Source organism: Streptococcus sp. S1 (assembly GCF_034137685.1).
Classification (GTDB): domain Bacteria; phylum Bacillota; class Bacilli; order Lactobacillales; family Streptococcaceae; genus Streptococcus; species Streptococcus dentalis.
The window spans coordinates 1,887,222-1,944,892 of sequence record NZ_CP139418.1 but is presented as its reverse complement, the minus strand read 5'-3'; the positions used below and the strand labels follow the sequence as shown (position 1 = coordinate 1,944,892).

Genomic DNA, 57,671 nt, shown 5'->3' with positions numbered 1-57,671 from the left:
TCCGCATTTTGGAAGAAGACAAAGGGATCAAAAAAGAAGATATCATCGAAGCAGTCACAGAATCATTGCGTTCAGCTTATCGCCGTCGTTATGGACAATCAGAAAGTGCAGCGATTGAATTCAATGAAAAAACTGGAGATTTCCGTGTTTATACGGTTCGTGAAGTAGTCGATGAGGTCTTTGATAGCCGTTTAGAAATCAGCTTGAAGGATGCCTTGGCCATTAGCTCTGCTTATGAGTTGGGTGACAAGATCAAGTTTGAAGAAGCACCAGCTGAATTTGGTCGCGTAGCAGCTCAATCTGCCAAACAAACCATCATGGAAAAAATGCGGAAGCAAACGCGCACCATCACCTATAACACTTATAAAGAGCATGAAAATGAAATCATGAGTGGAACGGTGGAGCGCTTTGATAATCGTTTTATCTATGTTAATCTTGGTTCGATCGAAGCACAATTGTCTAAGCAAGACCAAATCCCGGGTGAGGTATTCCAATCTCATGACCGGATCGAAGTTTTTGTCTACAAGGTAGAAGATAACCCACGTGGCGTCAATGTCTTTGTTAGTCGGAGCCACCCTGAAATGATCAAACGTTTGATGGAACAAGAAATTCCTGAAGTTTATGATGGTACTGTTGAGATTATGAGTGTCGCGCGCGAAGCTGGAGATCGTACAAAAGTTGCGGTTCGTAGCCATAATCCAAACGTAGACGCGATTGGGACGATCGTTGGTCGTGGTGGATCGAACATTAAAAAGATTACCAGCAAATTCCACCCAGCTCGATACGATCAAAAATTAGACCGAATGGTTCCGACAGAAGAAAATATCGATGTGATCGAGTGGGTTCCAGATCCAGCTGAATTTATCTACAATGCGATCGCTCCTGCAGAAGTGGACCAAGTTATTTTTGATGACGAAGATAGCAAACATGCTCTCGTTGTGGTACCAGATAATAAATTATCTCTTGCCATCGGTCGTCGTGGTCAAAACGTTCGTTTGGCTGCTCATTTGACCGGTTACCGCATCGACATCAAATCTGATAGTGAGTTCGAAGAAATGGAAGTAGCTCAAGAAACTTTTGAAGACCAAGTAGAAAGTAGTCAAGAGCAAGTCGATTAAGAGAGGAAGGGAAAATGGTAAAAACAAGAAAAATCCCTTTAAGAAAATCTGTCGTTTCAAATGAAATTATTGATAAGCGCGATTTGCTCCGCATTGTCAAAAATAAAGAAGGACAAGTCTTTATCGATCCAACTGGCAAAGCCAATGGTCGAGGTGCTTACATCAAGCTAGACAATGAAGAAGCGACACTTGCTAAGAAAAAGAAAGTTTTTAATCGTAGCTTTAATATGGAAGTGGAAGAAGCTTTCTATGATGAATTGATCGCTTATGTAGATCATAAGGTGAAGAGAAGAGAGTTAGGCCTTGAATAAGCAAAAGATAAGTAATTTGTTGGGCTTGGCGCAAAGAGCAGGAAAACTCATTTCTGGAGAAGAACTCGTGATCAAAGCAATCCAGGAAGAAAAAGCAAAATTAGTTTTTCTGGCAAATGATGCAGCTAGTAACCTGACAAAAAAGGTGACAGATAAGGGTCGCTATTATGAGGTTCAAGTATCTACCGTGTTTTCAACACTAGAATTAAGCACTGCAATCGGACGTGCCCGTAAGGTCGTCGCCGTTGTAGATGCTGGATTTTCAAAGAAAATGAGGTCTCTTATGGAATAGAAGAGGAGGACAGCAATTGTCTAAGAAAAGATTATACGAAATTGCCAAAGAATTGGGCAAGGAAAGTAAGGAAGTCGTCACTCGTGCGAAAGAATTAGGTTTTGACGTCAAGAGTCATGCATCTAGTGTCGATACTGATGTTGCTGAAAAGTTGATCAAGAGCTTTGCAGCGAAAAAGGAAACAGTCGAAAAGAAAGTAGCAGAAGTGGCTGCCAAGACAACGGCTGTCGCAGAGAAAAAAGAAGCAGCACCCGTCAAAAAAGAAGAGGCAACTGAGACAAAATCAGTAACACCAGCTGTTAAACCAAAGAGTCGTAACTTTAAAGCGGAACGAGAAGCACGTGCAAAAGAGCAAGCTGAACGCAGAAAACAACAAGATAACCGTCCAAAACGCGATCGCAAGGACAATCAGCGAAATGGTGACAATCGAAATCAACGACCACAAGAGCGAAATGAACAACGAAATCAAGGATCTGATCGTCGCAATAACCGACCAGATCAAAGACGTGGTGAACAACCCCAAGTGGCACCAAAAGTTGATTTCAAAGCGCGTGCAGCAGCACTGAAAGCTGAACAACATGCTGAGTACGCACGTGGAAGTGAAGATCGCTACAAACAACAAGCTGCAAAAGCAGAACAAGAACGTCAACAGCGCCGGAAACGGGTAGAAGCACCAGAAGTGAACGCACTTGTACAGGAGCCAGCTGTTGAGAACCATACAAAACCAGTTGTTGCCGCTACTCCAGCTCAAGTCGATACACGTCGGAAGAAACAAGCGCGACCAGATAAGAAACGCGATGATTTTGATCGTGAAGAAGATGGTCCAAGAAAACAACAAAGGAATCGAAATAGTCAAAATCAAGTGAGAAATCAGAAAAATAGTAACTGGAATAACAGTAAGAAGAATAAAAAAGGAAAGAACAACCGTAATGATGCTCCAAAACCAGTAACAGAGCGTAAATTCCATGAATTACCAAGTGAATTTGAGTATACGGATGGAATGACGGTTGCAGAAATCGCAAAACGGATCAAGCGTGAACCTGCTGAAATCGTCAAGAAACTCTTTATGATGGGAGTCATGGCGACTCAAAACCAATCGCTGGATGGAGATACGATTGAACTCTTGATGGTGGATTATGGAATTGAAGCCAAGAAAAAGGTTGAAGTGGACAATGCCGATATCGAACGCTTCTTCGTTGAAGATGGTTACTTGAATCCGGATGAGTTGGTAGAACGCCCACCAGTTGTCACCATCATGGGACACGTTGACCATGGTAAGACAACCCTTTTGGATACCCTTCGTAACTCCCGTGTGGCGACAGGTGAAGCTGGTGGGATCACTCAGCATATCGGTGCCTACCAAATCGTTGAAAATGGCAAGAAGATTACCTTCTTGGATACACCTGGACACGCGGCCTTTACTTCTATGCGGGCGCGTGGTGCCTCTGTTACTGATATTACCATTTTGGTCGTAGCGGCAGATGACGGGGTTATGCCTCAAACTATCGAAGCTATCAACCACTCAAAAGCTGCCAATGTTCCAATCATTGTGGCCATCAACAAGATTGATAAACCAGGTGCCAATCCAGAGCGTGTAATCGGTGAATTGGCTGAACACGGTGTGATGTCAACTGCCTGGGGTGGAGATTCTGAGTTTGTAGAAATCTCAGCCAAGTTCAACCAAAACATCGATGAGTTGTTGGAAACTGTCCTTCTTGTGGCCGAAATCCAAGAACTCAAGGCAGATCCAACTGTTCGTGCCATCGGTACCGTTATCGAAGCGCGTTTGGATAAAGGAAAAGGTGCGGTGGCAACCCTCCTTGTTCAACAAGGTACCTTGAATGTCCAAGACCCAATCGTTGTCGGAAATACCTTTGGACGTGTCCGTGCCATGACCAATGACCTTGGCCGTCGTGTGAAGGTAGCAGGACCATCTACTCCGGTTTCTATCACTGGTTTGAACGAAGCGCCAATGGCGGGTGACCACTTCGCAGTATATGAAGATGAGAAATCTGCGCGTGCGGCCGGTGAAGAACGTGCCAAACGTGCTCTGATGAAACAACGTCAAGCAACCAACCGCGTCAGCCTTGAAAACCTCTTTGATACCTTGAAGGCTGGGGAAGTGAAATCTGTTAATGTCATCATTAAAGCCGATGTCCAAGGTTCGGTTGAAGCCCTTGCTGCTTCCCTTCAAAAGATTGAAGTAGAAGGTGTGAAAGTGACCATCGTTCACTCAGCGGTTGGTGCCATCAACGAATCAGACGTGACCCTTGCAGAAGCTTCAAATGCCTTCATCATCGGATTTAACGTCCGTCCTACTCCACAAGCACGTCAACAAGCTGAAGCTGACGAGGTGGAAATCCGTCTTCACTCAATTATCTACAAAGTGATTGAAGAAATGGAAGATGCCATGAAGGGTATGTTGGATCCTGAGTTCGAAGAGAAAGTCATCGGGGAAGCAGTTATTCGCGAAACCTTTAAGGTCTCTAAGGTGGGTACCATCGGTGGATTTATGGTCCTCAGTGGTAAGGTTACACGTGATTCCAAAGTCCGTGTCATTCGTGACGGTGTCGTGATCTATGACGGAGCTCTTGCAAGCTTGAAACACTTCAAAGATGATGTCAAAGAGATCACAAATGGTCGTGAAGGTGGATTGATGATTGAAGGTTACAATGATATCAAGACAGATGATACCATCGAAGCCTACATCATGGAAGAAATTAAAAAATAAGCAAGCTGACTAGGAAAAAAGAGGGTTCTCCTCTGATTTCCTAGTTTTTAAACACAGAGCAGAAAGGAGTTCCTATGGCAAGTCATTTTCGGACAGACCGAGTAGGGATGGAAATCAAGCGTGAAGTAAATGAGATTTTACAAAAGAAAGTCCGTGACCCGCGTGTTCAAGGCGTCACCATTACGGATGTTCAAATGCTAGGTGATTTGTCTATGGCCAAAGTGTATTATTCAATTATGAGTGATTTGGCTTCAGACAATCAAAAGGCTCAGACAGGCCTTGAAAAAGCAACAGGAACCATCAAGCGTGAATTAGGTCGGAATTTGAAACTGTACAAGATTCCGGATCTTACTTTTGTCAAAGACGAGTCTATCGAATACGGTAACAAGATCGATGAGATGTTACGCAATTTGAACAAAGACTAGAGAGGTTGGAAATTTTCCACGCCCAGATTGAAAGACAAAGTCTTCTTAGAAACTTTCCTTAGGTGAGTACGGACGTCAGCGAACTTCTTCGAAGTTCCATGACTAATTATTGAGCCTAAGGTCTCAATAATTCCGAGTACCTGAAACTATTAAGTTTCAGGTACTTTTCTCACGACGAAAAGTTTCAGTAGATGATTGAATCACTCTAACGAGTAACATTTCTTTTTATAGAATTTATTAGATTTATAAAAAAGAATAGTTTGTCTACAGTCTCGGGTTGGAAATTTTCCACCCTCTTTTTTTGGCTCTTAAAACGAGGAAAATAAAACAGAAGGAAAAAACGGTTTCAAAAAATAATAGAAATTTACAGAAATCTCTTGTGTGATTGGAAATTATCCTTTACAATAGGAGAGGAGTTTTATTTCTGATCTCAAATTTGGAGGAATGAACATGTCGATTAACTGGCAGGAAATTGTATTTAACTTTTTGGGAGGGCTGGGGCTCTTTCTCTATAGTATTAAAACCATGGGAGAAGGCTTGCAACAGGCTGCAGGAGATCGACTTCGATACTATATTGATAAATATACGAGTAATCCCTTTCTAGGGGTTCTAGTAGGGATTGGGATGACTGCCTTGATTCAGTCGAGTTCAGGGGTTACAGTGATTACGGTCGGTCTGGTGAGTGCAGGACTTCTAACCCTCCGTCAAGCTATTGGTATTGTTATGGGGGCCAATATTGGAACGACTATTACCTCCTTTATCATTGGTTTTAAATTAGGAGACTACGCTCTTCCCATGCTCTTTATCGGAGCGGTTTGTCTCTTCTTTACCAAAAATCGTTTGGTTAATAATGTTGGACGAATCGTTTTTGGTGTCGGTGGTATCTTCTTTGCCCTCAACTTGATGAGTGGGGATATGGAACCTCTTAAAGATTTGCAAGTCTTTCGTGACTATATGGTGCAGTTAAGTAAAAGTCCTATCTTGGGTGTCTTTGTTGGATCAGGCTTAACACTTTTGATTCAGGCCTCTTCTGCAACCATTGGTATCTTGCAAAATCTCTATGCTAGTCATTTGATTGACCTGAAAGGAGCCCTCCCAGTTCTCTTTGGTGATAATATCGGAACGACCATTACAGCTATCATTGCTTCCTTGGGAGCTAATATTGCGGCCAAACGTGTGGCAGGTGCCCATGTAGCCTTTAATGTTATCGGAACCATTATCTGTCTTGTCTTCCTTGTTCCGTTTACCTCTTTGATTCAATGGTTTGAAACGACTCTTCATTTATCCCCAGAAATGACCATAGCCTTTGCTCACGGAACCTTTAATATAACCAATACCATCATCCAGTTCCCATTCATTGGAGCTTTGGCATACTTTGTAACCAAACTGATTCCTGGTGAGGATGAGGTTGTCAAATATGAGCCGCTCTACTTGGATGAAAACTTGATCACTCAAGCGCCTTCGATTGCTCTAGGAAATGCGAAAAAAGAGTTGCTTCATTTAGGTGGATATGCAGACAAAGCTTTTAATCTCTCTTATGATTATATTGTTCATCAAAATGAAAAAACAGCTGAAAAGGGACATAAGACAGAAGAAGCCATTAATACCATTGATGAGGATTTAACTCGCTACTTGATTCGTTTGTCGAGTGAAGCCTTGAGTCCGAGAGAAAGTGAAGTTCTCACCAATATCTTAGATTCCTCACGGGATTTGGAGCGGATTGGAGATCACGCGGAAGCCTTGATCAATCTGACTGATTATTTAATTCGTAAGAAAGTCGTCTTTTCAGAAGCGGCCTTGGCTGAATTGGAAGATATTTACAACCAAACTCATGAGTTTGTAGAGGATGCCTTAAAAGCTGTTGAGAACAATGATGTGAGTCTTGCAAACCAACTAGTAGCACGTCACGAGGCAATTGAAAAGTTGGAGAAAAGACTACGGAAAACTCATATACGTCGTTTGAACCAAGGCGAATGTACGCCGCAAGCAGGAGTGAACTTTATTGATATCATTTCTCACTATACACGTGTCGCGGACCATGCCCTGAATCTAGCTGAAAAAGTACAAATAGAGCAAATTTAATGAACGTCAAACAGAGTAAGTAGGAAGCTTGCTCTGTTTTTATTGGATTCTATCCAAAAATAGGTCTATACCATTTACAAATGAAACTGAAAGCGTTATAATATGTATGAATAAAAAAGGAACGTTTGTTTCTACAATGGAAAGGACGATTTTATGTCTACATATATTAAAGCAGATCAATTTTATTACCCACATGGGGTTCGCCGCGGAGGCTATTTGGAGCTTGTTGATGGCAAGTTTGGAAAACATGTGGAAAGCTTACCAGAAGGTGCGAATGTACTGGATTATTCTGGTTACAGCATTGCGCCAGGTCTCGTAGATACCCATATTCACGGTTTTGGTGGGGTAGATGTGATGGATAACAATATCGAAGGCACTCTCCATACCATGAGTGAAGGTCTCTTGAGTACAGGGGTTACGAGCTTTTTGCCTACGACCTTGACTTCCTCTTACGAACAACTTTTGGCAGTAACTGAAAATATCGGTGCACGATACAAAGAAGCAACAGGAGCCAAGATTCGCGGGATTTATTTTGAAGGCCCTTATTTTACAGAAAAATACAAGGGAGCTCAAAACCCAGCTTATATGAAGGATCCAAGTATGGAAGAATTCCGGGCTTGGCAAAAAGCTGCCAATGGTCTGTTGAATAAGATTGCCCTTGCTCCTGAGCGTGAAGGGGTGGAAGACTTTGTTCGGACCATTACAGGAGAAGGAGTGACAGTCGCCCTTGGACACTCCAATGCAACTTTTGAAGAAGCTAAAAAAGCGGTAGATGCAGGTGCGAGTGTCTGGGTGCATGCCTACAATGGTATGCGTGGTTTGACGCACCGTGAACTCGGTATGGTTGGTGCCATGTATGAGTTGCCTCATACTACAGCAGAGTTGATCTGTGATGGCCATCACGTTGATCCTCTAGCGTGTGATATCCTGATGAAACAAAAAGGGAAAGAAAATGTTGCCTTGATAACTGACTGTATGACAGCCGGGGGCTTAGAAGATGGGGACTACATGCTTGGGGAATTCCCAGTTGTGGTTGCTGAAGGGACGGCTCGCTTGAAATCAACTGGTAATCTAGCTGGCTCAATCTTGAAATTGAAAGATGGATTAAAAAATGTTGTAGAGTGGGGAATTGCTAACCCTCACGAAGCAGTGATGATGGCCAGCCTCAATCCGGCAAAATCAGTCCATATTGATGATGTTTGTGGTCAAATCCGTGAAGGATATGATGCGGACTTCATCGTACTTGACCAAAATTTGGATCTGGTTGCGACCTATCTTGATGGAGTCAAACGTTACCAAGCTGCCAACTAGATTCAAAAATTAAAGAACGAACAATTCCTCTCTAGGTCATACCTAGAGAGGTTTTTGTGAGGTATTCATGGGAGTTAAACATTCTGGATGGTCTTTTTGTTTACCAATGGTAGTACAATTTTGTGAATGCTGCCTTTTCATGCTATAATGGGAATTGAAATGTGAGGTAGCTTATGAAGGCGATTGATATACGTTTTTTATTGATGGGAATTTTTTTCTTGCTCTATGGGATTGTTAGAAAAAATATCTTTATTGTGATTGTTGGTGGGGCATTTTTACTCTATAGTTTTTATAGCAAGAAGATGGAGCCAACCAAGAAGAATATTTTTAAGCCAGAGCTCAAGCTTCGAGGGCCTAAGAAACCGAAATCGAAGAAAGGAAAGAAAAAATGAATCATTATCGTTTAAATAATGGGGTGGAGATTCCTGTATTGGGATTTGGAACTTGGAAAGCAGCGGATGGAGAAGAAGCCTATCAAGCTGTTTTAGCTGCTTTAAAAGCAGGTTATCGCCATATCGATACAGCTGCGATTTATCAAAATGAAGAGAGTGTTGGTCGGGCCATCAAGGATAGTGGTCTTGCGCGCGAAGACCTGTTTATTACCAGCAAACTTTGGAATACTCATCACACCTATGAAGATGCTCAAGTTGCTTTGGACGAGTCTCTTGAGAAACTGGGCTTGGACTATGTCGATCTTTATTTGATTCATTGGCCAAATCCAAAGCCCCTTCGAGAAAATGATGCTTGGAAAGAACGGAATGCTGAGGTTTGGCGAGCAATGGAAGATATGCTAGCTGCTGGCAAGGTTCGAGCTATTGGTATTAGCAATTTTCTGCCTCATCATTTGGAAGCCCTCCTTGAAACAGCTCGGGTCATTCCGTCTGTGAACCAAATTCGTCTAGCACCTGGGGTTTACCAAAGCGAAGCCATTGCAGCGAGTCGCAAGCATGGCATTTTATTAGAGGCTTGGGGACCTTTTGGCCAAGGAGAATTGTTCCAAAATGAACAAGTAAAAGAAATGGCTACTAAATATGGAAAGACCGTTGCTCAACTAGCCCTGGCTTGGAGTTTGCAAGAAGGTTTCCTTCCATTGCCCAAATCGGTTACGCCTGAGCGGATTGCGAGTAATTTAAATTGCTTTGATTTTGAATTGACGGCAGATGATGTGGAACTCCTTCGTCATCTTCCGGTTGAAGCAGGTGCACCAGATCCAGACACCAAAGATTTTTAAAAGAGAATTTCTATTCATTAATGAAAACCGAGGACAGTTTCGTTCTCGGTTTTTTAAAATCCTTTGATAAAACAAAAGATATCAACTTCTTGAACTTTGGTCTTTATATTTCAGAAATCTTTACCCAGTAAAAAACCAAAAGCTGTAAGTCGTCCATAAGCAAAACAAAATAGTTTGTTAGCCTAAAATCCGTATGAAACGATTGTCTCATGCGGATTTTAATTTACAAGTCATTAAAAATTTGCTATAATACTAGTCAAGAAAGAAGGGCTTACGGCGTTTTTCTAGCGAGCTTGGGATAGTGAGAGCCAAGTAGAGCAAAGTAAGCAAGTGGCGCTTTCTCTCAGCAAAAAGCTGAGTAAAGTAAGATAAAATGAAGTAATAAATTAGGGTGGAACCGCGTTTTTGACGCCCCTAGGTCAAAGTACTTAGGAGCGAAGACACGGTTCTTTTTGTATCCTGAGTCACAAGAAACTTTATGAAAAAGGAGTAAAACATGTCTAAAAAACTAACCTTCCAAGAAATTATTTTGACTTTACAACAATACTGGAATGACCAGGGTTGTATGCTCATGCAGGCTTATGATAATGAAAAAGGTGCGGGAACCATGAGTCCATATACCTTCCTTCGTGCCATTGGTCCTGAGCCATGGAATGCGGCTTATGTAGAACCATCACGTCGTCCAGCGGATGGACGTTACGGGGAAAACCCAAACCGTCTTTACCAACACCACCAATTCCAAGTGGTGATGAAACCATCACCATCAAACATCCAAGAGCTCTACCTTGAATCATTGGAAAAATTGGGGATCAATCCTTTGGAACACGATATTCGTTTCGTTGAAGATAACTGGGAAAACCCATCAACTGGTTCAGCTGGTCTTGGTTGGGAAGTTTGGCTTGATGGTATGGAAATCACTCAGTTCACCTACTTCCAACAAGTTGGTGGATTGGCAACTGGCCCAGTAACTTCTGAGGTCACTTACGGATTGGAACGTTTGGCTTCTTACATCCAAGAAGTTGATTCTGTTTACGACATCGAGTGGGCTCCAGGCGTTAAATACGGAGAAATCTTCCTTCAACCAGAATATGAACACTCAAAATACAGCTTTGAAGTTTCTGACCAAGATATGCTTCTTGAAAACTTCGAAAAATTTGAAAAAGAAGCAGGACGTGCTTTGGAATTGGGCCTTGTTCACCCAGCCTATGACTACGTTTTGAAATGTTCGCATACCTTCAACTTGCTTGATGCTCGTGGTGCTGTATCCGTTACAGAACGTGCCGGTTACATTGCCCGTATCCGTAACTTGGCCCGTGTCGTAGCCAAAACCTTCGTCGCAGAACGTAAAAAACTTGGTTACCCACTTCTCGACGAAGCCACACGCGCCAAACTCCTAGCAGAAGAGGAAGAATAACGAGAGTGTATTAGATGGGATTGGCTGATCGAGCAATCCTACAGAACCAGTTGCCGCAGTGATAAAGGTATCGTTAGAGAAACTAACGATACCAGGCAAAATTGGAGACCTTAGGCTCCAATTTTAGCAATGAAACGACGAAGTCGGTTGCTTGCGTGCCAATCACATAAGGCAAACTGGAAAAAAAGATATTTTTCGGAGAAAAAACATGACAAAAAACTTATTAGTAGAACTTGGACTTGAAGAGTTGCCAGCCTACGTTGTCACACCAAGTGAAAAACAACTCGGTGAGAAAATGGCAGCCTTCTTGGATGACAACCGACTTTCATACGAAAGCATTCAAACCTTCTCAACACCACGCCGTTTGGCTATCCGTGTGATTGGTTTAGCAGATCAACAATCTGATTTGACCGAAGATTTTAAAGGACCTTCTAAGAAAATCGCCTTGGATGCAGATGGAAACTTCTCAAAAGCGGCTCAAGGATTCGTCCGTGGGAAAGGCTTGACGGTTGATGATATCGAATTCCGTGAAGTCAAGGGTGAAGAGTACGTTTATGTTACGAAGCACGAAGCTGGAAAACCAGCTAAAGAAGTCTTGGCTGGCCTTCCAGAGGTGCTTGCTTCATTGACCTTCCCTGTTAGCATGCACTGGGCTAACAACACCTTTGAATACATTCGCCCAGTTCACACCTTGATCGTTCTTTTGGGCGACGAAGCACTCGACCTTGATTTCTTGGATATTAAGTCGGGTCGTGTGAGTCGTGGGCACCGTTTCCTTGGACATGAAGTAGAAATTACCAATGCGGATTCGTATGAAGAAGACCTTCGCACGGTTTACGTGATTGCGGATAGCAAAGAACGTGAAAACATGATTCGTGAGCAAATTAAGGCTATCGAAGCAGAACAAGGTGTTCAAGTTCAAATCGAAGAAGGACTTTTGAACGAAGTCTTGAACTTGGTCGAATATCCAACTGCCTTTATGGGAAGTTTTGACACTAAATATTTGGATGTTCCAGAAGAAGTTTTGGTGACCTCAATGGAAACGCACCAACGTTACTTTGTTGTACGTGACCTTGATGGTAAGCTGAAACCAAACTTCATCTCCGTCCGTAATGGGAACGCTGAGCACTTGGAAAATGTTATCCGAGGAAATGAAAAAGTCTTGGTGGCACGTCTTGAAGATGGTGAATTTTTCTGGCGTGAAGACCAAAAACTTAAGATTGAAGACCTCGTTGCTAAATTGGCGAACGTGACCTTCCATGAAAAAATTGGTTCTCTTTCAGAACACATGGCGCGTGCGGGTGTTATTGCAGCGTCACTAGCTGAGCAAGCTGGTTTGACTGCAGAAGAAACGGCAGCCGTCGCTCGTGCAGCTGAAATCTACAAATTTGACCTCTTGACGGGTATGGTCGGTGAGTTTGATGAATTGCAAGGAATCATGGGTGAAAAATACGCCCTTCTCGCTGGTGAAGATGCTGCGGTTGCGAGAGCTATCCGTGAGCACTACCTTCCTGATTCAGCAGACGGAGCCCTTCCAGAGACTAAGGTTGGTGCCATTCTTGCCCTTGCAGATAAATTGGATACCCTTCTTTCCTTCTTCTCAGTTGGCTTGATTCCATCAGGTTCCAATGACCCTTATGCACTTCGTCGTGCAACACAAGGGATTGTTCGTATCTTGGATGCCTTTGGTTGGCACATCCCTATGGATGAGTTGATTGACAGCCTTTACGGACTTTCATTTGATAGCCTTTCCTATGACAATCAAGCAGAAGTGCTCAACTTCATCAAGGCGCGTGTGGACAAGATGATGGGACGCACACCAAAAGATATCAAAGACGCTGTTCTTGCTGGTTCAAACTTTGTCGTGGCTGATATGCTGGAAGCAGCTGAAGCTCTTTCAGAAGCTGCGAAGACCGATGGTTACAAGGCAGCTGTTGAATCCCTCTCACGTGCTTTCAACTTGGCAGAAAAAGCAGATGCTTCAGTAGCAGTCGACGCTAGTCTCTTTGAAAATGATCAAGAAAAAGCCCTTGCTAAAGCGATTGAAGAGCTTGAATTGACCGGTTCAGCTAGCGACAAATTGGCTCAACTCTTTGCTCTGAGCCCAGTCATTGATGCTTTCTTTGACAATACCATGGTGATGGCAGAAAATGAGGCTGTTAAAAACAACCGTTTGGCCCTTCTTGCAGGCCTTGTAGCGAAAGCTAATGCTGTTGCAGCCTTTAATCAATTGAACACAAAATAAGCACCTGATGACAGGTAGAAAGTAGGTTTTATTATGACACCTGAAAAAATTGCTCGGATCAATGAGCTTGCTAAAAAGAAAAAAACAGAAGGTTTGACGCCAGAAGAAGCAGTGGAGCAAGCAAAACTTCGTGAAGAATACATTGAAGGTTATCGTCGTTCAGTTCGTCACCACATTGAAGGGATCAAAATTGTGGATGAAGAAGGTAACGATGTAACACCTGAGAAACTACGCCAAGTGCAACGAGAAAAAGGTTTGCATGGCCGTAGTCTCGATGATCCTAATTCATAATCAAAAAAGTGCTGGAAGAGACTCCAGCACTCTTTTTAATCTATAAAATTCAGAATATTCTGGACTAGATTGACCAATTTTTAAAAACATGGTATAGTAGATTGTGTGAAAATTTGAAGTATACTTTTCTGAAAATGTACAGAAAAAGAATTGGAGTAATCATATGTCAAAAAAACATCATCCTGGTGAAGAAACCGAAAATGGGATGGTTCGTGGTCTGCAAAATCGGCATGTTCAGCTGATCGCTATTGCAGGAACCATCGGGACAGGACTCTTTCTTGGAGCCGGTCGTTCCCTTTCTTTGACAGGACCCTCTATTATTTTAGTCTATATGCTGACTGGCGCCTTCATGTACTTGATGATGCGGGCAATCGGAGAAATGCTCTATATGGATCCAGATCAACACACCTTTATCAACTTTATCACCAAGTATCTAGGAAAAGGTTGGGGTTATTTTTCAGGATGGTCCTATTGGGTCTCCTTGGTATTTTTGGGAATGGCAGAGATCACTGCTGTTTCCAACTATGTCCAGCTTTGGTTTCCAAATTGGCCAGCCTGGCAGATTCAAATTATCTTTTTAGCGCTTTTAAGTTGTGTAAACTTGATCGCTGTGAAGGTTTTTGGAGAGGTTGAATTCTGGTTTGGAATGATCAAGATTGTCACGATTTTAGCCCTGATCGTAACAGGGATCTTTATGGTGACGACGAACTTTGAAACACCAGCTGGACACGCTAGTTTAACCAATATTACTAGTGGTTTTCAAATGTTTCCAAATGGTTGGGTCAAGTTCGTCATGGCCTTCCAAATGGTCTTCTTTGCTTACCAAGCGATCGAGTTTGTTGGAATTACTACTTCTGAAACCGCTAATCCCCGCCAAGTATTGCCAAAAGCCATTAAAGAAATTCCAATCCGAATTGTAATCTTTTATGTAGGAGCATTGTTGGCGATTATGGCTATTTTCCCTTGGCAACAGCTTCCCGTCAATAAGTCACCGTTTGTAACGGTCTTTCAGATGGTAGGAATCAAGTGGGCAGCAGGATTGATTAATTTTGTCGTACTGACAGCTGCTGCATCTTCCTTGAATTCCACCCTCTATTCAACAGGGCGTCACTTGTACCAGATTGCAAAAGAAACACCAAACAGCAAAGTGATGAATCGTTTGAAACTGAATAGCTTATCTCGTATGGGGATTCCAAGTCGCGCGATTATTTTTTCTGCGATTGTAGTTGCTGTTTCTGCCTTTATCAATGTGTTGCCAGGTGTCTCAGATGCCTTTGCCTTGATTACGGCATCTTCTTCTGGTGTCTACATTGCTATTTACATTTTGACTATGCTTGCCCATCTTAAGTACCGTAAATCGAAAGAATTTATGCCAGATGGTTTTGTCATGCCAGCCTATAAAGTGTTGAATCCATTGACCATTGTTTTCTTCCTCTTTGTATTCGTTTGTCTCTTCTTGCAAGAATCAACATACATTGGAGCGATTGGAGCAACCATCTGGATCATTCTTTTTGGGATTTACAGCAATTGGAAACATAATAAATAAACAACAAAACTCACCAAACGGTGAGTTTTTATTATTTCAGAGCTAGTTTGCTTTTTTTAAGGAGTTTCTTGGAGTGAATAAAAGAAAAACAGAGGTAGAAGAAATTATTTTTCTTCCATCTCTGTTTTTTGTCCTTGAATGGCTTTTTTGAACCACCAAAGTGAGCCAACTAGGATCAGAGCAGCAAGCCAAAAAATCCAAGCCTCAATAGTGGTTAGAAAAAAATAGAGAGTGATAGCATCGACCAATAAAAGTGGGATGAGAATCTGTTTTCTTATTTTCATAAGAATATTGTATCATAAATCCTAGAGGAAACAAGTGAAATCAAGCCTTTCTAGGTATTTTGTAGGATCCGAAAAGGTCAGATAGGATTAGTTAGTGAATTTTCTTTCAGGAGTGCATCTTGGTCCCATTTGTGGTAAAATAGTAAAGATATGAGTAAAGAATTTCATCATGTAACGGTTTTGCTTCATGAAACGATCGATATGCTGGATGTTAAGCCAGATGGGATCTATGTAGACGCCACATTGGGTGGGGCAGGCCACAGCGAATATTTGTTAACAAAATTAAATGAATCGGGCCATCTTTATGCCTTTGACCAAGATCAGCATGCGATTGAGAATGCTAAGATCCGATTGGCACCTTTCATTGAGAAAGGCATGGTGACCTTCATTAAGGATAACTTTCGTCATTTGAAGGAACGTCTAAATGACTTAGGTGTGACTGAAATTGATGGGATCTGTTATGACCTAGGTGTGTCTAGTCCTCAGTTAGATGAACGGGAACGCGGATTTTCTTACAAGAAAGATGCGCCACTGGACATGCGGATGAATCAAGAAGCTTCCTTGACAGCCTATGAGGTCGTTAATAGCTACGATTACCATGATCTAGTCCGTATTTTTTTCAAATATGGAGAGGATAATTTTTCCAAGCAAATTGCGCGGAAAATTGAGCAAGCACGAGCAATTAAACCGATTGAAACAACGACTGAATTAGCAGAGATTATTAAATCTGCTAAACCAGCTAAGGAACTCAAGAAAAAGGGCCATCCTGCTAAACAGATTTTCCAAGCCATTCGTATCGAAGTCAATGATGAACTGGGAGCTGCAGATGAATCAATTCAGCAAGCCATGGATTTGTTGGCCATTGATGGTCGTATTTCTGTGATTACCTTTCATTCGTTAGAGGATCGATTGACCAAACAATTATTTAAAGAGGCTTCGACGGTTGAGGTTCCAAAGGGACTTCCCTTTATTCCGGATGATTTGAAACCAAAGATGGAGTTGGTCAACCGGAAACCTATTTTGCCAAGTGAAGAAGAGCTTGAGGAAAATAATCGATCCCATTCAGCAAAATTACGGGTTGCTCGAAAAATACACAAGTAAGAGGAATTGATATGGCAGCAAAAGATGAAAGAACAAGAACACAGGTACTGCAAGACCGCTTTCGCCGTTTCTCTAGAGTAGAAAAGGCATTTTATGGGTCGATTGTCCTAACAGCTGTTATTTTAGCCATTAGTATCGTCTTTATGCAGACACGGATTTTACAAGTTCAGAGTGAATTGACTGATTTGAATACGGAACTAGAAGCAAAAAAGACGGAATTGGCAGATGTTCGTCAAGAGGTCAATGAATTAACACGTTATGACCGCTTATCACAGTTGGCTAGCTCCCAAGGAATGAAGCTGCAAAAAGAAAATCGAAAAACAGTGAGTGCAAGTAGTGATGAATAAATTTAAAAAATTTTTAATCAGGTATTCGATAAAGAAACGTCGCTTGCCGGATCAGAATCGAAAACAAGTTGGGAAAAATCTCAGTGTACTGGCGATTTTCCTCTTTTTTCTCTTTCTGATTAATTTTGCAATGATTATTGGGACTGACAAAAAATTCGGTGTGACCTTATCGGATCAAGCAAAAAAAGTCCATGAGGAGACGGTTATTGTTCCTGCAAAACGTGGAACGATCTACGACCGAAATGGAGCAGTAATTGCTGAAGATGCTACGACCTATAACGTTTATGCTGTTATTGATAAAAAGTACAAATCAGCAACCGGAAAAATCCTCTATGTAGAAGAGAGCCAATTTAAAAAAGTAGCAGAAATCTTGAAGCAGTACTTAGGGATGGATGAGGATTACGTTATTCAACAGTTGTCGCAAAAGAAATTGAAACAGGTTTCTTTTGGGGCGAACGGAAACGGCATCACTTATAGTACTATGACAGCTATCCGTGATGCTATGGAAGCAGCGAAGATTGAAGGGGTTGCCTTTACAACTAGTCCAAATCGAAGCTATAAAAATGGAGTTTTTGCCTCTCAATTTATAGGGCAGGCCTCTCTTCAAGAAGATAAAGAGGGGAATAAAACCTTGAAGGGGCAATCAGGAATGGAGAAATCCCTCGATCGTATTCTCGCTGGTCAAAATGGAGTCATCACCTATGACAAAGACCGAAACGGCAATATCGTTCCTGGTTCAGATAAGGTTTCTGTCAAAACAGAAGATGGAAAAGATGTTTATACGACCATTTCGGCAGAATTGCAGACCTACCTTGAGACACGTATGGATGTTTTCCAAGAAAAAGTAAAAGGAAAGTATGTTAGTGCGACTCTTGTGAGTGCAAAAACAGGAGAAATCCTTGCGACAACGCAACGTCCTTCCTATAATGCGGATACCAAACAAGGGCTGGATCTGAAAAACTTGAAAACCTGGAATACCATCCTTTATCAAGATCAATATGAACCGGGTTCAACGATGAAGGTCATGTTATTAGCTTCGGCGATTGATCATGGAACCTTCCCAGCTTATAATGAGGTATACTACAGTAACGAACTACAAGTAAAAGATGCGACCATCCGTGACTGGGATGTCAATATGGGACTGGCTGAAGGTCGCTATATGAATATCGCGCAGGGCTTTGCTTACTCAAGTAACGTGGGGATGACCCGCTTAGAGCAAAAGATGGGAAATGCTGTCTGGATGGACTACCTAACCCGTTTTAAATTTGGTCTCCCTACCCGTTTTGGCATGGGCGATGAGAGTTTTGGAAGCCTTCCGGGTGATAACTATGTTACTCAAGCTATGTCTGCCTTTGGACAAGGGATTTCCGTCAGTCAAACCCAAATGTTACGGGCCTTTAGTGCTATCGCCAATGATGGGCAAATGTTGGAGCCGAAGTTTATTAGTGCCATTTACGATAAAAAATCAGACACAGCCCGCAAATCAAAAAAAGAAGTTGTTGGAAAACCAGTTTCAGGATCAGCTGCGCAACAGACTCGAAATTATATGATCACCGTCGGAACAGATCCAGAGTATGGAACCTTGTACAGTGATGGACCTATCATTCAGGTACCCGGTCAAAACGTTGCAGTGAAATCAGGGACTGCCCAAATGGCAACAGATCAAGGATACTTGCAAGGAGAAAATGATTATATCAACTCGGTTGTAGCGATGACACCTGCAGAAGACCCTGAATTCATCATGTATGTAACAGTCCAACAACCAGAAGTGAAATTCTCAGCCACTAGCTGGGAAGAACTGGTCAATCCTATTTTGGAAGATGCAGTTGCTTTAAAAGATGAATTGCACTTAACATCAGAGGCACCAACTTTGGATGATGTGACTAAAGAAACGACCTACAAAATCCCTTCAGTGGAAACTCTCTCTAAAGAGTTGAATCTGAAGCAAAATCTAAGCCCAGGTGCTTATTCAGAGGAATTGCGTCGCAATTTGGTGCAACCAATTGTCCTAGGAACCGGGAAAAATATCCGCAAAATGTCTGTGGATGTAGGCTCTAAAGTCAAAGCCAATCAACAAGTATTGTTATTGACAGAAGACTTTGATGCGGTTCCAGATATGTATGGTTGGACTAAGAAAAATGCAGACATCTTTGGAGAATGGACTGGAATTGAAATTACCTATAAAGGTAGTGGAAAGAAAGTAACCAAACAAAGTGTCAAAATGAACACCTCACTCAATAAAACCAAAAAGATTACGTTAACATTAGGAGACTAAGATGTATATTGCTACGATCCTTGTATCGTTTCTATTAACAGTGGCTGCTATTCCAGCCTTTATTCGATTTTACCATCGTGCTCATATTTCTGGGCAACAAATGCATGAAGATGTGAAACAACACAAAGCGAAAGCAGGCACTCCGACAATGGGTGGAGTGGTGTTTCTCATTACAGCAGTTCTAGTCAGTTTTGTCGTTACCGTATTGACTGGAAATTTCACGCGCCCTGTTCAACTTACTCTATTTATCTTGATTCTATATGGAATTGTTGGATTTTTGGATGACTTTTTAAAAGTTTTTCGTAAGATTAATGAAGGGCTCAATCCAAAGCAAAAACTAGCTCTTCAACTCGTTGGTGGAATCATCTTCTATATTTTTTCTGAACGCCACGGTGCAGGAAGCCTTTTGAATGTCTTTGGTTACGATCTTTACTTGGGCCATTTCTACATTCTCTTTGCTTTGTTTTGGTTGGTTGGTTTTTCAAATGCCGTCAATTTGACAGATGGGATTGATGGATTAGCCAGCATTTCCGTTGCCATTAGCTTGAGTGCCTATTCCTTTATTGCCTATATGCAAGGAAAATGGGATATTCTCTTTGTCACCTTAAGTATGATTGGGGCCTTGCTTGGATTCTTTGTCTTCAACCACAAGCCAGCTAAAATCTTTATGGGAGATGTCGGTAGCCTTGCTCTTGGAGGGATGCTTGCAGCCTTGTCAATGGCTCTGCATGTAGAGTGGACCCTGCTCCTGATTGGTCTTGTCTATGTCATTGAAACAGGTTCAGTGATGCTACAAGTGACCTATTTCAAATGGACCAAGAAACGCTACGGGGAAGGGCGACGGATTTTCAGAATGACTCCTTTCCACCATCATTTAGAACTGGGTGGACTTTCTGGAAATGGCCAAAACTGGTCAGAATGGAAAGTGGATGCCTTTATGTGGTCCATTGCCTTGCTAACAAGTGTCATCACTCTTGTTCTTCTCTACTTATAAAAAAGACGGTGGGATTGCCCATCGTTTTTTGCTGACTCAAAGAGACTTTGTTGGTTAGGAAAAATGACTCATAAGAGAGGCACGAAGTCAGCTTTTCTGATATAATAATAGAGATCATGAAAGGAACTGAGAAAATGAAATTTACAGAGTTTAATTTTAAGCCTTATATTCAAGAGGCACTGAAAGAAATCAATTTTAGAGAAGCAACCGAAGTACAGGAAAAACTAATTCCGATTGTCCTAGCTGGAAATGATTTGGTAGGAGAGTCAAAGACAGGTTCTGGGAAAACCCATACGTTCCTCTTGCCGATTTTTCAAACCTTAAATGAAGACAACGATCAGGTTGAAGCGGTGATTACGGCTCCTAGTCGGGAGTTAGCAACGCAAATTTACCAAGCTGCTCGTCAAATCGCTAGTCATTCTGACAAAGAGATTCGGATTGTAAATTATGTTGGAGGAACGGATAAAAACCGTCAGATTGAAAAACTGCAGGTCAAACAACCTCATATCGTGATTGGAACTCCAGGCCGGATCTATGATCTGGTTGCATCTGGTGATCTGGCTATTCATAAGGCTCATACTTTTGTGGTAGATGAGGCAGATATGACACTGGACATGGGATTCTTGTCTACCGTGGATAAGATTGCTTCAAGGCTTCCGCAACAACTGCAATTTTTAGTTTTTTCAGCCACCATTCCGCAAAAATTACAGCCTTTTTTGAAAAAATATCTCTCAAATCCAGTCATGGAACAAATTAAGACCAAGACGGTGATTTCAGATACCATCGATAACTGGCTGGTTTCCACCAAGGGTCGAGATAAAAATGAGCAAATTTACCAATTGACTAAAACCTTGCAACCTTATTTAGCCATGATTTTCGTCAATACAAAAACGAGAGCAGATGATCTTCATGCCTATTTAGTGGCTCAAGGATTGAAAGTGGCGAAGATTCACGGAGATATCCCACCACGTGAACGGAAACGGATCATGAATCAGGTTAAAAATCTTGATTTTGAGTATATTGTGGCCACAGATTTGGCAGCTCGTGGAATTGATATCGAAGGGGTGAGTCATGTTATCAACGATGCTATTCCACAAGATCTTTCCTTCTTTGTTCATCGTGTTGGCCGGACAGGACGCAATGGTCTACCAGGTGTCGCTATTACTCTTTATCAACCGAGTGATGATTCAGATATCCGTGAACTAGAAAAAATGGGAATTCGTTTCGTACCGAAAGTGTTGAAAAATGGGGTTATTGAAGATACTTATGATCGGGATAGACGGGCCAATCGTGAGAAAAAGCAAGAGAAACTTGACATCGAGATGATTGGTCTGGTGAAGAAGAAAAAGAAAAAAATAAAACCAGGCTACAAGAAAAAAATCAAATGGGCAATTGATGAAAAGCGGAGAAAAGCTAAGCGAGCTGAAAATCGTGCGCGTGGCCGGGCGGAACGAAAGGCCAAACGCCAAACTTTCTAACTCCTTCTTTCAAATATTCAGAAGAAAACATAGATTTTCTTTATGAACTCCATAAAGAAAATCTATTAGGAACTTATCTAAAATTATGATAGACTAAATTTGAGTAGTCTATCATTTTTCTATTTCTGTAGCAATTTTTGGAATTCCTATAGTGAATGTGATAGAATGTTTATGTTCGAGAAAGGAAGTAACAAAAATGTTTACAACTGATGTTTTAACGGCCAACTGGTATGCTGACTTTTTAAAACACGTTCCAGATAGCAAGCTGTTTAGTTTGAGAGCCGTATTGGATGCATTCCCGGCAGTCATTGGGAAATTGCCTGTGACGATTTTATTAGCCCTAGGAGGTGCATTTTTTGGGATTATTTTTGCCATGATTTTTGCTTTGGTCAAAATTAATCGTGTACGAATTCTTTACCCGATTCAAGCTGTTTTTGTCAGTTTTTTACGGGGGACTCCTTTGTTGGTTCAGTTGATGTTGACTTATTATGGGATTCCTCTTATTTTAAAAGCGATCAATCAGTCTTATGGAACAGCTTTTAATATTAATGCCATTCCAGCTGAGTTATTTGCAATTGTGGCTCTTGCCTTTAATGAGGCGGCTTATGCGAGTGAGACCATCCGGGCAGCCATTTTATCAGTGGATCCTGGTGAAATTGAGGCAGCACGTAGTCTTGGGATGACCAATCGTCAAGTTTATCGCCGGATTATTATTCCCAATGCAGCAGTCGTTGCAACTCCAACCTTAATCAATTCTCTCATTGGATTAACCAAGGGGACCTCGCTAGCCTTTAGTGCCAGTGTGGTTGAAATTTTTGCCCAAGCACGAATTATTGGGGGGAGCGATTTGAAGTACTTTGAACGCTTTATCACGGTATCGATTGTTTACTGGATTGTGAACATTCTCATTGAAATACTAGGCCGTCACATTGAACGTCGACTGGATATTGAGACTCCCGTAGCAATTGATTTACCAGATCAGGAGGTCCGGATCTAATGATTTATATTTCAGAATTATCAAAGACATTTTCAGGTCAAAAGGTTTTAAATAATCTAAGTTTGGAAATTCAAAAAGGGGAAGTCGTGGCCCTAATCGGGTCTTCGGGAGCTGGTAAATCAACCTTCTTACGCAGTTTAAACTATTTGGAAGCACCAGATAGCGGTAGAATTAAGATTGATGATTTCGAGGTTGATTTTGAGCACATTACCCAAGATCAAATCTTAACCTTAAGAAGAAAATTGGCCATGGTGTTCCAGCAGTTTAATTTGTTTGGTAGAAAAACAGCTCTTGAAAATGTGAAAGAAGGGCTCATTGTTGTGAAGGGCCTATCCGATCAAGAAGCAACGAAAATTGCTCGAGAAGAACTGGCAAAAGTCGGTTTATCGGATCGTGAAAATCACTATCCTCGTCACCTCTCAGGTGGACAAAAACAACGGGTGGCTTTGGCCCGTGCCTTGGCCATGAAACCAGAGGTTCTTTTGCTGGATGAACCGACTTCAGCCTTGGATCCAGAATTGGTTGGAGAAGTTGAAAAATCCATTGCCAATGCAGCAAAATCAGGACAAACCATGGTACTGGTCAGCCATGATATGTCTTTTGTAGCGCAAGTAGCAGATAAGGTCTTATTTTTGGATAAAGGACGGATTATTGAATCTGGAACACCAGAGGAAATCATGCAACATCCAAAAGAAGAACGGACAAAAGAATTCTTTGCTAGTTACAAACGGACCTATGTTTGATATAATAGAGGAGAGGTAAGACTCAGCTGGCGATGCTAGCTGGGTTTGTTTTCTTAAAATGTAAAAATATTTGGAGTCGTGATGTTAAATAAATTATTGTCCTTATATTTACAAAGTTTAGTGACGACAACGATTTTAGTTGGGATCGCTTCTTGTATTTGGATTGGCTACCGTGCCCTTAAGAAGAAAGATAGAACAGCCAAGCAACGACAAGCCCATTTGTATGATATCCTCTTAATTGATATCATGACGATTCCCATTTTAACCTTTGCGGTCATAGGGATTTTGTTTATCTTTCAAGCACGATAATTGCAAAAAGACCGTGTTAGAATTATAATGGTTACAACGAAACAGAGAGAGGTTGAGTATGTTTGATACAGTGATTATTGGAGCAGGTCCTGCAGGGATGACTGCTGCCCTTTATGCAGCACGAAGCAATTTAAAAGTCGCATTAATTGAGAGAGGAATTCCAGGCGGTCAAATGAACAATACGTCTGACATTGAAAACTATCCTGGCTATGCGAATATTAGTGGTCCAGACTTGGCTGAAAAAATGTTTGAGCCTTTAGAAAATCTTGGTGTGGAACATTTGTTTGGTCAGGTAGAGCGCATCGAAGACCTCGGAGCAACCAAAAAGATTGTTACAGATGATGGGGAATTTGAAGCTAAAACCGTGGTGATTGCAACAGGGTCTAACCACCGTTCATTGAATGTCCCTGGTGAAGAAGAGCTGAATAGTAGAGGGGTTTCCTACTGTGCTGTTTGTGATGGAGCTTTCTTTAGAGACGAGGATCTCTTAGTTGTTGGTGGTGGCGATTCTGCGGTAGAAGAAGCTGTCTTTTTGACTCAGTTTGCAAAAACAGTAACCATTGCCCATCGTCGTGATCAATTGCGTGCCCAAAAAGTTCTTCAAGATCGTGCCTTTGCCAATGATAAAATTCACTTTGCTTGGAATACGGTTGTTGAAGAAATTAAGGGTGAACAAAAAGTAACGTCTGTCCTTTTAAAAGATGTGAAGACAGGAGAGGTTAGAGAGCAAGCCTTCGGTGGTGTCTTTATCTATGTCGGTTTAGATCCTGTCAGTGATTTTGCGACAGAACTTGGTATTTTAGATGAAAATGGCTGGGTGATCACGGATGATCATATGAGAACCACAGTCCCAGGTATTTTTGCAGTTGGCGATGTTCGTCAAAAAGATTTGCGTCAAGTGACGACAGCCGTCGGAGACGGTGCGATTGCTGGTCAAGAAGTTTATAAATATATCACAGAAAACTTTTAATCCAAAAAAATCTGAGCTTCCTGTCTCAGATTTTTTTCATGCTTTCCTTTCAGTATTCAATAGGGCTGAAATGTGCTATAATGGTACTAATTTTATGGTAGGAATTCATAGAACAAATCAATAAAAAAGAGGTATACATATGTATCCAGATGACAGTTTAACCTTGCATACTGATTTATACCAAATCAACATGATGCAAGTCTATTTTGATCAAGGTATCCACAATAAACATGCCGTATTTGAAGTCTATTTTCGTCAACAGCCTTTTAAAAACGGCTACGCAGTATTTGCTGGCTTAGAGAGAATTGTGAAATACTTGGAAAACTTGAGTTTTTCTGAGAGCGATATTGCCTATTTAGAGTCACTCGGTTATCATGGGGACTTCTTGGAATATCTCCGTGATCTCAAGCTGGAACTGACAGTACGCTCGGCTCAAGAAGGAGACTTAGTCTTTGCGAACGAACCGATTGTGCAAGTAGAAGGCCCTCTAGCCCAGTGTCAATTGGTGGAAACAGCCCTTTTGAATATCGTCAACTTTCAAACCTTGATAGCCACAAAAGCTGCTCGTATTCGTTCAGTCATTGAAGATGAGCCTTTGATGGAATTTGGAACACGTCGTGCGCAAGAAATGGATGCTGCCATTTGGGGAACTCGTGCAGCAGTCATTGGAGGTGCCAATGGGACTAGTAATGTTCGTGCAGGAAAACTCTTTGGAATCCCGGTTTTAGGAACCCATGCCCATTCTCTTGTACAGGTATATGGAAATGATTACCAGGCCTTTAAGGCTTATGCGGAAACCCATAAAGATTGTGTCTTCCTCGTCGATACCTATGATACTCTTCGTATTGGGGTACCAGCAGCTATTCAGGTAGCGCGTGAAATGGGAGATAAGATCAATTTCCTAGGCGTCCGGATTGACTCAGGAGATATTGCCTATATTTCTAAAAAGGTTCGCCAGCAATTAGATGAGGCTGGGTTTACAAATGCTAAAATCTACGCTTCTAATGACTTGGATGAAAATACCATCCTCAACTTAAAAATGCAAAAAGCAAAAATTGATGTTTGGGGTGTAGGAACCAAGTTAATTACAGCTTACGATCAACCAGCGCTTGGAGCGGTATACAAAATTGTCTCTGTTGAAAACGAAGCAGGAGAGATGATCAATACCATCAAGCTTTCCAATAATGCAGAGAAAGTTTCTACTCCAGGTAAAAAGCAAGTCTGGCGGATTACCAGCCGTGAAAAAGGTAAATCAGAAGGGGACTACATCACTTATGATGGAGTAGATGTTTCACAACTGACTGAACTTAAAATGTTCCATCCGACTTATACCTACATCAATAAAACGGTCCGAAACTTTGAGGCTATTCCTCTTTTAGTGGATATTTTTAAAGAGGGTCAATTGGTTTATCAACTACCAACATTATCAGAAATTCAAGAATATGCTCGTAAAAATTACGATCAATTATGGGATGAATACAAGCGCGTCCTCAATCCACAGCATTACCCAGTTGACTTGGCCAAAGATATTTGGCAGGATAAGATGGATCTGATCGAGGAAATGCGTAACAAGGCCAATGGAGAAGGAGAAGCAAAATGAGTTTGCAAGAAGAGATTATCCAACAATTGGGTGTCAAGCCAAGCATTGATCCTCAGGAAGAGATTCACCGCTCGGTTGATTTCTTAAAAAGATATCTAAAAAAACATCCCTTCTTGAAAACATTTGTATTAGGGATCTCAGGAGGACAAGATTCAACTCTTGCTGGACGATTAGCTCAATTAGCCATGGAAGAAATGCGAGCTGAAACAGGAGATGCCTCCTATCAATTTATTGCTGTTCGTCTTCCTTATGGGGTACAGGCAGATGAAGCAGATGCACAAAAAGCATTGGCCTTTATCCAGCCGGATGTTAGTCTAGTTGTGAATATCAAGAAGTCTGCTGACGAAATGGTACGAGCAGTAGAAGCGACTGGAACAGAGGTTTCTGATTTTAACAAAGGCAATATTAAGGCTCGCAGTCGCATGATTGCTCAGTATGCTCTGGCTGGAGCACGTAGCGGAGCGGTGATTGGGACGGATCATGCTGCAGAAAATATTACTGGTTTCTTCACAAAATTTGGAGATGGTGGTGCAGATATTTTACCCCTATTCCGTTTGAATAAACGCCAAGGAAAACAATTGCTTAAGGCCTTAGGAGCCGATCCTGCTCTTTATGAGAAAATCCCAACAGCAGATTTGGAAGAAGAAAAACCAGGAATAGCAGATGAAGTAGCGCTGGGTGTCACCTATAATGAAATCGATGATTACCTAGAAGGCAAACAAGTGAGCCCAGAAGCTCAAGCCACTATTGAAAAGTGGTGGTACAAAGGCCAACACAAACGCCACTTGCCAATCACAGTATTTGATCATTTTTGGGAGTAAAAAGGTCCAGTGGACCTTTTTAGCCCGAGTCTTAAAATAGGAGAACGAGGTAGAAATCGGTAACTCGTAGAGTTCGATTTCGTAGTCTCCCCATACAATATTGTGAAAAGCATCAAAAAGAAGGGCGGTTTCATCCGTCCTTTTCTTCTAGATTAAAGTAACCAACTTGCAACGTTCAAGTTGCATGAAAAATGAAGAGAGACAATCTATGAATCATCTTGGAAGTCTTGTCATAGAGACAGAGCATTTATACTTGAGGCCTTTCGTTTTGGAGGATGCACCAGCGATGTTTGAAAATTGGGCTTCTGATCCTGAAACCCTGAACTATGTCACCTGGGATGCCCATGCATCTACTGAGAGAACCAGAGAATCGATCAAAAGATGGATCGAACAGTATCTTAAACCAGATACTTATAAATGGGCGCTCTGTTTGAAAACATCACCGGAACAGGTAATTGGAGATATTAGTGTGGTTTCTCAAGACCAGGAAAGTCAATCATGCGAGCTAGGTTATATCCTTGGCAAGAAATTCTGGGGGCAGGGATTCATGACAGAAGCCGTCATAGCTGTTTTGGATTTCTTATTGAACAAAGTTGGATTTAAAGAAATCAAAGCCACTTATGTCAGTTTAAATCCTGGCTCAGGGAAAGTCATGGAAAAGGCAGGAATGCAGTATGTAGAAACCATCCCTCATGCCATTCAACGCAAAGGATATTGCGGAGATAAAATCATCTATTCTAAACAGAATCCCTCTCTATAGGGTGATTTTTACTTGAAGATTCTGCTCAAAGGATTATAATAGTAAATAACGAAAAAAGGAGATTGCTATGTCAGAATTAACGAAAGAATTTACAGACCAGCTCTATGCTAATTATGAAGCAAATGTGAAATATGCGGCTCTTGAAAATGCTGTTACCCACAATGGGATCCATGCATCGCTTGAAACGCGCAAGAGTGCAGTAGAAAATACACCAGTTTTTTCACTTGATTTGACCAAGGATAAGGTGACAAACCAAAAAGCATCTGGGCGTTGTTGGATGTTTGCGGCTTTAAATACCTTCCGTCACAAGATGATTTCAAGCTTCCAATTGGAGGATTTTGAATTGTCTCAAGCACATACTTTCTTTTGGGATAAGTATGAAAAATCAAACTGGTTTTTGGAGCAAGTGATTGCTACAGCAGACCAAGAATTGACCAGCCGTAAGGTGGCTTTTCTCCTACAAACCCCACAACAAGATGGCGGTCAATGGGATATGGTGGTATCCCTCTTTGAGAAATACGGAGTGGTTCCAAAATCAGTTTATCCAGAATCGATTTCTTCAAGCAATAGCCGGGAATTGAACACCTACCTCAATAAACTCTTGCGTCAAGATGCGCAAATCTTGCGTGATTTGATTCACTCAGGCGCAGATAGTGAGGCAGTTGCGAGCAAGAAACAAGCGTTGTTGCAAGAAATCTTTAACTTCTTGGCTATGTCTTTAGGATTGCCTCCGCGTGAATTTGACTTTTCATACCGTGATAAGGACAACCAATTCCATAGCGAAAGTGACTTAACTCCACAAAGCTTCTACAAAAAATATGTAGACCTTCAATTAGACGATTATGTCTCTATTATCAATGCCCCAACTACAGATAAGCCATATGGAAAATCATACACCGTTGAGATGTTGGGCAATGTTGTAGGTAGCCGTTCAGTTCGCTACCTAAATGTTCCAATGGATCGTTTGAAAGAATTAGCCATTGCTCAAATGAAAGCAGGAGAAACTGTCTGGTTTGGTTCAGATGTAGGTCAAGTCAGCAACCGCAAAGCAGGAATCCTGGCAACCGATGTCTACGACTTTGAAGCGGGTATGGATATTCATTTAACACAAGACAAAGCCGGTCGCTTGGACTATGCTGAAAGTCTAATGACACACGCTATGGTCTTGACAGGGGTTGATTTAGACGAAGCTGGTCAGTCTCGTAAATGGAAGGTTGAAAATTCATGGGGGGACAAGGTCGGTACAGATGGTTACTTTGTGGCTTCTGATGCATGGATGGATGAATATACCTACCAAATTGTAGTTCGTAAAGAATTCTTAACCTCAGACGAATTAGCAGCCTATGAAGCAGAACCAATTGTCCTAGCACCGTGGGATCCAATGGGAGCTTTAGCAAAATAATGATATAGAAAAGAGCCGAAAGGCTCTTTTCTTATATACTCAAAAATAAAAAAGCTGGAATGTCTAACTAAATAAATCAGATTTATTAGTGTTGTTTTTAAAACAAGAACAGAAGGTTCTGATGTTTCAATCATTGTTTTAAAAAAGCCGGGTGAAAAGCCCGACTTCTCCATTATATTATTCGTTATGATTGTTAGAGTCTTGTGAAGAAGACTCTGATGGTTTAGATGAATTTTCTTCGTTCGAAGAGTTAGATGAAGGTTCCTCATATGAATACTGATCTGTGGGATAACTCGGTTCATAGTAGTAGTTATTGTTGTTGTTGTTGTTCTTACCATTGTTTAAGTAGAGATAAGAACCACTTCGATAAAGCCCACTTGGTTGTGTCCAATCTGTATGCCCAGAATTATTGTTATTAGCCAGATAGAGCATCATTTGACGATAAACATCTGTTGCTACCTGAATTCCGTTGTCTAATACCGGAGTCAAGCGATTTGAATAACCCGTCCAGACGGCCATAGCATATTCAGGTGTGTATCCTACGAATAACTCATCCGGAGCTACGATACTTGAATAACTTGAATTTTTAGTTAGTTTACTTAACTCATTATCGGAGTAGTTTGACGTACCAGTCTTACCAGCTTGATAGACTCCTGAAATAGCTGCATTTGTACCAGTACCAGCCATGAGGACTGTCTTCATCATATCTGTCATCATGTAGGCAGTTGTTGCTTTCATCGCGCGGGTTCCTTCCGAATCAAAATCTTTAGTAGTTCCATCGCTAAAGATAACCCGACTGACATATTTCGGTTTGTAATAGGTACCACCATTCGCAAAAGCAGCATAGGCAGCAGCCATTTTTTCACTGCTAGCTCCGTATTTATTGCTTGAATCGCTAGTATTACTTGAGATAGCGTTAGCGTATACCATTTTTGGATAATCGATTCCCAGTCCATTTAGGAATTTCTTAGCCTTTTTAAGACCGACTTTTTCGAGAGCCTTCACTGCTGGAACGTTCCTAGATTGTTGGATTGCATAAGTCATGGTAATGCTACCGTAGTAGAAACGGTCCCAGTTGTAAACTGGTGTTGAGGAATGAGGGAAATTGTAAGGTGCATCTGTAATGGTTGCTGCAGTAGAAGTATATTCCTCATGTTCAAGAGCTGGTGCGTAATCTGTGATTGGCTTCATTGTAGAGCCCCAGTCACGGTTGGTCTCAACCGCTTGGTTAGTACCAAAGGAAACATTGCTAGATTGGTGACGAGATCCTAATTGTGCAATGACTTTCCCAGTATTGACATCGATAACTGTAGAAGCTACTTGCAATTCATCATCAGGATAGTTGACATATTCATCTGTATTGTAGATGTCCCACAATTTCTTTTGCGCTTCGGTGTCAACGTTTGTATAAACATCCATCCCAGTTGTCAACAAATTGTAGCCGGTCTCTTCTTCAATCTGCTTAATCACTTCTTTCAGGTAATTATCCATATATGGTGGATAACTACTTGAAGAACTAAGACTTTGAAGACCATCTGTAACAGGCGTATTGACCGCTGCTTCGTATTGTTTGTTAGAAATGGTCTTCATATCGAGCATTTCTTTTAATACTAAGTTTCGGCGTTGTTGCGCTGCTTCAGGATGGGAGTATGGATCGTATTGGTTTGGTGCTTGGGGCATCCCCGCAAGGAGTGCCAATTGAGGGAGCGAAAGATCTTTTAGATCTTTTCCGTAATAACTTTTCGCGGCTGTCTGCATTCCGTAATTCCCATTCGCCATAAATACTTTATTGACGTAATAGGTCAAGATTTCTTGTTTGGTTGCTTTCTTTTCTAGTTGAGTTGCTAACCAAGCTTCTTGGATCTTACGAGAGAGGGTACGGTCGGAGGCCGAAGTGGAGAAATAGGTTAACTTGATCAATTGTTGCGTCAAGGTTGACCCACCTTGACTTCCTCCACGCAAGTTGTGAAGGAAGGAACCGCCGATCCGAATGATGTCGACCCCACGGTGATTGAAGAAACGGTGGTCTTCAATCGCCACGATAGCATTGACCAAATCAGTAGGGATTTCATTTGCTGAGGCGTTGATTCGTTTCTCAGACCCCAAATCTGCGATCAAGTTATTTTGGTTGTCATAGATCTTACTAGATGTTGTTGCAACCAAATCCCTTTCAGATAAGGTTGGCGCTTTCATGGCATAGTAGCCAAATATCAGTCCACAAAGGACAAATAAAAGTAAGAAAAATGAAATGGCTGCGATGGCAACATATTTCAACCACTGAATGACTGTTTGTTTGTTCATTTAAATACCGCCTAGAAGTTTCTGTTCGATAATTTCAAGATAAGGAACACTCGGAAGTCGATTCTTATCTACTAGAAAACCGTGCTCCTGAATATAGGAGAGAGGCATAGATTTACTACCATGATCGATGTTGTAATAGTGAATTAATGCAGGAGCAGGAAGTAAGTAGGTTTCGCTTAACTTTGCAAAATGCAAGAGAACGAAACAGATACCGCCTTGATGGACAACCGCCTCCATATGATCGATCTGATGTTGATGAAAATTTTTCATCGGCATAGACTGCTTTTGCTGTGTTTCCTTAGCTTCAAAATCGATATAGCGTCCCTTGTATACTCCAGAATAGTCCGTCGTTGAGGCTTGCCTGAAATAGGCTTCAACAATCTTTGCCCGACTGCGACGTGGATAATCCACTTTCACGATTTGAATCGGTGTTGGTTTTTTATGGATGACTGCCAGACCTCGAGAAAGATAGTATTGATTGCTTTCATTGATCATTTTTTCAAATGTCATCCCACGATTCGCAAAGTCGACTGGATGTTTCCTTTGTGTAGAGACCAAGGTTTTTTGGGCTACTTTATGTGGATAGTTGACCATAGTTCTCCTTATTGGTACAATTACATCACTCTATTATATCATAAATTAGAATAATGAGGAAAAAATGAATACCATACTTGTTGCAGGTTATAAGAGTTTTGATGTGGGAGTCTTTTCCAATAAAGACCCTCGACTGACCATTATCAAAAAAGCCATTGAAAGAGATCTTCGTCGTTTATTTGAAGAAGGAGTGAAATGGCTAGTCTTTTCTGGTAATTTGGGATTTGAGGCTTGGGTATTAGAGGTCGCCTTTGCATTAAAAAAAGATTACGATTTTCAAATGGCGACGATCTTCCTATTTGAGAATGTTGGCGAAAATTGGAATGAAAGCAATCAGGAATTATTAGCACGCTTCAAACAGGTGGATTTCGTGAAATATGCCTATCCTCACTATAGCAATCCGGGTCAACTAAAAGAATACAATCAGTTTTTGATAGATAACGCGGATGGAGCTTATGTTTTTTATGATCCAGAAAATGAAACCAATTTAAAATATCTTTACAAAATGATGTTAGAAAAAGAACCATTTTATGTCAAACAATTAAGTTTTGATGATTTAAATGAACTTGCCGAAAATTTTTACGAAAACTAAGTGTTATACCTTGATTTTTCTTACCATTTTTTTATATAATTGTGATGATGAACTAGATTGGAGAGACTAATGGCAAGTATTATTTTTACTGCGAAAGATATTTTTGATCAAGATTTCAAACGAGAAGTTCGTGGTTATAACAAAGATGAAGTAAATGAATTTTTGGATGATGTTATAAAAGACTATGAAACCTATGCTGCTTTGGTGAAGGAATTGCGTGAAGAAAACGCTCGCCTTCGTGAAGAACTTGCCCAAAAAGCAGAAGAAACACCACAAACATCTCCGATTGCTAGTACAGCTACGCAAGAATTCCCACAAGTGACAACAGCTACGAACTTTGATATTCTCAAACGACTCAATCGTTTGGAAAAAGAAGTTTTTGGGAAACAGATCGTAGATCGCGATTATTAATCCTTTAGATCGTGCAATTTTTGGATAATCGCGTGAGAGGATGCTCTCATGAGGAAAGTCCATGCTAGCACAGGCTGTGATGCCTGTAGTGTTTGTGCTAGGTGAATCCATAAGCCTAGGGACTTGGTATTCAAGTTACGGCGAGTGAAGGAGCTAAGTCTGAAGATAGGCTCTAGTAGCTCTGAAAGTGCCACAGTGACGTAGTTTTTAGGGAAACCTAAAAAGTGGAACGCGGTAAACCCCTCAAGCTAGCAACCCAAACTTTGGTCGGGGCATGGAATGCGTGGAAACGAACATAGCATTCTGACTGGAAACAGTAGACAGATGATTATCGAAGGAAATGGTACCTAGTCATTTCTGGAACAAAACATGGCTTATAGAAAATTGCATATAGGTTGATGAGGTGGAGAGAGATCTCAACCTCCTTTTTTAAAGTGATAGGAATAAGATGAAAATACAATTTGAATTGATTGCAACGGCCGCTGCTGGTATAGAGGCTGTTGTTGGTCGAGAACTACGCGATCTTGGCTACGATTGCCAGGTTGAAAATGGACGGGTTCGATTTCAAGGAGACCGTCGAGCAATCATAGAGACCAATCTCTGGTTGCGCGCGGCTGATCGAGTGAAAATTGTGGTTGGGAGTTTTCCGGCCAAAACTTTTGAAGAACTCTTTCAAGGTGTCTTTGCTTTGGATTGGGAAAACTATTTGCCTTTGGGAGCACGTTTTCCTATTTCTAAGGCTAAATGTGTCAAATCAAAACTTCATAATGAACCTAGCGTTCAGGCCATTTCGAAAAAAGCAGTTGTTAAAAAGTTACAAAAACACTATGCCCGACCAGAAGGTGTTCCTCTAATGGAAAATGGGGCAGAGTTCAAGATCGAAGTATCGATCCTTAAAGACCAAGCAACCGTCCTGATTGACACTACTGGCAGTAGCCTTTTCAAACGTGGCTATCGGACCGAAAAAGGGGGAGCCCCTATTAAGGAAAATATGGCGGCAGCAATCCTTTTGCTGTCAAACTGGTATCCAGATAAGCCCTTGATTGACCCCACATGTGGTTCTGGTACGTTTTGTATTGAGGCAGCGATGATTGCTAGAAAGATGGCACCTGGTTTGCGTCGGACCTTTTCTTTTGAAGAATGGAACTGGATGGATGATCGCTTGATTCATGAAGTCCGTCAAGAAGCAAGCAGAAAAATCAATCGTGAGATCGAATTGGATATTATGGGAACCGATATCGATGCACGGATGGTTGAGATTGCCAAAGAAAATGCTCAGAAAGCGGGCGTTAGCAGTGACATTACTTTCAAACAAATGCGAGTTCAAGATCTTCATTCAGATAAAATCAATGGGGTAATTATCTCCAACCCTCCATATGGAGAACGCTTATCAGATGATGAAGGTGTGTCAAAATTGTATACTGAAATGGGGCAAGTATTTGCACCTCTCAAAACATGGAGTAAATTTATCCTAACCAGTGATGAAGGTTTTGAATCTAAATTCGGTAGTAAAGCAGATAAAAAACGAAAACTTTATAACGGAACCCTTAAAGTTGATCTCTACCAATATTTTGGGGAACGTGTAAAACGGCAGATAAAGGCATAGAAAGGATTTTTATGACAGAGAAGGATAGAAAGCCATTAGAGCAAGAAACAGAATCAATTTTAGATTTTAAAGATGCTAAAGAGATGACGATTGGGCAGGCCAATCGAAAGGCAGAAGAAATTGAAGCAGGTGTAACGGAAGGTGATAATGTCTTAGACAAATATATCAAACAACACCAAGCAGAAATAGAAGCAGAAAAATATGATACAAAGATTTTGGCCAAAGAAGAATTGGCTAAAGCTGAGGAGTTGGCTGCTTCAGAAACAGTTGCTGAAGCAGTGGAGGCGCCGGAAGTAACGGAAACGGTCTTGAAACAAAGACCTGAAATGGATGCTATCTCAACAGAATTACCAGCTAAGATTAAATTTGGACCCACACCAACCGAACCAATTGTAGAAGCAGAGGACCTTCCTGAGGAAACACCAAGCAATGCGGGTAAACGAATCAAAGCGGTTTTATACTCTACATTAGGTCTTGCGATTGTCGGTTCGGCCATTTTTGTAACCTATAACTGGATGCATAGTCGTGGAACATCTGGTGGTACAACAGTTGTATCATCTTCATCTAGCAAGTCATCTTCTACTTCTAAATCAAGCAGCAGTGAAACACAGGCTCAAAAACTTGAAGAGTTTACCAAAGCTTACGATGCCTTTTTTGTAGACGAATCGAAAAGTAGTCTTAAAAATGATAAATTCGGAGACTTGGAAAATCTGAAGAAACTGCTGGACAAATTGGAAGGAAGCAGTGATTATAATGCAGCTAGAACAAAATATGAAGACCTTGTGAAGCAAGTTTCTGCCATTCAAAAAGTGAATTCTCAATTTAGTTCTCCAGTCATCAAAGATGGAGTTCTTGATGCAAATGCCAAAGTAAAAAGTGATGCGACGTTTGCAGAAACAAAGACAGGTAATGACAAATTAGATAGCTTATTGAATGAGGCGGTTGCGCAAGGACGTTCACAACAAGTTGCGACACCGGCACCAGTGACAGGAACAGGTGGTACAGATACTTCTAATGCAACTCCAGCTCAAGCAGCAACGCCTACGGCCCCAGCTGTCAATGCTGTTACAGGTAGTGCAGGAACTGCAAGTCCAGGCTATTCAGGGTACGGTCTTCCGAGCGATGGTGTTCCACTTCAGAGAAACCTAAGCCGTGTTCCGTATAACCAAGTAGCTATCAATGATGTCAATAACCCAGCTTGGGTGTTTGGTGATGGTATTCTTGAAAAAGTATTGAACATTGCTCGTAAACGTGGACATATCACTGGCAATCAATACATTTTAGAGCGTGTCAATATCATTAATGGTAATGGCTATTACAACCTCTTCAAACCAGATGGAACCTATCTCTTTAGTATCAATGCCAAGACTGGTTATTTCGTAGGAAACGGAAAAGGTCATTCAGATGCTCTGGATTATTAATGCTTGATCAGACATCTCCTTTCCGGGAAAAATGACAATAAAAAAGAGAGTGGGACAGAAATCGGTAATTCGTTAGAATTCGATTTCGTCGTCCCACCTCCGCACAGTTGAGTAGGGCTGTAAAAGCTGATGAAATCAGCGTAGTAGAGCCCACTCAACCACTGCGTCTTGCTCGACAATCCAAAAATAATTGAGAGGCTAGGACTTTTGTCCCAGCCTCTTTTTCGTCTTAAACAAGATGACGTTCAAACGGATCGTCCGAAATTCCTTGATCTAGAATCAGGCGACACCATTCTTTGGCTGAGAAGAGGCTGTGATCCTTGTAATTTCCACAAGACTCAATGGTTGTGCCTGGAACATCCTCCCAAGTGCTGACAGATGCAATTTCTTCTAAAGAATCTTTGATTACTTTAGCAATTTCCGTACTCGAATGTTGTCCCCACATGATCATATGAAAACCGGTGCGACATCCAAATGGGGAACAATCAATCATACCATCGATGCGTTTGCGAATGAGCATCGCAAGAAGATGCTCGATCGTGTGAAGTCCTGCCGTTGGAATCGCATTTTCATTGGGCTGCACCAGACGAATATCAAAATTGGAGATGATGTCTCCTTTGGATCCAGTTTCCTCACCAATCAAGCGTACATAGGGAGCCTTCACAGCTGTGTGGTCCAATTCAAAACTTTCAACAATTACTTCTTTTGTCATACTCAAATCCTTCTTTGTTTTTCTTGATTATAGCATAAAAAGCAGATTCAACAAAGTGGAAATAGATGAATTTCTCACAGGTGTTCCATGAAAGAAACGTGGATAAAAGAATAAGGGTCAAGCAAAAATATAAAAGGTTTTTCCTGTTTTTTTAGATTGTTAATTTTAGTAATTTATGGTAAAATGTAAAAGAATTTTTAATTCAACTAATTAAATAGATTTGGGGTAAAAGCATGAATTTGTTTATTACAGGTGTTTTTGCCGCGGTCATTGGTTTAGTCATTGGATATGTGGGAACTGCTCTTAAAATGAAAGCTTCAAAAGAAGCAGCGGAACTCACCCTTTTGAATGCTGAACAAGAAGCAACGAATTTACGTGGACAGGCTGAACGTGAAGCCGATTTAATTTTAAAAGAGGCGAAGCATGAGTCAAGTTCACTTAAAAAAGAAGCACTTTTGGAGGCAAAGGAAGAAGCCAGAAAATATCGTGAAGAGGTCGATGCTGAGTTTAAGTCAGAACGACAAGAATTGAAGCAATTGGAAAACCGTTTGGCAGAACGTGCTAGCAATCTTGATCGCAAAGACGATATTTTAACAAGCAAAGAACAGTCTCTTGAACACAAAGAGCAAAGTCTTACAGATAGAACTAAACACATTGATACGCGTGAACAACAGCTGGAAGAGCTTGAACACAAGAAAGTAGAAGAACTGGAACGTGTCGCTGCTCTAAGTCAAGGAGAAGCGCGTGACATTATTTTGAATCAGACGGAAGAGCAACTTTCAAAAGAAATTGCATCGCGGATTCGTGAAGCAGAACTGGAAGTGAAAGAACGTTCTGATAAAATTGCAAAAGACATTCTCGTGCAAGCCATGCAGCGAATGGCTGGTGATTTTGTTGCTGAGCAAACAAACTCAACGGTTCATTTGCCAGATGATAGTATGAAAGGGCGCATCATCGGTCGTGAAGGGCGCAATATTCGTACCTTTGAGAGCTTGACAGGTGTCGATGTGATTATCGATGATACGCCAGAGGTGGTTACCTTGTCAGGGTTTGATCCGATTCGTCGTGAAATTGCCCGTATGACAATGGAGAGCCTTCTCAAAGATGGTCGCATCCATCCAGCCCGCATCGAAGAGCTGGTTGAGAAGAACCGTCAGGAAATTGACAATCGTATTCGTGAATACGGTGAGGCTGCTGCCTATGAAATCGGTGCACCAAACCTCCATCCAGATTTGATGAAAATCATGGGACGGTTGCAATTCCGTACTTCTTATGGTCAAAACGTTTTGCGTCACTCCATTGAAGTTGCCAAACTTTCTGGTATTATTGCTAGCGAGTTGGGTGAAAATGCTACTTTGGCACGACGTGCAGGATTCTTACATGATATCGGTAAAGCGATTGACCGTGAAGTGGAAGGAAGCCACGTCGAGATTGGGACAGAATTGGCACGGAAGTACAAGGAGCATCCAGTGGTTGTCAATACCATTGCTAGTCACCATGGTGACGTGGAACCAGAAAGTGTCATCGCAGTTATTGTCGCTGCAGCAGATGCCTTGAGTGCTGCTCGACCTGGAGCACGAAGTGAGTCACTTGAAAGCTACATCAAACGCTTGCAAGATCTTGAAGAAATTGCAAATAGTTTTGAAGGAGTTAAGACAAGTTTCGCCCTTCAAGCGGGTCGTGAAATCCGTATTATGGTTAGCCCTGAGGCAATCAAGGATGATAAAGTGACGATCTTGGCTCATGATATTCGTGAGAAGATCGAGTCCAATCTTGAATATCCTGGAAACATTAAGGTTACCGTTATTCGAGAATTGCGTGCAGTAGATTACGCAAAATAAACGAAAAGCTTGAGATCTAGCATCTCAAGCTTTTTGAATGAAAAAATCAGTTGAAAATTAGGCCGATTTTTGTTACACTAGATAGAAAGACATTGAAGGAGAAATCATGGCGGATCGTGGCTTATTAATCGTATTTTCTGGCCCTTCGGGGGTTGGAAAAGGAACGGTCAGACGAGAAATTTTTGAAAACTCGGAGAATCAGTTTCAGTATTCTGTATCGATGACGACGCGTTCACAACGTCCAGGTGAAGAGGATGGTGTCGACTATTTTTTCCGTACACGTGAAGAATTTGAAGATTTGATCCGTCAAGGGCAAATGTTGGAGTACGCTGAGTACGTTGGAAATTACTACGGGACTCCTTTAACCTATGTGAATGAAACCTTGGACAAAGGAATCGATGTATTCCTTGAAATTGAAGTTCAGGGTGCACTTCAAGTAAAGAAGAAAGTTCCAGATGCAGTTTTTATTTTCTTAACTCCGCCTGATTTGGATGAATTGCAGGATCGATTAGTGGGTCGCGGGACAGATAGTGCAGAAGTTATTGCGCAACGGATTGAAAAAGCAAAAGAAGAAATCGCCATGATGCGTGAATATGACTACGCCATTGTGAACGACGAGGTTCCTCTTGCTGCTGAGCGTGTCAAACGTGTGATCGAAGCAGAGCATTTCCGTGTAGACCGTGTCATTGGCCATTATCTGGATATGTTACCAAAAACACAAACTATTGTGAAGAGATAAATAATTAGAAATTAGGTATAGGAATATGATGTTAAAACCTTCTATTGATACATTGCTTGACAAAGTACCATCAAAATATTCATTGGTCATTCTTGAGGCAAAACGGGCCCACGAATTGGAAAGTGGTGCAGTACCAACTCAAGAATTCCAATCAGTTAAATCAACATTACAAGCGCTTGAAGAAATCGAGTCTGGAAACGTAGTTGTTCACCCGGATCCAGAAGCAAAACGTGAAGTGCTTCGTCGTCGGATTGAAGCAGAGCGGATTCGCAAAGAAGAAGAAGAGCGCAAAATTAAGGAACAAATTGCCAAAGAAAAAGAAGATGGTGAAAAAATTTAAGGTTGGGGCTTCTCAATCTTATTTTTTGCTATTTAAAGGGTTCCGTGATAAAGTAAAGCTCATATGATAGAGGCTGGAGGTGAAAAAGTGATAGCAAAAGTCATCGTAGATGTCCCATTGATGCAGACAGATAAACCCTATTCTTATCAGATTCCATTAGAATTTGAGGATATGGTGGAGGCAGGTATGCGAGTTCATGTCCCCTTTGGTAAAGGGAATCGCCTCATTCAAGGGATTGTGGTAGATGTTTTAGAAGAGGCAGACACAAGCGAGGAATTAAAAGCGATTGTGGAGGTCTTGGATTACACTCCGGTCTTAAATCAAGAGCAGTTCTGGTTGGCAGATCAATTACGAAAAAGTGTTTTTTCTTATAAGATCACGATTTTAAAAACCATGCTTCCTTCTCTCCTCAATTCGAGTTATGATAAGATTTTGTATCCTCAACCTTCTTTAGATCCAACTCTCAAAGTGAAACTTTTTGGTGAAAAAAATGAAGTTTCTTTTTCTTCTCTAGATGCGGCCGATCAAGCCCAAGTGATGCGGTTGGTCAGAAAAGGAGATTTGGTACTTGAATACAAGGCCAAGGATAGGAAACAAATTAAAACAGAAAAATGGTATCGCGTTAACCAGGAAGGATTAAAAGAACTTCAACCATCAGGAAGAGCTAAAAAAAGGCTAGCATTGAAAGAGCGCCTGTTACTAGAGCAAGGGGAGCAACCCTTAGCAGGATTGTATCAGGATTTTTCACGAGAAGTGGTAGCTTATTTTATCGAACAGGGTGTTTTAGAAATTACAGAACGAGAAGTGAATCGGGCGGCTGCATATTATGAAGGCAAAGAACAGACCCAGGCTCTGCTTTTAAATTCAGAGCAAGCAAAAGCTGTCGAAACAGTAGTTTCTCAAATTGGGAAAACATCAAAACCTTTTTTACTAGAAGGTGTGACTGGAAGTGGGAAAACAGAAGTTTATCTGCAGATTATTCAAGAAGTTCTAAATAAGGGGAAAACGGCTATTATGTTGGTTCCTGAGATTTCCCTGACGCCACAGATGACGGATCGTTTTATCTCGCGTTTTGGCCAGGAAGTAGCTATTCTGCACTCGGGCTTATCAAATGGTGAGAAGTATGATCAATGGCGAAAAGTTGAACGTGGGGAGGCCAAGGTAGTCGTTGGAGCGCGCTCAGCCATCTTTGCCCCTTTAAAAAACATCGGAGCCATCATCATTGATGAGGAGCATGAGGCTTCCTACAAACAAGATAGTAATCCACGCTACCACGCAAGGGAAGTCGCAGTCCTAAGGGCTCAGTACAATCAAGCAGTCTTGCTTCTTGGATCTGCTACACCAAGTTTAGAATCGCGGGCTCGTGCAACAAAAGGGGTTTATGAATTAATTCGTCTAACCCAGCGGGCCAATCCGGCAGCCAAAATTCCAGAAGTTAAAGTCGTTGATTTCCGTGATTATGTTGGCCAAAATGAAGCTGGTAACTTCACTCCGGTTCTAGTGGAAGCTATTGCTGATCGCTTGCAGAAAAAAGAGCAGGTTGTCTTGATGTTGAACCGCCGTGGTTATTCCAGTTTTGTCATGTGTCGCGAGTGTGGAACTGTAGATACTTGTCCCAATTGTGATATCTCACTGACCCTCCACATGGATACTAAAACTATGAACTGTCATTATTGTGGCTATAGCAAAGCAATTCCTCGACACTGTCCAAATTGCCAAAGTCCTTCCATTCGTTATTACGGGACAGGAACACAAAAAGCCTATTATGAATTACAAGAGATCTTTCCTGAAGCTAAAATTCTGCGCATGGATGTGGATACCACCCGAAAAAAAGGGAGCCACGCAGCGATATTAGATGCTTTCGGGAATGGAGAAGCGGATATTTTGTTAGGGACGCAAATGATTGCGAAGGGCTTGGATTTTCCAAATGTGACATTAGTGGGTGTCTTGAATGCGGATACTTCTTTAAATTTACCGGATTATCGATCCTCAGAGAGAACCTTTCAACTCTTGACTCAGGTGGCAGGAAGGGCCGGACGAGCAGAGAAAGAAGGAGAGGTTATCATTCAGAGTTACAACCCCAATCATTATGCGATTCGATTTGCCAAAGACCAAGATTATGAAGGCTTTTTTGCCTATGAAATGCAGATTCGCCGGCAGCTGGGCTATACGCCTTATTACTTCACAGTTGGGTTAACCCTATCCCATAAGAGTGAGGAAATTGTGATGGAGAAGTCACATCAGGTCATGGAAATTCTCCGATCAGGCTTATCTGATCAGGTCCAAATCTTAGGACCAACACCTAAACCAATTGCACGTACACATAATTTGTATCATTATCAAATCATTGTGAAATATCGTTTCGAAGAAGGCATGACTCAGGTCTTGAATCAAATCTTAGAATTTACGCAAGAAAGAGGCAACCAAGATCTCCGTGTCAGTATTGATAATGAACCTCAAAGTTTTATGTAAGGAAGAAAGAAATGACAAAATTAATATTTATGGGAACGCCTGATTTTTCAGCGACGGTTTTAAAGGGATTGTTAGCAGATTCGCGCTATGAAATTTTGGCAGTTGTGACGCAACCAGACCGCAAAGTAGGTCGCAAAAAAGAGATTCGAATGACCCCGGTGAAGCAGGTAGCTTTGGAACATCAACTACCAGTTCTTCAGCCGGAGAAGTTATCGGGTAGTCCAGAAATGGAAACTCTCTTATCACTAGATGCAGATGGAATTGTGACCGCTGCTTTTGGACAATTTTTACCGACAAAATTGTTGGAGAACTTCCAATTTGCGGTGAATGTCCACGCGTCTTTATTGCCTAAATATAGAGGTGGAGCTCCCATTCACTATGCCCTGATCAATGGTGATGAAGAAGCTGGGGTTACAATTATGGAAATGGTCAAGGAAATGGATGCCGGAGACATGATTGCAGCTCGTTCTCTCCCAATTTTAGATGAGGACAATGTGGGAACTTTGTTTGAAAAATTGGCTGTCCTTGGACGTGACTTACTCCTAGATACTTTGCCAGCTTACCTGGCAGGGGAGATCAAGCCAAGTCCACAAGATCCAAGTTTGGTCACATTTTCACCGAATATTTTACCGGAAGAAGAGGTTTTGGACTGGACCAAAACCAATCGCCAAGTCTTTAACCAGATCCGGGGGATGAATCCTTGGCCGGTTGCTCATACGTTATTAAATGGTCAGCGCTTTAAAGTTTATGAAGCAGAGCTATGCGAAGGAAATGGAAATCCAGGAGAAGTGATTGCTTTGACCAAAAAAGAGTTGGTGGTCGCTGCAGGAGAAGGCGCGCTGTCCCTCAAAGTTGTGCAGCCGGCAGGAAAACCAAAAATGTCCATCACAGACTTTTTGAATGGCGCTGGCCGTCAATTGAAAGAAGGAGATCACTTTGGAAGTTAAACAAATGAATGCGCGTGAACAGATCGTTCGAGTGCTAGAAGAGGTTTTTGAGCAGGGAGCTTATTCTAATATTGCCCTAAATCAAGCGTTAGAACACTCTCAACTTTCAGATAAAGATAGAAGCTTTGTTACGGAAGTTGTATACGGTACTGTAGCACGAAAGATAACACTCGAGTGGTATCTCGCCCACGTGATTGAAGACCGGACGAAATTAGATCCTTGGCTCTATTATCTTTTGATGATGAGTTTGTATCAACTTGTCTATTTAGACCGCATTCCCGATCATGCCATCGTCAATGAAGCTGTCCAGATAGCAAAATGTCGTAAAGAAGGCAGTGAGAAGTTTGTCAATGCTATTCTTAGAAAGCTCCTCCGCGAGGGGCTACCAGCTGTTGATACGATCAAGCGAAAGAACAAACGTTATTCGGTAGAGTATTCCCTACCTGTATGGTTGGTCAAAGCATTGATCGAAGAATACGGTGAAGAACGTGCTTGCGCTATTTTTAAGAGTCTCTATCAGCGTAATAAATCCAGTATTCGTGTGATTGATCTGGACGAAAAAGAAGAGTTAGCTCAGCTGCTCGAAGCAACCTCCTCTCTACTTTCTTCGTCCGCTCTCGTGAAAGAGCAGGGACATTTTGCAGGACACTCCTTGTTTAAAGAAGGGCGCATTACTATTCAAGACGAGTCCAGCCAATTGGTGGCACCGGCTTTGGATTTGCAAGGAGATGAGTGGGTTTTAGATGCCTGTGCGGCGCCAGGTGGAAAGACGACCCACCTGGCTTCTTATCTCACAACTGGGAAAGTCACAGCCTTGGATCTCTATGACCATAAGCTCAAATTGATTCAAGAAAATGCTAATCGGCTCCATGTTGCGGACAAAATTTTGACAAAGAAGCTAGATGCGACAAAAGTCTTTGAAACATTTGGACCTGATGCTTTCGATAAAATTTTGGTGGATGCGCCTTGTTCAGGGATTGGTTTGATACGGAGAAAGCCTGATATCAAGTACAATAAAGAGAGTGCAGATTTTGTATCTTTACAAGCCATTCAATTGGCCATTCTGGATAGTGTTTGTCAAAGTGTGCGTAAAGGTGGTATAATAGTGTACAGTACGTGTACAATTATGGGCAAAGAGAATTTTGAAGTGGTGGACCAATTTTTGAAAAAACATCCAAATTTCGAACAAGTCCCATTGGATCACGAAAGAAAAGATATTCTTAAAAATGATTGTATCCTTATTACACCCGAATTATATGGAAGCGACGGCTTCTTTATCAGTCGTTTTAAGAGAATTTCATAATATCAGGAGGAAACTGACAGTATGGATATGACGATCTTAACCGATGTAGGTCAAAGACGGACAAATAACCAAGACTATGCAAATCAATATAAAAACAAGGCAGGAAAATCTATGGTTTTCCTTGCTGATGGTATGGGAGGACACCGTGCCGGAAATATTGCTAGTGAAATGGCAGTCACAGATCTAGGTGCGGCCTGGGTTTCTTCTGAGATCGAGACGGTCAATCAAGTACGGGAATGGTTTGCAGAACATTTAGAAGCTGTGAATCGTCGGATTCATTTGGCTGGGCAAGATGATGAGCACAAAGGAATGGGAACGACACTAGAAGCCTTGGCTTTTGTAGAAGGACAAGTGATTTATGCCCACGTTGGGGATTCACGGATTGGCCTCATTCGTCAGGGCGAATACCAGCAGTTGACCAGTGACCATTCTCTTGTAAATGCTCTTTTGCGAGCTGGTCAAATTACAGAGGAAGAAGCTGCCCATCATCCTCAACGTAACATCATCACTCAGTCCATTGGTCAAAAAGATGAGTTGGAGCCGGATTATGGTTTGGTGACGGTTGAAGCAGATGATTATATTTTGATCAATAGTGACGGTTTAACCAATATGATTGGCCCGGATGAAATCAGAGATATTGTCTTGAGTGATGTTTCACTGGAAGAAAAAGCTCAAACCTTGATTCGTTTTGCCAATAATGCTGGAGGCTTGGATAATATCACTGTTGTACTGCTCCACTTTACTGAGGAGGACGCAGCATGATTCAAATCGGCAAAATTTTTGCCGGGCGATATAAAATCATCCAACAAATTGGACGCGGCGGGATGGCAGATGTTTATCTTGCGCGTGATTTGATTTTAGATGGGGAAGAAGTTGCAGTCAAGGTACTGCGTACGAATTACCAGACGGATCCCATTGCAGTTGCGCGTTTTCAGCGTGAAGCAAAGGCGATGGCAGAGCTGGACCATCCAAATATCGTTCGGATTACAGACATTGGCGAAGAAGAAGGACAACAATACCTTGCAATGGAATATGTTGCAGGTTTAGACTTGAAACGCTATATCAAAGAAAATGCTCCTTTATCAAATGAAGAAGCTGTTCGTTTGATGGGGCAGATCCTTCTAGCTATGCGTCTTGCCCATACGCGTGGCATTATCCATAGAGATTTAAAACCACAGAATGTCCTCTTGACACCAGATGGAACAGCAAAAGTTTCAGACTTTGGGATTGCAGTGGCCTTCGCAGAGACTAGCTTGACCCAGACCAACTCGATGTTGGGGTCGGTTCATTATTTGTCCCCTGAGCAGGCGCGTGGTTCAAAAGCTACGGTGCAAAGTGACATCTACGCTATGGGGATCATTTTCTATGAGATGTTGACAGGACACATTCCTTATGATGGAGATAGTGCAGTCACAATTGCTTTGCAGCATTTTCAAAAGCCACTCCCATCTATTCGTGAAGAAAATAAGAATGTTCCACAAGCTTTAGAAAATGTGGTGATCAAAGCGACAGCTAAAAAACTGACGGATCGCTATAAATCAGTGGCAGAGATGTATGTGGATCTTTCAAGTTGCTTGTCCTATGAGAGAAGAAATGAGAAAAAACTGGTTTTTGAAGACCAAGCGAAAGCTGATACAAAGACTCTTCCAAAAGTGAGTCCAACTCCAAAGACAGCTCCTGTTCCAATCTCTGAGGTACGCAGTGAAATCAGTTCAGTAGATCCTAATCGACCATTATCTGATCAGCAGACAATGACGCCAAGTAAAAAGCCAAGAAGACGCTTGCGAGCGAGATACAAGGTCTTGTTTGTTGCCATTGCCCTAGTTCTTACAGCCTTTACTTTCTTGTTGTATATGAGCCCAGCCAATAAAACCGTTCCAGATGTTTCCGGCAAAACCATTGCCGAAGCTAGAGCGGTTATTGAGGGACAAGACCTTCAAGTTGGTGAAGAGAAAGAAGAGTACAGTGATTCGGTGGCAGAAGGTTACGTCATTCGAACCAATCCAAATGCAGGGGCCCAAAAGAAAGAACAAAGTCGAATTGATTTGATTGTTTCAAAAGGGCCAAACAGCTTTGAAATGCCAAATTACGTGGGTGAAACACGGGCAACAGCAGAAGAAGATCTGAAAAATACTTATAAGGTATCAAGCAAAATGATCACGATTGAAGAAGTTGAGACCTTCGATTATGCTGCAGGGACAGTTCTTGAACAAACCCCAGCTTCAGGAGAGCAATATTCTCTGAATTCAAAAACCAAGATTGTTTTGAAAGTAGCGAAAGAAACGACTTCAATTGAAATGCCAAACTATGTTGGATCAACTTATGATTTTGCTAGAAGTAATTTGATTGAGATCTATGGTATTAAAGAAGCCAATATCGAATTAAGAAAAACGGAACATCTCCCTGATGGGGTATTTGTTTCTGCAGGTCAAATTGTCAGCCAAACTCCAGAAGTCTCGAGTACGGTGGATATTAACCGAACACGAATTGTTTTAACGGTATATGAGCCTAAAGTGACGGCTTCTTCAAGCACGAAAGCCTCTTCAAGTTCAGAGACATCTAGTTCGTCCTCTGCGGAACGATCCGATACAGAAAGTTCTAGCAGTAGTGAGCAATAGTGCAACAGGTGTGGGTTTAAAAATACAAAAAGACTCAGATGGATTTTCTGAGTCTTTTTGTATTTTTTATTGCTATGTCGTAATTTTTTTATTTCCCTGTTGAGGGAAAAACTTTAAGACCACTACAAGATACTATTTTTCTAAGTTTGAATAGATTGTGCGAACCCCTTCACAAACAAGGGGTTTCAAGATCGGTAAAATAAAATAGTCAATTAAACATAAGATGATTTGAAATTGAAAATAGATTGAATATCAAATTATTTGCCTTCGATTTAGGCCCATGCTATAATTTGCATGAAAGGAAATCAAAGAGTAAAAATGTCGTTTAGACCTGCTTTGATAGGAAATTGGTTAATGAATAGATTTTTTCTACTAGTTGAATAGGCCTTGAAACTAGTGGAGATAAATATCGTGAACTAAGATATAGGGAGGCAGAATGACTTTTGAAATATGTGCACATAGTTGATGTATCTTTCGCCTATACTTTCCCAATGGAGATTAGTTAAATGGACAGAAAATATAGAGTGGTTAGTCGAGCAATCCTAGCAACAGCTATGATTGTTCCGGCATTTATAGCAACAAAAGTAGCTGCAGAAAATCGAGGATGGAATACCTCCTCTTATCGTTCAAACTATTATAACTATGCTTACAATAACTGGAATGGTTATAATGGTTATAATCCATGGACCTATAGTTATGGCTATGGATATCCAAATTGGAACTATTATTATGGTTATAACTATGGTTATCCTAGCTGGAACAATTATTATGGCTATAACTATGGTTATCCTAGCTGGAATAATTATTATGGCTATAATGGTTGGAACTATGGCTATTCCTTAGAAAATGATGAAAACTACATTTATTGGAATGGCAATCATTATTATCGGATGAGTGATGGAACTTACCGGATCTACCGCAATGGTGAGTGGAAACCTCTAACTAATCGGAATAACTCTACTAATAACCTTGCCAATGACCCTCATTATTTGTATGAAAATGGCTACCATTATTATGTATTGGATAACGGGGATTATTACTATTATAAAAATGGTAAATGGGTATTTGTGAAGAATTCAACGGAAAATCCTTCTACTCCTGATCCAGTCCCAACACCGACTCCGGATCCAACTCCAACACCTGAAGAACCAAATCCAACCGATAAACCAGATCAACCTGATACACCATCAGATCCTTCTGATTTTGATAACATTGATAGTCTAGTATTCCCAGAAAATCCTCCATTTGTAGGAGCAGATGGAGAGTTTGATCCTTTCGCACCAACCCCAGAAAATCCAAGTGAACCGAAGCCAGAGGAACCGGTTCAACCTGAAGTCCCAGGAAATGATGGTTTGGTATCATCGGATCAGCCTAGTGAAAACCAAATTCCTCCATACGTTGAGACACCAGCAGAAGGATTAGAACATCTTCCATGGGCTCCGAATGGACGTGCGCCTAAAGTAGTCTACCCTCCTGGTAAACCTGGCTCAGTAGCCCTTCGTGGAGATAAGAACTACTACTTTGATGGTTCAAGTCACTATTACTATGTTCCATCTGATACAGAAGCAACTGGTTACTCTGCTTATTGGAAATGGAACGGAGACAAATGGAAACTTTATGGAATGACAGATCCGAAAGATCCTGAGATCGATCCAAAATTCCACGAAGATGCCAAAGATGATGAATATGCTTATAGCGATCGTGACTCAAGCGTGAAGCTCTACTCTACAAATCTTATAGAAACAGCTAAAGCAGGTCAAGCTCTTCCATTTAAGAATGTGGATGAATTTAAGGACTATGTCATTAAGAAAATGAATCCTAAATTTATTGACAATGCTGGCTGGGATGCCAAAGTAGAATGGGAAATCGAGGACCCAGAACTCTTTGAGCAATCTAAAGAAAACCCATGGGCTAAAGACTATGTTTTAATCGCTGACTTGAAGAGTGGAGTAGATGACAAGAACTACAAAGATGTTGAGTTTGGCTATGTGAAATTCGTTTATCGTGTAGAAGCGACAGACAATACAAACTATATCGAGTTAGATAAAGCGAAAGAAGCTTTTGCTAAGATTAACGAATTGCGAAAAGCACAAGGCTTAAAAGAATTGACTTGGTCAGATGATGTCTACAACTCACGTGCCTTACCAAAAGCCCATACTATTTCACGTCAGTACGATAGCACAGGTTTTGTAGCTCGTCGTGAAGACAATGCAACAACGGTTGCAACGAAATGGTATAACAGTGGATTGAGAGAATTAATGCTCGATCCAAATGCCACAGAAGGTGCAGTAGCAGCAGTCATCAATGGCGACGGTAACTATTACTGGGCATTCATGTATAAATAATGCCTCTATACAACCGTTATCGGAAAGAACTTATTTAATAACAATTCATTCCGATACCAAGGACACCCAAAGGATTTCTATCTTTTGGGTGTTTTTTTGCTCTTCGTATTATCCAACCACAGACGGAAGTCAAATGAGGAAAAATTTGATAAAATAGGAAAAGATGAGGTAGACTATGTGGAAAATACAAATTTTTATTTTCGTTGAAGCCGTTTTGTTAACATTAGCAGCGATCACCATTTTATCAATCGATTTTTCCAGATTTGTTGTCTTGATGGTTCTCTTTTTGCTCCTTTTGTATTACTATTTTGGCAAACAAAAAGCGAATTTTCTATTAATCGCGCTGAGTGTGCTCTTGTTTTTTATCGTGATGCTGAATCCTTTTGTGATTGCAGCCATTTTATTTGCGGTGGTTTATGGTTTATTAATTGCCTACCCTTATATGTATAAGGAAAATGAATCCGTTGTGTTTGATGTTGAAGAGGATACGAAAATTCGTCAGGAAAAAACTCGATGGATTGGTGATTTACAACATTTTTCAAAGCAAAGTCGAGGGTATCGAGATCTGAATGTGATCCGAGTTTTTGGAAATGACACCCTCCATTTAGAGGAGGTAGCCATTTGCAATTGGGACAATGTGGTGATCATCCGGAAAGGTTTTGGTAATACAAAAATTATCTTACCGATTGATTTAGAGTTGCATTTACAAATTAACACTCTGTATGGAGATCTGAAGTTTTTGGATCTTCCTGTCCGTAAAATGAGGAATGAAACCATAGATATTGAAACGGCACATTATCGGAGATCGCACCGTTCTATAAAAATTGTGTTAGTTGGTATTGTTGGGGATGTTGAGGTGATTCGCGCATGAAGAAATTAGACTATCTCCTATTGTACTTCTATTCCCTAATGGTGGTTGCGGTCATTTGTCATACCATTTTCCATTTTGTTGGTTTTCAGTGGGGCAAACTTCTCTCAGATATTTCCTTGCTTCAATCATTCCTATTTTTGGTTTTTAGTCTGACGCTTGCATTGACGGCTTTGGTTGTCTTAATTATCAAAATCACGCAATTTGTAACGGTCCATGCAGTACAACAAAAGGTAGAATCTATCCTGACTGCTTCACAGCGAAAAGAAATTGCCCCAAAAGAATTGAATCAACAGTTAGATTTATTGGACAGCAAATTGCTTCGACTAGAAGAAAATTTACAAAAAAGTGAAAATCGTGTGATGCGAAATGAGGAAGAAATTGTGGAAATCGAGCGTAAGAGAATTGCGCGTGATCTACATGACACGGTTAGTCAAGAATTGTTTGCAGCCAATATGATTTTATCTGGAGTGGCAGCCCAGGCCCTTGAGTTAGAGAAAAGTCAGATCCAGCAGCAACTCAATGGTGTGTCAGATATTCTAGGGACAGCCCAAAATGATTTGCGCGTCTTGCTACTACATCTTCGTCCTACAGAATTGGAAGGAAAAAGTTTGGTAGAAGGGATGGAGATGATTTTTAGAGAATTGAAGGAAAAGAGTAACCTAACAGTCGTCTTCAAACACAATGAAGTGAGCATTCCAAAAGATATGGAAGAACATCTATTTCGGATTGTCCAAGAGATTGTTAGCAATACCTTGAAACACGCTAGAGCTCAACAAATGGATGTCTTCTTGCATCAGGAAGGAAAACAACTTCATTTACGGATGGTAGATGATGGAATCGGCTTTGAGCAGGAAAAATTAGAACGATTGAGTTATGGGTTGAAAAATATTCAAGAACGTGTAGAGGACATGGCGGGAACCATTAAAATAAGAACGAGTCCTCAAAAGGGAGTGGCTGTGGATATTCGCGTTCCCCTCCTTGTAAAAGATAAAAATGAAAAGGAAACTGTATGAAAGTATTATTAGTAGACGACCATGAAATGGTCCGGTTGGGATTGAAAAGCTTTTTGTCCATGCAAACCGATATTGAGCAAGTCTTAGAGGCGAAAAATGGGCAAGAAGGGGTGGAGTTGGCGTTGAAAGAAAGACCAGACGTCATCATCATGGATATTGTGATGCCAGAGCTAAATGGAATCGATGCGACTCTAGCCATCCTAAAAGAGTGGCCGGAAGCTAAAATTGTCATTTTGACGTCTTATTTAGATAACGAAAAGATTTATCCTGTCTTAGATGCCGGTGCAAAAGGGTATATTTTAAAGACCTCGTCAGCAACTGAGATCTTACAGGCTGTCCGAAAGGTTGCAAAGGGAGAATTTGCGATTGAGACAGAAGTTAGTCGAAAAGTTGAGTCTCGAAAGAACCATGCTGAATTGCATGATGATTTGACAGCTAGAGAACGAGATATTCTGGCTTTATTGACGAAGGGATATGAAAATCAACGAATAGCAGATGAACTCTTTATTTCTTTAAAAACAGTGAAGACCCATGTCTCCAACATCTTATCCAAATTGGAAGTCAGTGATCGGACGCAAGCAGTCGTCTATGCCTTTCGACACCATCTGGTGAATCAAGAAGATTTTTAAAAGGAAACATGCTATAATAGAGCATGATCATAAGGGGGAGACAAGTGGACGCAAAATTACGCTATAAAGCCAAAAAAGTTAAAATCGTCTTTTTTGATATTGATGATACATTACGTGCAAAAGAAACTGGATTGATCCCAGAATCTGTCAAAGAAGTCTTTCATCAATTGAAAGAAAAAGGAATCCGGACAGGGATTGCAACCGGCAGAGGGATTTTTGGGGTTGTTCCTGAAATCATGGACTTAAAGCCTGATTTTCTAGTAACCTTAAACGGTGCCTATATAGAAGATACAAAAGGAACTGTGATCTACCAATCACCAATCAATGAAGCAATCGTTTCTTCTTTTGTAGATTGGGCCAAAGAATCCGAGATTGATTATGGGTTAGTGGCTAGTCATCAAGCAGCCCTGTCTAATCGGACACCCTTGATCAGTGATGCTATTGACATCATTTATCCCAACTTACCAGTAGATCCAGATCTGCATTTGAAAGAACCTATTTTCCAAATGTGGACCTTTGATGAACAGGATAGTGAGCTAGAGTTGCCCCCTTCTTTGCAAGAGAACTTGCGCCTAGTTTCATGGCATCCCCATTCGTCAGATGTTGTTCGCTTTGAAGCTTCAAAAGCTTCAGGAGTTTCTCATCTTGTAAATCATTTGGGCTTGAAGCCAGAGAATGTTTTAGTATTTGGGGATGGATTAAATGATCTAGAACTGTTTGATTATGCTGGAATTAGTATCGCAATGGGAAAATCTGCCCCAGAGTTACAAGAAAAAGCTGATTATATCACTAAGAATTTAGAAGAAGATGGCATATTCTATGCCTTAGAGGAGTTAAATATGGTTGAAAAAGAATTGACATTACCACAGTTAGAACTTGCTACGGTTGACGGTCCTGTCGCTGTGATCAAAACCAATCACGGTGAGATGAACATTCAATTGTTCCCGGATCAAGCGCCAAAAACAGTTGCAAACTTTGTAGCTCTTGCTAAGTCTGGCTATTATGATGGTGTCATTTTCCATCGGATTATTAAAGATTTTATGATCCAAGGGGGAGATCCAACAGGCACAGGTATGGGTGGTGAATCCATCTATGGGGAGAGCTTCGAAGACGAGTTTTCAAAAGAATTGTACAATATTCGCGGAGCCCTTTCAATGGCAAATGCTGGACCAAACACAAATGGCAGCCAATTCTTTATTGTACAAAATCAACATCTCCCATATTCGAAAAAGGAATTGGTCCGCGGTGGCTGGCCTGAAAAAATTGCAGAAATCTATACGACAGAAGGGGGAACTCCTCACCTAGATCAACGCCATACAGTATTTGGTCAATTGATGGATGAAGCTTCTTTTGCTGTGTTGGATGAGATCGCGGCTGTTGAGACAGGGATGATGGATAAGCCAGTAGAAGATGTCGTGATTGAAACCATCGAAATTGAGGACTAATATGAAAATTGGAGATAAGTTAGAAGGAACCATCACAGGAATTCAACCTTACGGCGCCTTTGTCGAACTAGAGTCGGGTGTGACGGGCTTGATTCATATCTCAGAGATTAGAAGTGGTTATGTAAGTAATATTCATGATATTCTTTCAATTGGAGAAAAAGTCTTTGTCCAAGTCATCGATGTTGATGAATATTCTAAGAAAGCTAGCCTCTCTCTGAGAACACTAGAAGAAACACCACAACGAAGTATTCGACACCATCGTTTTTCAAATGACCGCCACAAGAGTGGTTTTGCGCCCTTAGCTCAACAGATGCCGACCTGGGTCAAAGAAGGAAAGGTATTCTTTAGCAAACAAGAAAAAAAATAAAAAATTCGATAGGTTGATGAAACCTATCGAAGTTTTTTTGATATAGAGAATTATTCAAATTCGTAAAGGGTAGTAGAAAGGTAACGTTCTCCATTATCTGGTGCAAGAGCAAGAACTTTTTTACCGCTACCCAATTCTTTTGCGACTTCAATAGCAGCATAGATAGCAGCTGCGCTTGAGATACCGACTAAGAATCCTTCAGCTCCACCGATAGCGCGTGCAAGTTCGAAAGCTTCTTCTGAAGATACGCGACGAACACCATCATATGCGTTAGTGTCTAAAGTATTTGGGATAAAGCCTGCTGAAATCCCTTGGATTTTATGTGGTCCAGGTTTTTCGCCAGAAAGGACTGCAGATTCATTGGCCTCAACGGCATAGACTTTGATAGCAGGATTATTCTTTTTCAAAGTATGAGAAATACCAGAAACAGTACCACCAGTACCAACACCTGCGACAAAAGCATCTAAACCATCTTTTCCAAAGGCATCAACGATTTCTTGTCCTGTTGTTCTTTCATGTACCTCTGGGTTAGCAGGGTTTTCAAATTGAAGAGGAAGGAAGCCATTTCTTTCTGCAGCGATTGCTTCAGCTTTAGCGATAGCGCCTTTCATTCCTTCACTTCCAGGAGTCAAAACGAGTTCAGCTCCATAGGCTTGGATGATTTTACGACGTTCCACACTCATGGTTTCAGGCATGACAATCACAACTTTGTAGCCTTTAGCTGCGCCAACCCATGACAAGCCAATCCCTGTGTTCCCACTAGTTGCTTCGACAATGGTATCACCTGGTTTGATCAAGCCATCCGCTTCAGCTTTTTCAATCATGCTCAAAGCAATCCGGTCTTTAACAGATGATCCAGGATTGAAAGCTTCGAGTTTGACATAGACATCTGCAGCTCCTTCAGGAACAAGACGGTTCAATTTGACAATCGGAGTGTTCCCAATCAGTTCTGTAATATTTTCATAAATAGCCATAATATACCTCAGTTCTAGGTTTTCTTGATACTAACAAGTATAGTCCCTTGCGGGAAGAATGTAAAATATAGAAATTTTATGGGTGTGATAAAAAAAAACTATCGTTGCCGATAGTATTTTAATTATTTTTCTACAGAAAGCAGGGGTACTTCAACCTCACGAATTCCTTGGTCCTCAATAATGACTTTGCCATTGTAAAATTCGACTAAAGCTGCTGTGATAGAATTTGTGTTTTCTTTATCTACAAAAATAGTTGTCATCACCTGATCTGTAAACATCGGATCTTGTTCCGCCAATTGATGGTCTTTTAAGAAATTAGCAAATTCTTGGTATTGGGAATAAGAAAGTGTGATCCCAAGAACCACTTGCTCTTTGATTTCTACCAGTCCAATCTCTCGAACTGCTTGTGCAACACTTCCAGCATAAGCACGAATCAGACCGCCAGCACCTAATTTAATACCTCCGAAATAGCGGGTAACCACGACACAACTATTAGTGATGCGATGATTCTCCAAAACACCTAACATCGGTATCCCAGCTGTTCCACTAGGCTCTCCATCGTCACTGGTTCGTTTGATATTACTTTGTTCTCCAATGATGAAAGCAGAGCAGTTATGTGTAGCCTTATAGTGTTCTTTTTTGATGGCATTGATAAAATCTCTAGCTTCCTCTTCAGAGGAGACTCGCTTGACATGACAAATGAATTTTGACTTTTTGATTTCTTCTTGAACAGTACCGTTCTCTTTAAATGTAACATATTCCATATTCTTATTTTACAAAAAAAGAATGATTTTCTCCAACTTTTGCGAATTAATAAGTATGAAGATAGAAGATTCTTATGGAAGACTCTTAACGGAGAGTCAAATGACAAATGATCTAAAAGAAATTGCCCAAGAATTTCCAGCTATAGAAAAACAGAATGGAAGGTACCAATGCTTTCGATGTGGCAGTTTGATTGATCAAAAACTGTGGAAGTTGAGTGAAGAGGTACTGTATTGTAGAGCCTGTATCCAATTGGGAAGGATCCGGAGTGATCAAAAACTTTATGCTATTGGACAGCAAGACTTTGAAGGAAAAGAGGTGCTAAACTGGAAAGGGACCTTGACTTCCTATCAACAAGAGGTATCTGAAGGACTTATCCAAGCAGTTAAAGCAGGAAAACATGCCTTGGTACATGCTGTGACAGGAGCTGGAAAAACGGAAATGATGTACCAGGTTGTAGCAACAGCGATCAAGGCAGGAAAAGCAGTCTGTATTGCTACCCCAAGAATCGATGTCTGTATAGAATTGTACGGAAGGATGGAGGAAGATTTTTCCTGCTCCATCTCTTTGCTTCATGGAGAATCAGAGCCCTATTTTAGAACGCCTTTAGTGATCGCTACAACCCACCAATTGCTAAAGTTTTATCAGGCCTTTGATCTCCTTATTATAGATGAGGTAGATGCTTTTCCATATGTGGATAATCCAATCTTATATAAAGCAGCTCAGAATGCAATAAAAAAAGAGGGGAATACCCTATATTTGACAGCAACCTCTACAGATGAGTTAGATAAAAAGGTCAAGAAAAAAGAAATCATTCGTTATAGTCTCCCAAGAAGATTTCATGGGAACCCACTAGTGGTCCCTAAAATAAAATGGGTGCCGAAAATTAGAGAAAAAATAGAAAAAGGAAGAATCCCTTACGAACTATTGCAACTGATCAAGAAACAAAGACAGACTCACTACCCATTGTTAATCTTTGTATCTGAAATAGAATTAGGACAACAATTCACTGAGAACTTAAAAAAATACTTTCCCAAAGAAACAGTAGGTTTTGTATCCTCACAGACAACAGACCGTCTACGAATGGTAGAAGAGTTTAGAAACAGAGCCATAACCATGCTAGTCTCTACAACTATTTTAGAAAGAGGAGTGACCTTTCCGTTTGTAGATGTCTTTGTTTTAGAAAGTAATCATAAATTATTTACTAAAAGTACCCTCGTACAAATTTCAGGAAGGGTCGGTCGAAGTAAAGAAAGACCAACAGGTAAACTACTTTTCCTATCAGATGGCATAACACGAGAAATGAAGAAAGCGATCAAAGAAATAAAGGAAATGAATCAGGAGGCTGGATTTTGAAAGAATGTTTGCTTTGTACTAAAGAGTTGAAAACTGGTGAACATTTCACAGACCTTATTTTTATGAATCAACAAGAAGAATGGATTTGTAAAGAATGCAAAGAAGACTTCGAACAAATTGACGAAATCCATTGTCCTAGATGTTATAAAGATAAGGAGGAGAAAGTATGTAAAGATTGCGAATACTGGATACAAAAGGGGAATATGGTAGAACATGAAGCATTATATAGATATAATGCAGCAATGAAGGACTATTTCAAGCGATATAAATTTGAAGGAGATCGTTTATTAGGAATGGTATTTGCATGTGAAATCAAAAAAGCCTTGAAAAAATATAAAAGCTATACGATAATACCGACTCCAATCAGCCATGAAAAAAAGCAGGAGAGAGGATTTAATCAGGTTTCGACTATATTAGATTTTGCAGAAATAAAGTACAGCAGTCTCTTCCAAAAAGAAGACAGCTTAGCCCAATCAAAAAAAACAAGAGAAGAAAGATTAAAAACCTCTCAACACTTTCAATTAAAAGAAGAAGTTTCAAAAAAGCAGAAATATCTTATCTTTGATGATATCTACACAACGGGCAAAACAATCGAATTAATGAAGCGCCTACTAATTGAAAAAGGTGTGAAAGAAATAAAGACATTTTCAATCGCAAGGTAAAAAAAGATTTGCAAAAAGTTTATGAAAGCGTTATAATATACATATAAATAAAAACATAATGTTTAGAAAGTAGGTACTAATATGATTAAATATAGTATCCGTGGTGAAAACCTAGAAGTAACAGAAGCCATTCGCGACTATGTCGTTTCTAAACTCGAAAAGATTGAAAAATATTTTCAGGCAGATCAAGAGCTAGACGCTCGAGTAAACTTAAAAGTTTACCGTGAAAAGACCGCAAAAGTAGAAGTAACTATTCCGCTTGGATCTATTAC

General features: G+C 41.0%; 52 protein-coding genes, 1 other RNA gene and 2 pseudogenes (2 of these 55 cut by a window edge). 49 read left to right on the top strand and 6 right to left on the bottom strand.

What is annotated here, in order from left to right; genetic code table 11:
* From nusA to SM121_RS09490, 14 genes and pseudogenes are all read left to right on the top strand, one after another.
* Nucleotides 1–1,118 carry the 3' portion of a transcription termination factor NusA gene (gene nusA, locus SM121_RS09550; protein ID WP_320910909.1) on the top strand. Its footprint begins 25 nt before the window's first position, so only the last 1,118 of its 1,143 coding nucleotides appear in the window; the start codon falls outside the window, past its left edge; the stop codon is at nt 1,116–1,118.
* Between the two features lie 14 nt (nt 1,119–1,132).
* Nucleotides 1,133–1,429, top strand: a complete 297-nt coding sequence (rnpM, locus tag SM121_RS09545) for an RNase P modulator RnpM (RefSeq protein ID WP_003003906.1) — start codon at nt 1,133–1,135, stop codon at nt 1,427–1,429.
* Nucleotides 1,422–1,721, top strand: a complete 300-nt coding sequence (locus tag SM121_RS09540) for a YlxQ-related RNA-binding protein (RefSeq protein ID WP_003003969.1) — start codon at nt 1,422–1,424, stop codon at nt 1,719–1,721. The genes rnpM and SM121_RS09540 overlap by 8 nt, the downstream gene beginning before the upstream one ends.
* Nucleotides 1,722–1,737: 16 nt before the next feature.
* Nucleotides 1,738–1,861 (top strand): annotated as a pseudogene (locus SM121_RS09750) (translation initiation factor IF-2 N-terminal domain-containing protein); the annotation flags it as partial.
* A 389-nt stretch (nt 1,862–2,250) separates the two neighbouring features.
* Nucleotides 2,251–4,452, top strand: a pseudogene (gene infB, locus SM121_RS09535) (translation initiation factor IF-2); the annotation flags it as partial.
* Nucleotides 4,453–4,526: 74 nt separating this feature from the next.
* Entirely contained in the window at nt 4,527–4,877 is a 351-nt protein-coding gene (gene rbfA, locus SM121_RS09530; RefSeq protein WP_003003976.1) for a 30S ribosome-binding factor RbfA, read from the top strand.
* 450 nt (nt 4,878–5,327) lie between these two features.
* On the top strand, nt 5,328–6,959 hold the full coding sequence (locus tag SM121_RS09525; protein ID WP_320911332.1) for a Na/Pi cotransporter family protein: 1,632 nt from the start codon (nt 5,328–5,330) through the stop codon (nt 6,957–6,959).
* Nucleotides 6,960–7,112: 153 nt separating this feature from the next.
* Entirely contained in the window at nt 7,113–8,270 is a 1,158-nt protein-coding gene (gene nagA / locus SM121_RS09520) for an N-acetylglucosamine-6-phosphate deacetylase (protein WP_155173182.1), read from the top strand.
* Nucleotides 8,271–8,443: 173 nt separating this feature from the next.
* Nucleotides 8,444–8,662 carry a hypothetical protein gene (locus tag SM121_RS09515; protein ID WP_003018530.1) on the top strand — a complete coding sequence of 73 codons (219 nt, stop codon included), beginning with the start codon at nt 8,444–8,446 and terminating at the stop codon, nt 8,660–8,662.
* Nucleotides 8,659–9,501 (top strand): aldo/keto reductase, encoded by an 843-nt coding sequence (locus SM121_RS09510; RefSeq protein ID WP_320910908.1) that lies wholly within the window; start codon nt 8,659–8,661, stop codon nt 9,499–9,501. Before SM121_RS09515 ends, SM121_RS09510 begins: the two co-directional genes overlap by 4 nt.
* A 496-nt stretch (nt 9,502–9,997) precedes the next feature.
* The gene (glyQ, locus tag SM121_RS09505) at nt 9,998–10,915 is read left to right on the top strand and encodes a glycine--tRNA ligase subunit alpha (RefSeq protein WP_002886077.1); all 918 of its coding nucleotides are present in this window, start codon (nt 9,998–10,000) and stop codon (nt 10,913–10,915) included.
* Between the two features lie 208 nt (nt 10,916–11,123).
* Nucleotides 11,124–13,160 carry a glycine--tRNA ligase subunit beta gene (glyS, locus tag SM121_RS09500; protein ID WP_320910907.1) on the top strand — a complete coding sequence of 679 codons (2,037 nt, stop codon included), beginning with the start codon at nt 11,124–11,126 and terminating at the stop codon, nt 13,158–13,160.
* Nucleotides 13,161–13,193: 33 nt separating this feature from the next.
* Complete coding sequence (locus tag SM121_RS09495) at nt 13,194–13,451, top strand: DUF896 family protein (protein ID WP_003012632.1); 258 nt, start codon at nt 13,194–13,196, stop codon at nt 13,449–13,451.
* Between the two features lie 163 nt (nt 13,452–13,614).
* Nucleotides 13,615–14,997 carry an amino acid permease gene (locus tag SM121_RS09490; RefSeq protein WP_151379210.1) on the top strand — a complete coding sequence of 461 codons (1,383 nt, stop codon included), beginning with the start codon at nt 13,615–13,617 and terminating at the stop codon, nt 14,995–14,997.
* Between the two features lie 104 nt (nt 14,998–15,101).
* Here SM121_RS09490 and SM121_RS09485 read toward each other — a convergent pair whose 3' ends face one another.
* Entirely contained in the window at nt 15,102–15,281 is a 180-nt protein-coding gene (locus SM121_RS09485; protein WP_003003880.1) for a hypothetical protein, read from the bottom strand.
* 150 nt (nt 15,282–15,431) lie between these two features.
* Between SM121_RS09485 and rsmH the strand changes: the two genes are divergently transcribed.
* The 13 genes from rsmH (at nt 15,432) to pepC (ending at nt 29,078) form a co-directional block, all read left to right on the top strand.
* On the top strand, nt 15,432–16,382 hold the full coding sequence (rsmH, locus tag SM121_RS09480; protein WP_320910906.1) for a 16S rRNA (cytosine(1402)-N(4))-methyltransferase RsmH: 951 nt from the start codon (nt 15,432–15,434) through the stop codon (nt 16,380–16,382).
* An 11-nt stretch (nt 16,383–16,393) separates the two neighbouring features.
* Nucleotides 16,394–16,729 carry a cell division protein FtsL gene (gene ftsL, locus SM121_RS09475; RefSeq protein WP_151379208.1) on the top strand — a complete coding sequence of 112 codons (336 nt, stop codon included), beginning with the start codon at nt 16,394–16,396 and terminating at the stop codon, nt 16,727–16,729.
* Nucleotides 16,722–19,004 carry a penicillin-binding protein PBP2X gene (gene pbp2x, locus SM121_RS09470; RefSeq protein WP_320910905.1) on the top strand — a complete coding sequence of 761 codons (2,283 nt, stop codon included), beginning with the start codon at nt 16,722–16,724 and terminating at the stop codon, nt 19,002–19,004. Before ftsL ends, pbp2x begins: the two co-directional genes overlap by 8 nt.
* A 1-nt stretch (nt 19,005) precedes the next feature.
* A complete protein-coding gene (gene mraY, locus SM121_RS09465; protein WP_320910904.1) occupies nt 19,006–19,998 on the top strand; it encodes a phospho-N-acetylmuramoyl-pentapeptide-transferase in 993 nt (330 codons plus the stop codon).
* Nucleotides 19,999–20,132: 134 nt separating this feature from the next.
* On the top strand, nt 20,133–21,476 hold the full coding sequence (locus SM121_RS09460; protein ID WP_320910903.1) for a DEAD/DEAH box helicase: 1,344 nt from the start codon (nt 20,133–20,135) through the stop codon (nt 21,474–21,476).
* A 196-nt stretch (nt 21,477–21,672) separates the two neighbouring features.
* Nucleotides 21,673–22,473: an amino acid ABC transporter permease gene (locus SM121_RS09455; protein WP_003003966.1), complete on the top strand. Its 801-nt coding sequence runs from the start codon at nt 21,673–21,675 to the stop codon at nt 22,471–22,473.
* Nucleotides 22,473–23,216, top strand: a complete 744-nt coding sequence (locus tag SM121_RS09450) for an amino acid ABC transporter ATP-binding protein (RefSeq protein WP_003003991.1) — start codon at nt 22,473–22,475, stop codon at nt 23,214–23,216. The genes SM121_RS09455 and SM121_RS09450 overlap by 1 nt, the downstream gene beginning before the upstream one ends.
* An 81-nt stretch (nt 23,217–23,297) precedes the next feature.
* Nucleotides 23,298–23,525 carry a DUF4059 family protein gene (locus SM121_RS09445; protein WP_320910902.1) on the top strand — a complete coding sequence of 76 codons (228 nt, stop codon included), beginning with the start codon at nt 23,298–23,300 and terminating at the stop codon, nt 23,523–23,525.
* 58 nt (nt 23,526–23,583) lie between these two features.
* Nucleotides 23,584–24,495 carry a thioredoxin-disulfide reductase gene (trxB, locus tag SM121_RS09440; RefSeq protein WP_320909423.1) on the top strand — a complete coding sequence of 304 codons (912 nt, stop codon included), beginning with the start codon at nt 23,584–23,586 and terminating at the stop codon, nt 24,493–24,495.
* A gap of 139 nt (nt 24,496–24,634) precedes the next feature.
* Entirely contained in the window at nt 24,635–26,095 is a 1,461-nt protein-coding gene (locus SM121_RS09435; protein WP_003003947.1) for a nicotinate phosphoribosyltransferase, read from the top strand.
* Nucleotides 26,092–26,916, top strand: a complete 825-nt coding sequence (nadE, locus tag SM121_RS09430) for an ammonia-dependent NAD(+) synthetase (RefSeq protein WP_320910901.1) — start codon at nt 26,092–26,094, stop codon at nt 26,914–26,916. The genes SM121_RS09435 and nadE overlap by 4 nt, the downstream gene beginning before the upstream one ends.
* Before the next feature lie 208 nt (nt 26,917–27,124).
* A complete protein-coding gene (locus tag SM121_RS09425) occupies nt 27,125–27,676 on the top strand; it encodes a GNAT family N-acetyltransferase (protein ID WP_049482873.1) in 552 nt (183 codons plus the stop codon).
* A gap of 67 nt (nt 27,677–27,743) precedes the next feature.
* On the top strand, nt 27,744–29,078 hold the full coding sequence (gene pepC, locus SM121_RS09420) for an aminopeptidase C (protein ID WP_320910900.1): 1,335 nt from the start codon (nt 27,744–27,746) through the stop codon (nt 29,076–29,078).
* A gap of 177 nt (nt 29,079–29,255) precedes the next feature.
* Here pepC and pbp1a read toward each other — a convergent pair whose 3' ends face one another.
* Entirely contained in the window at nt 29,256–31,379 is a 2,124-nt protein-coding gene (pbp1a, locus tag SM121_RS09415) for a penicillin-binding protein PBP1A (protein WP_320910899.1), read from the bottom strand.
* Nucleotides 31,380–31,973: a Holliday junction resolvase RecU gene (gene recU, locus SM121_RS09410; RefSeq protein ID WP_151379202.1), complete on the bottom strand. Its 594-nt coding sequence runs from the start codon at nt 31,971–31,973 to the stop codon at nt 31,380–31,382.
* Between the two features lie 64 nt (nt 31,974–32,037).
* Here recU and SM121_RS09405 point away from each other — a divergent pair, with 64 nt between their 5' ends.
* The 5 genes from SM121_RS09405 to SM121_RS09385 all read left to right on the top strand — a co-directional run bounded on the left by SM121_RS09405 (nt 32,038) and on the right by SM121_RS09385 (nt 36,003).
* On the top strand, nt 32,038–32,565 hold the full coding sequence (locus SM121_RS09405) for a DUF1273 domain-containing protein (RefSeq protein WP_003012619.1): 528 nt from the start codon (nt 32,038–32,040) through the stop codon (nt 32,563–32,565).
* A 69-nt stretch (nt 32,566–32,634) separates the two neighbouring features.
* Nucleotides 32,635–32,976 (top strand): cell division regulator GpsB, encoded by a 342-nt coding sequence (gene gpsB / locus SM121_RS09400; protein ID WP_003003917.1) that lies wholly within the window; start codon nt 32,635–32,637, stop codon nt 32,974–32,976.
* 16 nt (nt 32,977–32,992) lie between these two features.
* Nucleotides 32,993–33,358, top strand: an RNA gene (gene rnpB / locus SM121_RS09395) — RNase P RNA component class B.
* Nucleotides 33,359–33,424: 66 nt separating this feature from the next.
* Nucleotides 33,425–34,582, top strand: a complete 1,158-nt coding sequence (locus tag SM121_RS09390) for a THUMP domain-containing class I SAM-dependent RNA methyltransferase (RefSeq protein WP_003003842.1) — start codon at nt 33,425–33,427, stop codon at nt 34,580–34,582.
* 11 nt (nt 34,583–34,593) lie between these two features.
* Nucleotides 34,594–36,003: a cell division site-positioning protein MapZ family protein gene (locus SM121_RS09385; RefSeq protein WP_320910898.1), complete on the top strand. Its 1,410-nt coding sequence runs from the start codon at nt 34,594–34,596 to the stop codon at nt 36,001–36,003.
* Between the two features lie 229 nt (nt 36,004–36,232).
* Here the strand turns inward: SM121_RS09385 and SM121_RS09380 are convergent, their stop codons facing one another.
* Nucleotides 36,233–36,715, bottom strand: coding sequence for an S-ribosylhomocysteine lyase (locus tag SM121_RS09380; RefSeq protein WP_003012574.1), 483 nt, complete (start codon nt 36,713–36,715; stop codon nt 36,233–36,235).
* Nucleotides 36,716–36,948: 233 nt separating this feature from the next.
* Between SM121_RS09380 and SM121_RS09375 the strand changes: the two genes are divergently transcribed.
* From SM121_RS09375 to SM121_RS09310, 14 genes are all read left to right on the top strand, one after another.
* A complete protein-coding gene (locus SM121_RS09375; RefSeq protein ID WP_003012653.1) occupies nt 36,949–38,556 on the top strand; it encodes a ribonuclease Y in 1,608 nt (535 codons plus the stop codon).
* Between the two features lie 106 nt (nt 38,557–38,662).
* Entirely contained in the window at nt 38,663–39,295 is a 633-nt protein-coding gene (gene gmk, locus SM121_RS09370; RefSeq protein WP_155127827.1) for a guanylate kinase, read from the top strand.
* Between the two features lie 25 nt (nt 39,296–39,320).
* Nucleotides 39,321–39,635, top strand: coding sequence for a DNA-directed RNA polymerase subunit omega (rpoZ, locus tag SM121_RS09365; protein ID WP_320910897.1), 315 nt, complete (start codon nt 39,321–39,323; stop codon nt 39,633–39,635).
* Nucleotides 39,636–39,698: 63 nt separating this feature from the next.
* Nucleotides 39,699–42,107, top strand: a complete 2,409-nt coding sequence (locus SM121_RS09360; protein ID WP_407073053.1) for a primosomal protein N' — start codon at nt 39,699–39,701, stop codon at nt 42,105–42,107.
* A gap of 11 nt (nt 42,108–42,118) precedes the next feature.
* Nucleotides 42,119–43,054 carry a methionyl-tRNA formyltransferase gene (fmt, locus tag SM121_RS09355; RefSeq protein ID WP_155173209.1) on the top strand — a complete coding sequence of 312 codons (936 nt, stop codon included), beginning with the start codon at nt 42,119–42,121 and terminating at the stop codon, nt 43,052–43,054.
* Nucleotides 43,044–44,357, top strand: coding sequence for a 16S rRNA (cytosine(967)-C(5))-methyltransferase RsmB (gene rsmB / locus SM121_RS09350; protein WP_155127835.1), 1,314 nt, complete (start codon nt 43,044–43,046; stop codon nt 44,355–44,357). The genes fmt and rsmB overlap by 11 nt, the downstream gene beginning before the upstream one ends.
* A 21-nt stretch (nt 44,358–44,378) precedes the next feature.
* Nucleotides 44,379–45,119, top strand: a complete 741-nt coding sequence (locus tag SM121_RS09345; RefSeq protein WP_003012553.1) for a Stp1/IreP family PP2C-type Ser/Thr phosphatase — start codon at nt 44,379–44,381, stop codon at nt 45,117–45,119.
* Entirely contained in the window at nt 45,116–46,975 is a 1,860-nt protein-coding gene (pknB, locus tag SM121_RS09340) for a Stk1 family PASTA domain-containing Ser/Thr kinase (RefSeq protein ID WP_155127841.1), read from the top strand. The genes SM121_RS09345 and pknB overlap by 4 nt, the downstream gene beginning before the upstream one ends.
* A gap of 506 nt (nt 46,976–47,481) precedes the next feature.
* A complete protein-coding gene (locus SM121_RS09335; RefSeq protein WP_320910895.1) occupies nt 47,482–49,320 on the top strand; it encodes a CAP domain-containing protein in 1,839 nt (612 codons plus the stop codon).
* A gap of 175 nt (nt 49,321–49,495) precedes the next feature.
* Nucleotides 49,496–50,191 carry a cell wall-active antibiotics response protein LiaF gene (gene liaF, locus SM121_RS09330; RefSeq protein WP_155173215.1) on the top strand — a complete coding sequence of 232 codons (696 nt, stop codon included), beginning with the start codon at nt 49,496–49,498 and terminating at the stop codon, nt 50,189–50,191.
* Nucleotides 50,188–51,204 (top strand): sensor histidine kinase, encoded by a 1,017-nt coding sequence (locus SM121_RS09325; protein ID WP_151379196.1) that lies wholly within the window; start codon nt 50,188–50,190, stop codon nt 51,202–51,204. Before liaF ends, SM121_RS09325 begins: the two co-directional genes overlap by 4 nt.
* On the top strand, nt 51,201–51,833 hold the full coding sequence (locus SM121_RS09320) for a response regulator transcription factor (RefSeq protein WP_155127850.1): 633 nt from the start codon (nt 51,201–51,203) through the stop codon (nt 51,831–51,833). The genes SM121_RS09325 and SM121_RS09320 overlap by 4 nt, the downstream gene beginning before the upstream one ends.
* Before the next feature lie 44 nt (nt 51,834–51,877).
* The gene (locus tag SM121_RS09315) at nt 51,878–53,278 is read left to right on the top strand and encodes a bifunctional Cof-type HAD-IIB family hydrolase/peptidylprolyl isomerase (RefSeq protein ID WP_021154563.1); all 1,401 of its coding nucleotides are present in this window, start codon (nt 51,878–51,880) and stop codon (nt 53,276–53,278) included.
* A gap of 1 nt (nt 53,279) precedes the next feature.
* Nucleotides 53,280–53,645 carry a S1 RNA-binding domain-containing protein gene (locus SM121_RS09310; protein ID WP_023920312.1) on the top strand — a complete coding sequence of 122 codons (366 nt, stop codon included), beginning with the start codon at nt 53,280–53,282 and terminating at the stop codon, nt 53,643–53,645.
* 50 nt (nt 53,646–53,695) lie between these two features.
* Here SM121_RS09310 and cysK read toward each other — a convergent pair whose 3' ends face one another.
* Together cysK and SM121_RS09300 are read right to left on the bottom strand one after the other, a co-directional pair.
* Nucleotides 53,696–54,619: a cysteine synthase A gene (cysK, locus tag SM121_RS09305; RefSeq protein ID WP_003012578.1), complete on the bottom strand. Its 924-nt coding sequence runs from the start codon at nt 54,617–54,619 to the stop codon at nt 53,696–53,698.
* Nucleotides 54,620–54,741: 122 nt separating this feature from the next.
* The gene (locus SM121_RS09300; RefSeq protein WP_320910894.1) at nt 54,742–55,383 is read right to left on the bottom strand and encodes a YigZ family protein; all 642 of its coding nucleotides are present in this window, start codon (nt 55,381–55,383) and stop codon (nt 54,742–54,744) included.
* 55 nt (nt 55,384–55,438) lie between these two features.
* Between SM121_RS09300 and SM121_RS09295 the strand changes: the two genes are divergently transcribed.
* The 3 genes from SM121_RS09295 to hpf form a co-directional block, all read left to right on the top strand.
* Nucleotides 55,439–56,737: a DEAD/DEAH box helicase gene (locus SM121_RS09295; RefSeq protein WP_320910893.1), complete on the top strand. Its 1,299-nt coding sequence runs from the start codon at nt 55,439–55,441 to the stop codon at nt 56,735–56,737.
* On the top strand, nt 56,734–57,399 hold the full coding sequence (locus SM121_RS09290) for a ComF family protein (protein WP_320910892.1): 666 nt from the start codon (nt 56,734–56,736) through the stop codon (nt 57,397–57,399). The genes SM121_RS09295 and SM121_RS09290 overlap by 4 nt, the downstream gene beginning before the upstream one ends.
* Before the next feature lie 81 nt (nt 57,400–57,480).
* On the top strand, nt 57,481–57,671 hold the 5' end (the start) of the coding sequence (gene hpf / locus SM121_RS09285) for a ribosome hibernation-promoting factor, HPF/YfiA family (RefSeq protein WP_320910891.1). It continues 352 nt past the right edge of the window; only the first 191 of its 543 coding nucleotides appear in the window; it begins with the start codon at nt 57,481–57,483; the stop codon falls past the right edge of the window.

Bases quoted from the DNA above. Each gene is read 5' to 3' on its own strand.
- SM121_RS09510 (WP_320910908.1), top strand. From the start codon at position 8,659: ATGAATCATTATCGTTTAAATAATGGGGTGGAGATTCCTGTATTGGGA.
- cysK (WP_003012578.1), bottom strand. From the start codon at position 54,619: ATGGCTATTTATGAAAATATTACAGAACTGATTGGGAACACTCCGATT.
- SM121_RS09385 (WP_320910898.1), top strand. From the start codon at position 34,594: ATGACAGAGAAGGATAGAAAGCCATTAGAGCAAGAAACAGAATCAATT.
- pbp1a (WP_320910899.1), bottom strand. From the start codon at position 31,379: ATGAACAAACAAACAGTCATTCAGTGGTTGAAATATGTTGCCATCGCA.
- nadE (WP_320910901.1), top strand. From the start codon at position 26,092: ATGAGTTTGCAAGAAGAGATTATCCAACAATTGGGTGTCAAGCCAAGC.
- rpoZ (WP_320910897.1), top strand. From the start codon at position 39,321: ATGATGTTAAAACCTTCTATTGATACATTGCTTGACAAAGTACCATCA.
- SM121_RS09335 (WP_320910895.1), top strand. From the start codon at position 47,482: ATGGACAGAAAATATAGAGTGGTTAGTCGAGCAATCCTAGCAACAGCT.
- mraY (WP_320910904.1), top strand. From the start codon at position 19,006: ATGTATATTGCTACGATCCTTGTATCGTTTCTATTAACAGTGGCTGCT.
- fmt (WP_155173209.1), top strand. From the start codon at position 42,119: ATGACAAAATTAATATTTATGGGAACGCCTGATTTTTCAGCGACGGTT.
- SM121_RS09425 (WP_049482873.1), top strand. From the start codon at position 27,125: ATGAATCATCTTGGAAGTCTTGTCATAGAGACAGAGCATTTATACTTG.
- SM121_RS09345 (WP_003012553.1), top strand. From the start codon at position 44,379: ATGGATATGACGATCTTAACCGATGTAGGTCAAAGACGGACAAATAAC.
- SM121_RS09485 (WP_003003880.1), bottom strand. From the start codon at position 15,281: ATGAAAATAAGAAAACAGATTCTCATCCCACTTTTATTGGTCGATGCT.
- rnpM (WP_003003906.1), top strand. From the start codon at position 1,133: ATGGTAAAAACAAGAAAAATCCCTTTAAGAAAATCTGTCGTTTCAAAT.
- SM121_RS09515 (WP_003018530.1), top strand. From the start codon at position 8,444: ATGAAGGCGATTGATATACGTTTTTTATTGATGGGAATTTTTTTCTTG.
- SM121_RS09455 (WP_003003966.1), top strand. From the start codon at position 21,673: ATGTTTACAACTGATGTTTTAACGGCCAACTGGTATGCTGACTTTTTA.
- pbp2x (WP_320910905.1), top strand. From the start codon at position 16,722: ATGAATAAATTTAAAAAATTTTTAATCAGGTATTCGATAAAGAAACGT.
- SM121_RS09460 (WP_320910903.1), top strand. From the start codon at position 20,133: ATGAAATTTACAGAGTTTAATTTTAAGCCTTATATTCAAGAGGCACTG.
- SM121_RS09360 (WP_407073053.1), top strand. From the start codon at position 39,699: ATGATAGAGGCTGGAGGTGAAAAAGTGATAGCAAAAGTCATCGTAGAT.
- SM121_RS09445 (WP_320910902.1), top strand. From the start codon at position 23,298: ATGTTAAATAAATTATTGTCCTTATATTTACAAAGTTTAGTGACGACA.
- SM121_RS09310 (WP_023920312.1), top strand. From the start codon at position 53,280: ATGAAAATTGGAGATAAGTTAGAAGGAACCATCACAGGAATTCAACCT.
- SM121_RS09450 (WP_003003991.1), top strand. From the start codon at position 22,473: ATGATTTATATTTCAGAATTATCAAAGACATTTTCAGGTCAAAAGGTT.
- SM121_RS09375 (WP_003012653.1), top strand. From the start codon at position 36,949: ATGAATTTGTTTATTACAGGTGTTTTTGCCGCGGTCATTGGTTTAGTC.
- SM121_RS09320 (WP_155127850.1), top strand. From the start codon at position 51,201: ATGAAAGTATTATTAGTAGACGACCATGAAATGGTCCGGTTGGGATTG.
- glyQ (WP_002886077.1), top strand. From the start codon at position 9,998: ATGTCTAAAAAACTAACCTTCCAAGAAATTATTTTGACTTTACAACAA.
- SM121_RS09325 (WP_151379196.1), top strand. From the start codon at position 50,188: ATGAAGAAATTAGACTATCTCCTATTGTACTTCTATTCCCTAATGGTG.
- gpsB (WP_003003917.1), top strand. From the start codon at position 32,635: ATGGCAAGTATTATTTTTACTGCGAAAGATATTTTTGATCAAGATTTC.
- ftsL (WP_151379208.1), top strand. From the start codon at position 16,394: ATGGCAGCAAAAGATGAAAGAACAAGAACACAGGTACTGCAAGACCGC.
- glyS (WP_320910907.1), top strand. From the start codon at position 11,124: ATGACAAAAAACTTATTAGTAGAACTTGGACTTGAAGAGTTGCCAGCC.
- SM121_RS09435 (WP_003003947.1), top strand. From the start codon at position 24,635: ATGTATCCAGATGACAGTTTAACCTTGCATACTGATTTATACCAAATC.
- pepC (WP_320910900.1), top strand. From the start codon at position 27,744: ATGTCAGAATTAACGAAAGAATTTACAGACCAGCTCTATGCTAATTAT.
- gmk (WP_155127827.1), top strand. From the start codon at position 38,663: ATGGCGGATCGTGGCTTATTAATCGTATTTTCTGGCCCTTCGGGGGTT.
- trxB (WP_320909423.1), top strand. From the start codon at position 23,584: ATGTTTGATACAGTGATTATTGGAGCAGGTCCTGCAGGGATGACTGCT.
- SM121_RS09405 (WP_003012619.1), top strand. From the start codon at position 32,038: ATGAATACCATACTTGTTGCAGGTTATAAGAGTTTTGATGTGGGAGTC.
- nagA (WP_155173182.1), top strand. From the start codon at position 7,113: ATGTCTACATATATTAAAGCAGATCAATTTTATTACCCACATGGGGTT.
- rsmH (WP_320910906.1), top strand. From the start codon at position 15,432: ATGAGTAAAGAATTTCATCATGTAACGGTTTTGCTTCATGAAACGATC.
- pknB (WP_155127841.1), top strand. From the start codon at position 45,116: ATGATTCAAATCGGCAAAATTTTTGCCGGGCGATATAAAATCATCCAA.
- SM121_RS09490 (WP_151379210.1), top strand. From the start codon at position 13,615: ATGTCAAAAAAACATCATCCTGGTGAAGAAACCGAAAATGGGATGGTT.
- SM121_RS09390 (WP_003003842.1), top strand. From the start codon at position 33,425: ATGAAAATACAATTTGAATTGATTGCAACGGCCGCTGCTGGTATAGAG.
- SM121_RS09525 (WP_320911332.1), top strand. From the start codon at position 5,328: ATGTCGATTAACTGGCAGGAAATTGTATTTAACTTTTTGGGAGGGCTG.
- recU (WP_151379202.1), bottom strand. From the start codon at position 31,973: ATGGTCAACTATCCACATAAAGTAGCCCAAAAAACCTTGGTCTCTACA.
- SM121_RS09295 (WP_320910893.1), top strand. From the start codon at position 55,439: ATGAAGATAGAAGATTCTTATGGAAGACTCTTAACGGAGAGTCAAATG.
- liaF (WP_155173215.1), top strand. From the start codon at position 49,496: ATGTGGAAAATACAAATTTTTATTTTCGTTGAAGCCGTTTTGTTAACA.
- SM121_RS09300 (WP_320910894.1), bottom strand. From the start codon at position 55,383: ATGGAATATGTTACATTTAAAGAGAACGGTACTGTTCAAGAAGAAATC.
- rbfA (WP_003003976.1), top strand. From the start codon at position 4,527: ATGGCAAGTCATTTTCGGACAGACCGAGTAGGGATGGAAATCAAGCGT.
- SM121_RS09380 (WP_003012574.1), bottom strand. From the start codon at position 36,715: ATGACAAAAGAAGTAATTGTTGAAAGTTTTGAATTGGACCACACAGCT.
- SM121_RS09495 (WP_003012632.1), top strand. From the start codon at position 13,194: ATGACACCTGAAAAAATTGCTCGGATCAATGAGCTTGCTAAAAAGAAA.